55 protein-coding genes and 3 tRNA genes (1 of these 58 only partly in view) are annotated in these 56355 nt (G+C 61.4%); 33 read left to right on the top strand and 25 right to left on the bottom strand.

Features of this window, described 5'->3' with window-relative positions; genetic code table 11:
* From ASD31_RS14410 to tgt, 4 genes are all read left to right on the top strand, one after another.
* Window positions 1-152, top strand: partial view of a peptidylprolyl isomerase gene (locus tag ASD31_RS14410; protein ID WP_056334917.1) — the 3' portion only. Its footprint begins 418 nt before the window's first position; 152 of the gene's 570 nt are visible here — the last part of the coding sequence; the start codon falls outside the window, past its left edge; it ends in the stop codon at window positions 150-152.
* 26 nt (window positions 153-178) lie between these two features.
* Window positions 179-688 (top strand): peptidylprolyl isomerase, encoded by a 510-nt coding sequence (locus ASD31_RS14405; protein ID WP_056334913.1) that lies wholly within the window; start codon window positions 179-181, stop codon window positions 686-688.
* Window positions 689-763: 75 nt separating this feature from the next.
* Entirely contained in the window at window positions 764-1864 is a 1101-nt protein-coding gene (gene queA, locus ASD31_RS14400) for a tRNA preQ1(34) S-adenosylmethionine ribosyltransferase-isomerase QueA (RefSeq protein ID WP_056334910.1), read from the top strand.
* The gene (gene tgt, locus ASD31_RS14395) at window positions 1861-2991 is read left to right on the top strand and encodes a tRNA guanosine(34) transglycosylase Tgt (protein WP_056334907.1); all 1131 of its coding nucleotides are present in this window, start codon (window positions 1861-1863) and stop codon (window positions 2989-2991) included. Before queA ends, tgt begins: the two co-directional genes overlap by 4 nt.
* Window positions 2992-3001: 10 nt before the next feature.
* Here the strand turns inward: tgt and ASD31_RS14390 are convergent, their stop codons facing one another.
* The 10 genes from ASD31_RS14390 to ASD31_RS14350 all read right to left on the bottom strand — a co-directional run bounded on the left by ASD31_RS14390 (window position 3002) and on the right by ASD31_RS14350 (window position 11795).
* The gene (locus ASD31_RS14390) at window positions 3002-3421 is read right to left on the bottom strand and encodes a DUF4864 domain-containing protein (protein ID WP_056334903.1); all 420 of its coding nucleotides are present in this window, start codon (window positions 3419-3421) and stop codon (window positions 3002-3004) included.
* Between the two features lie 193 nt (window positions 3422-3614).
* Complete coding sequence (locus ASD31_RS26000; protein ID WP_156392669.1) at window positions 3615-3773, bottom strand: hypothetical protein; 159 nt, start codon at window positions 3771-3773, stop codon at window positions 3615-3617.
* A gap of 188 nt (window positions 3774-3961) precedes the next feature.
* Window positions 3962-4774 (bottom strand): MBL fold metallo-hydrolase, encoded by an 813-nt coding sequence (locus ASD31_RS14385; protein ID WP_056334902.1) that lies wholly within the window; start codon window positions 4772-4774, stop codon window positions 3962-3964.
* Between the two features lies 1 nt (window position 4775).
* Window positions 4776-5555 (bottom strand): TatD family hydrolase, encoded by a 780-nt coding sequence (locus tag ASD31_RS14380; RefSeq protein WP_056334900.1) that lies wholly within the window; start codon window positions 5553-5555, stop codon window positions 4776-4778.
* A gap of 9 nt (window positions 5556-5564) precedes the next feature.
* Window positions 5565-7115, bottom strand: a complete 1551-nt coding sequence (gene metG, locus ASD31_RS14375) for a methionine--tRNA ligase (protein ID WP_056334898.1) — start codon at window positions 7113-7115, stop codon at window positions 5565-5567.
* A 132-nt stretch (window positions 7116-7247) separates the two neighbouring features.
* Window positions 7248-8279 carry a DNA polymerase III subunit delta' gene (locus ASD31_RS14370; RefSeq protein WP_056334895.1) on the bottom strand — a complete coding sequence of 344 codons (1032 nt, stop codon included), beginning with the start codon at window positions 8277-8279 and terminating at the stop codon, window positions 7248-7250.
* On the bottom strand, window positions 8276-8974 hold the full coding sequence (gene tmk / locus ASD31_RS14365; RefSeq protein WP_082520573.1) for a dTMP kinase: 699 nt from the start codon (window positions 8972-8974) through the stop codon (window positions 8276-8278). The genes ASD31_RS14370 and tmk overlap by 4 nt, the downstream gene beginning before the upstream one ends.
* A 143-nt stretch (window positions 8975-9117) precedes the next feature.
* A complete protein-coding gene (locus ASD31_RS14360) occupies window positions 9118-10272 on the bottom strand; it encodes a D-alanyl-D-alanine carboxypeptidase family protein (protein WP_056334889.1) in 1155 nt (384 codons plus the stop codon).
* A gap of 108 nt (window positions 10273-10380) precedes the next feature.
* Window positions 10381-11421 carry a septal ring lytic transglycosylase RlpA family protein gene (locus ASD31_RS14355; RefSeq protein WP_056335798.1) on the bottom strand — a complete coding sequence of 347 codons (1041 nt, stop codon included), beginning with the start codon at window positions 11419-11421 and terminating at the stop codon, window positions 10381-10383.
* Between the two features lie 284 nt (window positions 11422-11705).
* Window positions 11706-11795, bottom strand: a tRNA-Ser gene (locus ASD31_RS14350).
* 362 nt (window positions 11796-12157) lie between these two features.
* Between ASD31_RS14350 and ASD31_RS14345 the strand changes: the two genes are divergently transcribed.
* Window positions 12158-12505: a hypothetical protein gene (locus tag ASD31_RS14345; RefSeq protein WP_056334888.1), complete on the top strand. Its 348-nt coding sequence runs from the start codon at window positions 12158-12160 to the stop codon at window positions 12503-12505.
* Window positions 12506-12575: 70 nt separating this feature from the next.
* Here ASD31_RS14345 and ASD31_RS14340 read toward each other — a convergent pair whose 3' ends face one another.
* Window positions 12576-12854 carry a hypothetical protein gene (locus ASD31_RS14340; protein WP_056335795.1) on the bottom strand — a complete coding sequence of 93 codons (279 nt, stop codon included), beginning with the start codon at window positions 12852-12854 and terminating at the stop codon, window positions 12576-12578.
* A 197-nt stretch (window positions 12855-13051) separates the two neighbouring features.
* On the opposite strand from ASD31_RS14340, the gene ASD31_RS14335 reads away from it, so the two are divergent.
* The 10 genes from ASD31_RS14335 (at window position 13052) to ASD31_RS14290 (ending at window position 20131) form a co-directional block, all read left to right on the top strand.
* Window positions 13052-13126: transfer RNA gene (locus tag ASD31_RS14335), tRNA-Asn, on the top strand.
* 131 nt (window positions 13127-13257) lie between these two features.
* The gene (locus tag ASD31_RS14330) at window positions 13258-13890 is read left to right on the top strand and encodes a LysE family translocator (protein ID WP_056334883.1); all 633 of its coding nucleotides are present in this window, start codon (window positions 13258-13260) and stop codon (window positions 13888-13890) included.
* 218 nt (window positions 13891-14108) lie between these two features.
* Complete coding sequence (locus ASD31_RS14325; RefSeq protein ID WP_056334881.1) at window positions 14109-15362, top strand: SAM-dependent methyltransferase; 1254 nt, start codon at window positions 14109-14111, stop codon at window positions 15360-15362.
* Between the two features lie 118 nt (window positions 15363-15480).
* Window positions 15481-15831 (top strand): SMR family transporter, encoded by a 351-nt coding sequence (locus tag ASD31_RS14320; protein ID WP_056334878.1) that lies wholly within the window; start codon window positions 15481-15483, stop codon window positions 15829-15831.
* Complete coding sequence (locus ASD31_RS14315; RefSeq protein ID WP_056334875.1) at window positions 15818-16144, top strand: SMR family transporter; 327 nt, start codon at window positions 15818-15820, stop codon at window positions 16142-16144. Before ASD31_RS14320 ends, ASD31_RS14315 begins: the two co-directional genes overlap by 14 nt.
* Before the next feature lie 215 nt (window positions 16145-16359).
* Entirely contained in the window at window positions 16360-17400 is a 1041-nt protein-coding gene (locus ASD31_RS14310; RefSeq protein ID WP_056334872.1) for a cysteine synthase A, read from the top strand.
* 6 nt (window positions 17401-17406) lie between these two features.
* A complete protein-coding gene (locus ASD31_RS14305; protein WP_056334869.1) occupies window positions 17407-18147 on the top strand; it encodes an alanyl-tRNA editing protein in 741 nt (246 codons plus the stop codon).
* 13 nt (window positions 18148-18160) lie between these two features.
* Window positions 18161-19015 carry a 3-mercaptopyruvate sulfurtransferase gene (gene sseA, locus ASD31_RS14300; protein ID WP_056334866.1) on the top strand — a complete coding sequence of 285 codons (855 nt, stop codon included), beginning with the start codon at window positions 18161-18163 and terminating at the stop codon, window positions 19013-19015.
* Between the two features lie 4 nt (window positions 19016-19019).
* Window positions 19020-19583 (top strand): GNAT family N-acetyltransferase, encoded by a 564-nt coding sequence (locus tag ASD31_RS14295; protein ID WP_056334864.1) that lies wholly within the window; start codon window positions 19020-19022, stop codon window positions 19581-19583.
* A gap of 77 nt (window positions 19584-19660) precedes the next feature.
* Window positions 19661-20131, top strand: coding sequence for a DUF1203 domain-containing protein (locus tag ASD31_RS14290; RefSeq protein ID WP_056334861.1), 471 nt, complete (start codon window positions 19661-19663; stop codon window positions 20129-20131).
* A 50-nt stretch (window positions 20132-20181) separates the two neighbouring features.
* On the opposite strand, the gene ald is transcribed toward ASD31_RS14290, so the two are convergent.
* Complete coding sequence (gene ald, locus ASD31_RS14285; RefSeq protein ID WP_056334858.1) at window positions 20182-21300, bottom strand: alanine dehydrogenase; 1119 nt, start codon at window positions 21298-21300, stop codon at window positions 20182-20184.
* 164 nt (window positions 21301-21464) lie between these two features.
* Between ald and ASD31_RS14280 the strand changes: the two genes are divergently transcribed.
* Window positions 21465-21917 carry an Lrp/AsnC family transcriptional regulator gene (locus ASD31_RS14280; protein WP_056334855.1) on the top strand — a complete coding sequence of 151 codons (453 nt, stop codon included), beginning with the start codon at window positions 21465-21467 and terminating at the stop codon, window positions 21915-21917.
* 11 nt (window positions 21918-21928) lie between these two features.
* Here the strand turns inward: ASD31_RS14280 and ASD31_RS14275 are convergent, their stop codons facing one another.
* Together ASD31_RS14275 and ilvA are read right to left on the bottom strand one after the other, a co-directional pair.
* Complete coding sequence (locus ASD31_RS14275) at window positions 21929-22246, bottom strand: HlyU family transcriptional regulator (protein ID WP_056334852.1); 318 nt, start codon at window positions 22244-22246, stop codon at window positions 21929-21931.
* 161 nt (window positions 22247-22407) lie between these two features.
* The gene (gene ilvA, locus ASD31_RS14270) at window positions 22408-23655 is read right to left on the bottom strand and encodes a threonine ammonia-lyase (RefSeq protein WP_056334849.1); all 1248 of its coding nucleotides are present in this window, start codon (window positions 23653-23655) and stop codon (window positions 22408-22410) included.
* Window positions 23656-23853: 198 nt separating this feature from the next.
* Here ilvA and ASD31_RS14265 point away from each other — a divergent pair, with 198 nt between their 5' ends.
* A complete protein-coding gene (locus ASD31_RS14265) occupies window positions 23854-24432 on the top strand; it encodes a hypothetical protein (RefSeq protein ID WP_056335793.1) in 579 nt (192 codons plus the stop codon).
* Window positions 24433-24437: 5 nt separating this feature from the next.
* Here ASD31_RS14265 and ASD31_RS14260 read toward each other — a convergent pair whose 3' ends face one another.
* The gene (locus ASD31_RS14260; protein WP_056334847.1) at window positions 24438-25193 is read right to left on the bottom strand and encodes a competence/damage-inducible protein A; all 756 of its coding nucleotides are present in this window, start codon (window positions 25191-25193) and stop codon (window positions 24438-24440) included.
* Window positions 25194-25359: 166 nt separating this feature from the next.
* On the opposite strand from ASD31_RS14260, the gene wrbA reads away from it, so the two are divergent.
* The 8 genes from wrbA to ASD31_RS14220 all read left to right on the top strand — a co-directional run bounded on the left by wrbA (window position 25360) and on the right by ASD31_RS14220 (window position 34467).
* Window positions 25360-25959, top strand: a complete 600-nt coding sequence (wrbA, locus tag ASD31_RS14255; protein WP_056335790.1) for an NAD(P)H:quinone oxidoreductase type IV — start codon at window positions 25360-25362, stop codon at window positions 25957-25959.
* 261 nt (window positions 25960-26220) lie between these two features.
* Window positions 26221-26463, top strand: a complete 243-nt coding sequence (locus ASD31_RS14250) for a DUF2188 domain-containing protein (RefSeq protein ID WP_056335786.1) — start codon at window positions 26221-26223, stop codon at window positions 26461-26463.
* A gap of 576 nt (window positions 26464-27039) precedes the next feature.
* Window positions 27040-27813 (top strand): ABC transporter permease, encoded by a 774-nt coding sequence (locus ASD31_RS14245; RefSeq protein ID WP_056334845.1) that lies wholly within the window; start codon window positions 27040-27042, stop codon window positions 27811-27813.
* Between the two features lie 168 nt (window positions 27814-27981).
* A tRNA-Leu gene (locus ASD31_RS14240) sits at window positions 27982-28066 on the top strand.
* Window positions 28067-28108: 42 nt separating this feature from the next.
* Window positions 28109-28606, top strand: a complete 498-nt coding sequence (gene gpt, locus ASD31_RS14235; protein WP_056334843.1) for a xanthine phosphoribosyltransferase — start codon at window positions 28109-28111, stop codon at window positions 28604-28606.
* 134 nt (window positions 28607-28740) lie between these two features.
* Window positions 28741-29325, top strand: a complete 585-nt coding sequence (locus tag ASD31_RS14230) for a hypothetical protein (protein ID WP_244483855.1) — start codon at window positions 28741-28743, stop codon at window positions 29323-29325.
* Window positions 29326-29963: 638 nt separating this feature from the next.
* Window positions 29964-33800, top strand: coding sequence for a vitamin B12-dependent ribonucleotide reductase (locus tag ASD31_RS14225; protein WP_056334839.1), 3837 nt, complete (start codon window positions 29964-29966; stop codon window positions 33798-33800).
* Between the two features lie 451 nt (window positions 33801-34251).
* Window positions 34252-34467 carry a YegP family protein gene (locus tag ASD31_RS14220; protein ID WP_320409400.1) on the top strand — a complete coding sequence of 72 codons (216 nt, stop codon included), beginning with the start codon at window positions 34252-34254 and terminating at the stop codon, window positions 34465-34467.
* Window positions 34468-34653: 186 nt separating this feature from the next.
* Here ASD31_RS14220 and ASD31_RS14215 read toward each other — a convergent pair whose 3' ends face one another.
* From ASD31_RS14215 to ASD31_RS14205, 3 genes are all read right to left on the bottom strand, one after another.
* A complete protein-coding gene (locus tag ASD31_RS14215; RefSeq protein ID WP_056334832.1) occupies window positions 34654-35010 on the bottom strand; it encodes an endonuclease domain-containing protein in 357 nt (118 codons plus the stop codon).
* Between the two features lie 843 nt (window positions 35011-35853).
* The gene (locus ASD31_RS14210; protein ID WP_056334828.1) at window positions 35854-36255 is read right to left on the bottom strand and encodes a VOC family protein; all 402 of its coding nucleotides are present in this window, start codon (window positions 36253-36255) and stop codon (window positions 35854-35856) included.
* Window positions 36256-36342: 87 nt separating this feature from the next.
* Window positions 36343-36864 (bottom strand): single-stranded DNA-binding protein, encoded by a 522-nt coding sequence (locus ASD31_RS14205; RefSeq protein WP_056334825.1) that lies wholly within the window; start codon window positions 36862-36864, stop codon window positions 36343-36345.
* A gap of 261 nt (window positions 36865-37125) precedes the next feature.
* On the opposite strand from ASD31_RS14205, the gene uvrA reads away from it, so the two are divergent.
* Both uvrA and ASD31_RS14195 read left to right on the top strand, forming a co-directional pair.
* On the top strand, window positions 37126-40047 hold the full coding sequence (gene uvrA / locus ASD31_RS14200) for an excinuclease ABC subunit UvrA (RefSeq protein ID WP_056334822.1): 2922 nt from the start codon (window positions 37126-37128) through the stop codon (window positions 40045-40047).
* A gap of 19 nt (window positions 40048-40066) precedes the next feature.
* Window positions 40067-40870, top strand: coding sequence for a DUF72 domain-containing protein (locus ASD31_RS14195; protein ID WP_056334819.1), 804 nt, complete (start codon window positions 40067-40069; stop codon window positions 40868-40870).
* Between the two features lie 19 nt (window positions 40871-40889).
* Here the strand turns inward: ASD31_RS14195 and ASD31_RS14190 are convergent, their stop codons facing one another.
* Window positions 40890-42377: a bifunctional ADP-dependent NAD(P)H-hydrate dehydratase/NAD(P)H-hydrate epimerase gene (locus ASD31_RS14190; protein WP_056334816.1), complete on the bottom strand. Its 1488-nt coding sequence runs from the start codon at window positions 42375-42377 to the stop codon at window positions 40890-40892.
* A gap of 335 nt (window positions 42378-42712) precedes the next feature.
* Between ASD31_RS14190 and ASD31_RS14185 the strand changes: the two genes are divergently transcribed.
* From ASD31_RS14185 to hspQ, 3 genes are all read left to right on the top strand, one after another.
* On the top strand, window positions 42713-43051 hold the full coding sequence (locus ASD31_RS14185; RefSeq protein WP_011975544.1) for a P-II family nitrogen regulator: 339 nt from the start codon (window positions 42713-42715) through the stop codon (window positions 43049-43051).
* 58 nt (window positions 43052-43109) lie between these two features.
* Window positions 43110-44519, top strand: a complete 1410-nt coding sequence (gene glnA / locus ASD31_RS14180) for a type I glutamate--ammonia ligase (RefSeq protein ID WP_056334814.1) — start codon at window positions 43110-43112, stop codon at window positions 44517-44519.
* A 195-nt stretch (window positions 44520-44714) separates the two neighbouring features.
* The gene (gene hspQ / locus ASD31_RS14170; protein ID WP_056335780.1) at window positions 44715-45044 is read left to right on the top strand and encodes a heat shock protein HspQ; all 330 of its coding nucleotides are present in this window, start codon (window positions 44715-44717) and stop codon (window positions 45042-45044) included.
* Between the two features lie 97 nt (window positions 45045-45141).
* On the opposite strand, the gene ASD31_RS14165 is transcribed toward hspQ, so the two are convergent.
* Window positions 45142-45771, bottom strand: a complete 630-nt coding sequence (locus ASD31_RS14165) for an invasion associated locus B family protein (protein ID WP_056334809.1) — start codon at window positions 45769-45771, stop codon at window positions 45142-45144.
* Between the two features lie 295 nt (window positions 45772-46066).
* On the opposite strand from ASD31_RS14165, the gene ASD31_RS14160 reads away from it, so the two are divergent.
* Together ASD31_RS14160 and ASD31_RS14155 are read left to right on the top strand one after the other, a co-directional pair.
* A complete protein-coding gene (locus tag ASD31_RS14160) occupies window positions 46067-47860 on the top strand; it encodes an extracellular solute-binding protein (protein ID WP_056334806.1) in 1794 nt (597 codons plus the stop codon).
* A 100-nt stretch (window positions 47861-47960) separates the two neighbouring features.
* Entirely contained in the window at window positions 47961-48626 is a 666-nt protein-coding gene (locus ASD31_RS14155) for a DsbA family oxidoreductase (protein ID WP_056334804.1), read from the top strand.
* 25 nt (window positions 48627-48651) lie between these two features.
* Here the strand turns inward: ASD31_RS14155 and mfd are convergent, their stop codons facing one another.
* Both mfd and ASD31_RS14145 read right to left on the bottom strand, forming a co-directional pair.
* Window positions 48652-52161, bottom strand: coding sequence for a transcription-repair coupling factor (gene mfd / locus ASD31_RS14150; RefSeq protein ID WP_056334799.1), 3510 nt, complete (start codon window positions 52159-52161; stop codon window positions 48652-48654).
* Window positions 52158-52469 carry a succinate dehydrogenase assembly factor 2 gene (locus tag ASD31_RS14145; RefSeq protein ID WP_056334796.1) on the bottom strand — a complete coding sequence of 104 codons (312 nt, stop codon included), beginning with the start codon at window positions 52467-52469 and terminating at the stop codon, window positions 52158-52160. The genes mfd and ASD31_RS14145 overlap by 4 nt, the downstream gene beginning before the upstream one ends.
* A gap of 117 nt (window positions 52470-52586) precedes the next feature.
* Here ASD31_RS14145 and recG point away from each other — a divergent pair, with 117 nt between their 5' ends.
* Entirely contained in the window at window positions 52587-54689 is a 2103-nt protein-coding gene (gene recG, locus ASD31_RS14140) for an ATP-dependent DNA helicase RecG (RefSeq protein ID WP_056334793.1), read from the top strand.
* Here the strand turns inward: recG and ASD31_RS14135 are convergent.
* From ASD31_RS14135 to ASD31_RS14125, 3 genes are all read right to left on the bottom strand, one after another.
* Window positions 54676-55383, bottom strand: coding sequence for a DUF502 domain-containing protein (locus tag ASD31_RS14135; protein WP_056334789.1), 708 nt, complete (start codon window positions 55381-55383; stop codon window positions 54676-54678). The genes recG and ASD31_RS14135 overlap by 14 nt on opposite strands.
* Before the next feature lie 10 nt (window positions 55384-55393).
* A complete protein-coding gene (locus tag ASD31_RS14130) occupies window positions 55394-55900 on the bottom strand; it encodes a GNAT family N-acetyltransferase (protein WP_056334786.1) in 507 nt (168 codons plus the stop codon).
* A partial coding sequence (locus tag ASD31_RS14125; protein WP_156392663.1) for an SIS domain-containing protein occupies window positions 55897-56355 on the bottom strand: 459 nt, incomplete at its 5' end. The genes ASD31_RS14130 and ASD31_RS14125, both read right to left, overlap by 4 nt.

Raw genomic sequence — 56355 nt, 5'->3', positions numbered from 1 at the left:
CACCCGGCGATTTCCTGAACGGCCAGTATACGGTTGTCGGCCAGGTCGTCGAAGGCATGGAGAATGTCGACAAGATCAAGATGGGCGATGAGGCCAATAACGGCTCCGTCACCGATCCCGACCGGATGATCAGCGTCAAGGTCGGCAAATAACCGTTACAACACCAAGGAGAAAAGCCATGGCCGAGATCAAGGATCCGGAAAACACCATCATCCTGGAAACCACCAAGGGGCAGGTCGTCATCCAGCTTCTGCCGGACCTGGCGCCCGGCCATGTCGCGCGCATCAAGGAACTCTGCGCCGAGGGCGCCTATGACGGCGTCGTGTTCCACCGCGTCATCGACGATTTCATGGCGCAGACCGGCGACGTGCAATATGGCAAGCAGGGCGGCGCCGACTTCAACCCGGCGCGCGCCGGCATGGGCGGCTCCTCCAAGCCGGACCTGAAAGCCGAATTCTCCAATATGAGCCATGTGCGCGGCACATGCTCCATGGCTCGCAGCCAGATGCCGAACTCCGCCAATTCGCAGTTCTTCATCTGCCTTGCCGACAGCCCGTGGCTGAACAAGCAATATTCCGTCTGGGGCCAGGTGATCGAAGGCATGGACAATGTCGACAAGATCAAGAAGGGCGAACCGGTCAAGGATCCCGACAGCATCGTCTCGATGAAGCTTGCCGCCAACGCCTAAGTCAGGCTATTGCCAAAGCCCGCCCCGCCGTCCTCATGGCGTCGGGGCGGGTTTGTCGTTTGAAGAAGATGTTTTATGCGCGTCGAGCTGTTCGATTTCGATCTCCCCGAAGACAATATTGCGCTGAGGCCGGCAAGTCCGCGTGATACCGCGCGCCTGCTGGTCGTCGATCCGCAGGCGCAGGAACCGCTGCAGGATCGCGGCGTCCTCGATCTTGCGTCCTTTCTGCGGCCGGGTGATGCCCTGGTCTTCAACGACACCAAGGTCATTCCGGCGCAACTCGAGGGCGTTCGCCGGCGTGGCGAGGATATCACCACGGATGTGTCGCTGACACTGCATATGCGTGTGGCGGCGGATCGCTGGAAGGCCTTTGCCCGTCCGGCCCGGCGGCTGAAACCCGGCGACCGCATCGCTTTTGGCCATGGCTCGGCCGAGAGGTCTCAGGCTCCGCTGGAGGCAACCGTCGAGGAAAAAGGGGAGGCGGGCGAGGTCACCGTCAGGTTCGACCTGTCCGGTCCGGCTCTCGACCAGGCCATCCTCGCCACCGGCCACATTCCCTTGCCGCCCTATATCGCCTCGAAGCGGCCCGAAGACGAGCGGGACCGTACGGATTACCAGACCGTCTATGCCCGCGACGAAGGCGCCGTGGCCGCGCCGACCGCCGGCCTGCATTTCACCGACCGGCTGTTCGAGACGCTTGAAGCCGCCGGCGTCGAGCGCCATTTCGTGACGCTTCATGTGGGGGCGGGAACCTTCCTGCCGATGAAGGTGGACGATACCGAAGATCATGTGATGCACGAGGAAATCGGCCATGTCAGCGCCGAGGTTGCCGAGCGGCTGAACGCGGTGAAGGCGAGGGGCGGCCGCATCGTCTGCGTCGGCACCACCTCGCTGCGGCTGATCGAGAGCGCTGCGTCCGAGACCGGCGAAATTCTTCCCTGGTCCGGCCCGACCGGTATCTTCATCACGCCCGGTTACCGCTTTCGCACTGTCGATATGCTGATGACCAATTTCCACCTGCCGAAATCGACATTGTTCATGCTCGTATCGGCCTTCTGTGGGCTTGAGACCATGCGTCGCGCCTATCGCCACGCGATCGACACGGGCTACCGCTTCTATTCCTACGGCGATTCCAGCCTGCTTTTCCGGGACACGCCCAGAAACGAGACGCTATGACCGAGACATTCCAGTTCAATATCAGCGCAACCGATGGCAAGGCCCGTCGCGGCACGGTATCGATGCCGCGCGGCGATATCCGCACCCCGGCCTTCATGCCCGTCGGCACGGTCGGCACGGTCAAGGCCATGTATCTCGACCAGGTGCGCGATCTCGGCGCCGATATCATTCTCGGCAATACCTACCATCTGATGCTGCGCCCGGGGCCGGAGAGGGTGGCCAGGCTGGGCGGCCTGCATGATCTCATCCGCTGGCCCTATCCTATCCTCACCGATAGCGGCGGCTTCCAGGTGATGTCGCTGGCCGGCCTGCGCAAGCTCGACGAAAAGGGCGTGACCTTCAAGAGCCATGTCGATGGCGCCTTGCACCATATGTCGCCGGAGCGCTCCATCGAAATCCAGGGCATGCTCGACAGCGATATCCAGATGCAGCTCGACGAATGCGTGAGGCTTCCGGCGGAAGCCGCTGATATCGAACGCGCAATGGAAATGTCGCTCCGTTGGGCGGAACGCTGCAAGACGGCGTTCGGCGACCAGCCCGGCAAGGCGATGTTCGGCATCGTCCAGGGCGGCGACGTTCCCGCGCTCAGGGTTCGTTCGGCCCAGGCGCTATCATCGCTCGACCTGAAGGGCTATGCGATCGGCGGACTGGCTGTCGGCGAGCCGCAGGAGGTCATGCTCGACATGCTCGACATCACCTGTCCGGAATTGCCGGCCGAGAAGCCGCGCTATCTAATGGGGGTCGGCACGCCAGACGATATCCTGAAATCCGTGGCACGGGGCATCGACATGTTCGACTGCGTCATGCCCACCCGCGCCGGCCGCCACGGTCTGGCCTTTACCCGGCGTGGCCGCGTCAACCTGCGCAATGCCCGCCATGCCGAAGACAGCCGGCCGCTCGACGAGCAATCGTCCTGCCCGGCCGCCCGCGACTATTCCCGGGCCTATCTCCACCATCTGGTGCGCGCCGACGAATCGCTCGGCGGCATGCTGCTCACCTGGAACAATCTTGCCTATTACCAGGACCTGATGGCCGGCATCCGCAAGGCGATCGAGGAAGGCCGCTACGACGCCTTCATGGAGGAAACGCAGGAGATGTGGCGGCAGGGCGATCTGGCGCCACTGTAACGGTATCGGCTCAGATTTCAGGGCCGGGGGCCTGCTGCAGCATCTGAACGCCATTGATCCTGTAGCTGCCGTCCGGCTGCCGGGTGAGGAAATAGAGCGCCGTCCAGTCCTTGCCGTCCGGCCCCGAGATCAGCACTTCCTGCATGACCGTACCGCCATCGACCTTGCTGCGACCGAAGGCGAAATTCCCGGGCCGATAGACTGGCGTATAACCGCGCTTGACCATGTCGAAAAAGAGGCTCTTGTCTGGAAATTTTTCCCTGATCTGCGGCGAGGCGAAGGAATAGGCCGTCTCCGCGTCGTCCGCAAGAAAGGCCTTGATCTGCCTCTCGATGATCGATTGCGCCGTATCCACGGGCTCTGCCGCCAGCGCTGGAGACACGGTCAGAAAAACGAGAAATATGACGCCAGCCCTGAGCAGTCCGACCATTGGTACCTCCCGATCCATCTCGCACAATAAACCAATTACGATGTCCGTGCCGCAAAGGTTTCAAGCCGTCAGCGGAATGGTGAGCGTGAAGTCAAAATAAACATTTCATCTCAAGATATTGCGGAATGAGTCTAAACCAATCATCCATCTGCGACTGTTCCTGATCACCAGAACACGGACTGTTTCGCGAAAGTCACAGCAAGCCCAATTCAAGTTCCGATAAGGTGCCACTGACCAGTTGCGGCCAGCGGCCGGGATGGTGGCTGAACCGCTGCGCCGGGTCATTGATCAGCCAGCCGATGCAGACGCAAGCCGACGATGCTGAAAGGCCGATAACATCGGAAGCATCCAAAATCTCCAAGGCAAAGTGGTTGAAATTACTGGCAAGTCGCAGTGGGAGACAGAACCCACCCGGTTACATCCGGAGATCAGATAAGATAGATTATGGAACTAATGGATATACCGCTATGCCGAGGATATGGCCTTTCAGACCAACAGGACGACGAATTCCTCTGCAGGAAACTCGCTGCCACTTAGCGTTCAGAGATCAAACTCCAGCCGCATGCCATCATAGCCCGGCTCGACATGATCGGGCGTCTCGCGCATCAGAGTGTCGTAGTCGAGAGGCACATGCATATGGGTCAAGACGGCACGGCGTGGCGCCAGGCGAGAAATCCAGTCGAGCGATTGCTCGAGCGAAAGATGGCTGGGATGAAACTTGTACTGGAGCGTGTCGATGACCAGGAGATCCAGCCCGAACAGCTTTTCGACGGTTTCATCCGGGAAATCGCTGATATCGCTGCAATAGGCAAAATCGCCGATGCGGAAGCCGAGCGAGGTAATATTGCCATGCTGCTGCAGGAGCGGCTGCAACGGGATGGTGCCACCGGCGCCGGTGATGTCGATCGATGCCGAGGACATATCGATGATTCTTGGTTCGACGATCGGCGGATAATTGCTGCCGTCGGGCGTCTCCATGCAGTAGCGGAAGCCTTCGCGAATGCGCTCCATAGTTTCTGCATCGGCCCAGATCGGCATGCGCCTGCCGGTATATTGCACATAGCCGCGCAGATCGTCGATGCCGTGAATATGGTCGGCATGCGGATGCGTATAGAAGACCGCGTCGATATGGCCGACCTTGGCGGCGATCATCTGTTCGCGAAAATCTGGTCCGGTGTCGATGACGACGGTCGTCTTGCCGCCATCGGTGCCGATCTGCTCGATGAGCAGCGCCGCGCGGCTGCGGCGGTTTTTCGGATTGCTCGGGTCGCAGGCGCCCCAGTCTCCGTTGATGCGCGGCACGCCGGGTGAAGAGCCGCAGCCGAGAATGGTGAAGACCCGCCTCGCCGTCATCTCAGACTCTCGGCATTTTAGCAAAGACGCGGAAAGCATTCTCCGTCGTGATCGCCGCAATCTCCTCGGCCGAAACACCGATCGTGTCGGCCAATACCTGCGCCGTATGGGCGACATAGGCAGGCTCGTTGCGCTTGCCGCGAAACGGTTTTGGCGCGAGATAAGGCGCGTCCGTCTCGACCAACATCCGGTCGCGCGGGACCGTTTTGGCGATCTCGCGCAGTTCCTCGGATTTCGGAAAGGTCAATATGCCGGAAAACGAGACATAGCCGCCGAGAGAGACGCCGATCCGCGCCAGGTCCGGGCCGGAGGAAAAGCAGTGCAGCAGGAAGGGGAATGCCCCCTTCCCCATTTCCTCGGTCAGGATCGCCGCCATGTCGTCATCGGCAGAACGGCTGTGGATGACCAGCGGCAGTCCTGTCTGCCGTGCTGCCGCGATATGGCGCCGCAGGCCGATCGCCTGGGCGTCGCGCGGCGCATTGTCGTAGAAATAATCAAGCCCGGCCTCGCCGATCGCGACAACCTTCGGATGCCGGGAGAGGCGCACGAGGTCCTCCGTCTCGATATCCAGTTCCTCGTCGGCATTGTGCGGATGGGTGCCGACCGAACAGAAGACGTTCGGATAGGTTTCCGCAATGCCAAGGATCGTGTCGAATTTCTTCACGCGGGTCGAGATGGTGATCATCTGACCGATGCCGGCCGCCCGCGCCCGCTCCACGATCGCATCGCGCTCGGCCTCGAAATCCGGAAAATCCAGGTGGCAATGGGTGTCGATCAGCATGCGTGTCCCTTAGGCCTCCGGGGCGACATAGCGCGGGAAAACCGGCTTTGGCGCCTCCAGTGCCGTTCCGGCAACCAGTCGCCCAGCCTCGCCGAGAGAGGCGAAATCGCGCTTATCCGCAGGAATGGCAACGAGATCGAGCAGCTTGCCGGCCGATTCCGGCATGAAGGGTTGCAGCAGGATGGCGACCTGGCGCACCACGTCGGCGGTCACGTAAAGCACCGTTCCCATGCGCTCCGGATCGGTCTTCTTCAGCGCCCAGGGTTCCTGGCCGGCAAAATAACGGTCGGCCTGCGAGACCACGGCAATGATCGATGCCAGTGCCTTGTGGATCATCAGCGCATTCATGTCGTCGCGCGTCGAGGCATGCAGCGCATCCGCCGCCGCCAGCATCGCCTTGTCCTCGTCGGTCAGCGGTCCGCATTGTGGAATCTGGCTGTCGCAGTTCTTAACGATCATCGACAGCGACCGGCTGGCCAGATTGCCGACGCCGTTGGCGAGATCGGAATTGATGCGGGTCGCGATCCCCTCCTCGCTATAGCTGCCGTCCTGTCCGAAGGAGACCTCGCGCAGGAAGAAATAGCGGATCGGATCGAGCCCGAAATGTTCGACCAGGTTGACCGGATCGACGACATTGCCGAGCGACTTCGACATCTTCTCGCCCTTGTTGAGCAGGAAGCCATGCGCAAAGACCTTCTTCGGCAGGGGCAGCCCCGCCGACATCAGGAAGGCCGGCCAATACACCGCATGGAACCGGATGATGTCCTTGCCGATCATATGGATATCGGCCGGCCAGAATTTCGCCCGCGGCCCGGTGGGGTCGGTGAGATAACCCGTCGCGGTGATGTAGTTCGTCAAGGCATCGACCCAGACATACATCACATGGTCGGGATCGTTCGGCACGGGAATGCCCCAGTCGAACGTCGTGCGCGACATTGAAAGGTCCCTGAGCCCGGATTTGACGAAGGAAATGATCTCGTTGCGACGCTCGGCCGGGCCGATGAAGTCCGGATTGTCCTCGTAATGCTTGAGCAGCCGGTCCTGGTAGGCCGACAGCTTGAAGAAATAGCTTGCCTCCTCCACCCATTCGACTGGCGAGCCCTGCGGCCCGTAGCGCACGCCGTCGGCGCGCAGCTCGGTCTCGCCTTCCTGGTAATAGGCCTCGTCCCGTACCGAATACCAGCCGGAATAGCTGTCCTTGTAGAGGTCGCCCGCCTCGCCCATGCGGACCCAGATATCCTTCACCGCCTCGTGATGGCGCGCCTCCGTGGTGCGGATGAAATCGTCGTTGGAAGCGTTGAGCAGCACGGCCATCTGCTGGAATTCGGAAGAGTTGCGGTCGGCCAGCGCCTGGGGGGAAATCCCTTCCTTGCGCGCTGTCTGCTGCATCTTCTGCCCGTGCTCGTCGGTTCCCGTCAGGAAGAAGACCTCGCGTCCGTCGAGCCGCTGGTACCGCGCCATCGCATCGGTCGCGATCAGTTCGTAGGCGTGGCCGATATGCGGCTTGCCGTTGGGGTAGGAGATCGCGGTGGTGATGTAGAACGGGGAAGTGTCTGTCATGATCGGGTTCGGTCTCTGTGGGATCGCATCGGGTGCCCAGCTATTAGCGCATCCCTCGTTGGGATGAAACAGCCGACCGCACAAAAGGCGGCGCGCCCTGTGTTTGCGCCGGCCGCCAATGGCCGGCGAAGCTCAGGCCGCCGCCTTCAACTCGTCGAGAACAGACAGGATCGTCTGCTTCCGGTCGAGATTATAGCCCCTGGCCACGGCGATGCGCTCGACGATCGCGGCCGAAAGCCGGGCGAACCTGTCGGCACGTCCGATGTCGCCGGCCTGCGCTGCCTTGTGGGCTTCGTCCATCACATGTCGGCCGACGCGCTCGCAGAAGAAGTCGAAGATCGTGTCGCTGTCCTTGGCGGAAAGCACCTCGGCAAGCTTGTGCATCTCGCGGCGCACGCCCGGCCCCTGCCCTGCAAGGATCGCCTCGAAGGCGGTGATGATATCGAGGCCGCCGTAATTGATCAGCTTCAGCGCCTGCGAAACGCTGCCCTCGGCACCAGCGAGCGCTTTTTGGGTATCGGTGCCGGATGGGTCGAAGCCGAGATGGGCCATGGCATCGCGCAAGGCGGCGGGCGCAAGCGGAGAAAGCTGCAAAGGCAGGCAGCGCGAACGGATCGTCGGCAGGAGCTTGCCCGGCGCATGAGTGAGCATCAGGAACAGCGACCGTTTCGGCGGTTCCTCGAGGATCTTCAGGATGGCATTGGCGGCATTGCGGTTGAGGTCGTCGGCGGGATCGACGATGACGATCCGCCAGTTGCCGGTGCCGGAGGTCTGCGAGAAGAATTTTCCGGCCCGGCGTACCTCGTCGACGGTGATCGCCGCCTTGACCTTGCCGGTCTTTTCGTCGACCGGGCGGGTGAGATGCAGGAGATTATGCGAGGCGCCGGAGGCAATCTGCCGGCTGACGAGCGAGTTCGGGTCGGGATCGGCCATCTCCGCCGGCGCCTGCATGGGATCCGGATGAGTGAGCACGTGTTTTGCAAACCGAAAGGCCAGCGTTGCCTTGCCCACCCCCTCAGGCCCCTCGATCAGGATGGCGTGATGCCCCTTGCCGGAGCGATAGCTGCGCGCGAGGAAATCCTCCGCCTGCTGGTGGCCGAAGAGCCTGGTATTTTCCGCCGGCGCCACAGCCCCGTCCAGTACGTCGAACCGTTCGCTGCTCATGCGCGCGGTTCCGCATCGAGGCCATTGCTCATGGCGGGAAGCAGTGGCTCGACGATCGCCAATACGGCGCCGGCGATATCGCTGGCCGCCACTGAGGCATCGACGACGTGACAACGGGCCGGATCGGCGGCGGCGATGTCGAGAAAAGCCTCGCGGCGCTTTTCATGGGTCTCGATTTCCTCCTGCTCGAAACGGTCAAGACCTGCCACCTCGCCTGCCGACAGGGCGGTGCCCCCTGCCCTCCGGCGCACCCGCTCCAGCCCCATCGCGGCCGGGAGGTCGAACACGATCGTGCAGTCGGGCACGACGCCGTTGACTGCGACGCGCTCCAGCGCCTCGATAAAGGCTGGATCGAGATTTCCGGTGACGCCCTGGTAGACGCGCGAGGAATCCATGAACCGGTCGCAGATCACCACCAGGCCCTTCATGAGCGCCGGCCGGATCACCTCCTCGACATGGTCGCTGCGGGCCGCCGCAAACAGAATCGCTTCCATGCGCACACCGAACTCCTGCGCGGCACCACTGAGGAGCACGTGCCGCACGGCCTCCGCGCCCGGCGAACCGCCGGGCTCGCGCGTCGTCAGCACGGTATGGCCGCGTTCGCGCAGGGCATCGGCCAGCAACCTGATCTGGGTTGACTTGCCGGCCCCCTCACCGCCTTCGAATGTGACGAACAATCCGCTTCCGATTGGCACTTTCAATTCCCGTATGTTTGTTCCATGCGCAGCGCCGAAGTCCCCATCGCCACGATCCGCACGCCAGGGAGCGCACCGCTATCCATCTTTTGCCTGCTTAAACGATTGTGCCCGTCTGCGAAACCAAAAGCGCCGTCATTTCCTCAAAGCCAGAAAAACAGCATTTCCTGCAGGGCATCGAGCGCCCGGCCGGAAAGCGTACCCACCTCCACGGACGCCGCGGTTTCCACCGGAACTTCGCGCAAAAGTCGCTCTCCATTCCATATTTTCAGCGTGCCCGCTTTCATTCCGGCCTGCACCGGCATGGGCAGAGGCCAGCGATAGATCACCTTTCCGGAAAGACGATCCTGATTGTTGACCGGCACGAGAATATCGACGGCATCGCGCGTGATCAGCGGCACATGCGACTGGGCGCCGCCGTAGATGCTGGCCTCGCCAACCACGGTGCCCGCCTCGAACAGGCGCTTCCGCTCGAAGGCCGCCATCGACCAGTCGAGCAGCTTGCGCGTTTCCTCGATCCGTTCCTTCTCGCTTGCAAGCCCGTCGAGCGCCAGGAAGACCCGCCGGCCATCCTTGCGCATGGTCGCCACCATGGCATAGCCGAACCCCTCGGCAAATCCCGTCGCGAACCCGTCGACGCCGATACCGGCATTGATCAGCGGCGTGCGGTTACGCTGGAAAATCTTGTTCCACTCGAAATCCGGCTGGGCATAGATCGGGAAGAATTCGGGATAGCTCGCCTGGATATGCCGGGCAAGCAGCACCATGTCGCGCATGGTCGTCATATTGTCCGGATGCGGAAGACCGGTGGCATTGGCAAAGACCGAGGCCGAAAGCCCGATCTCGCGCGCGCGCTCCGTCATCCGCTTGGCAAAGGCGTCTTCGCTGCCCGCCATGCCCTCGGCCAGAATGATGCAGCCATCATTGGCAAGCTGCACGATCACGCCGCGGATGAGATCGGCAACGCGGATCTTCGATTTGAGCGCCGCGAACATTGTGGAAGTCCCGGACGGCGCGCCGCCGGTGCGCCAGGCATGTTCCGAAACCGGAAATTCGGTATCGAGGCTCAACTCCTTCCGGTGGATCGCGTCGAACACCACCTCCATGGTCATCAGCTTGGCAAGCGAGGCCGGCGGCACGGGCGCGTCTTCGTCCCTGGCGAAAAGAACCGTCCCGGTTTCCGCGTCGATCAGGTAGATCTGCTTTGCCTTGCTCTCAAAACCCTGCGCCAGCGCGGCAAAGGGCGTCGTGGCGACAAGAAGGATGGCGAGAAAAACCGAAAACAGCCGTGTGCGCATTCCAAACTCCGGTGCCCCTCCGGCCATAGCAGCCGGTCCGTCCCGGATCAATCGCGATCACTCCGCCCAAGCAGATGGCCCGATCATTTGGCCGATCAATCGGCCCAATCAATCGGATTGACGTACCGTGCCCTGGCGCCGCGCATAGTCGACGATCGCATTCGGGGTCAGAGGATTGGCGTCGACAAGGATCGCATCGAACGCTGTCTCGGATGTGCTCACCCGTGCCTCGACATAGGCGGCCGCATAGACGAGGCTGCCATCCGGCAGGGGAATATAGTCCGGCCGATCGTTTGGAATCGGGCCGATATCCGGCAGAAGCGCGAACTCGCCGAATGCAGCCGATGCGGCCGGCGCATCTTGCGTCTCGGCCAGCGCCATGACCGGCACGCCCGTTTCCAGGTTGGATTTGGCGGGAATGGTCAGTGTGCCGAGCTCCCCGGCCTGCTTGCGCAGCGGCTCGTTCGAGGCGACCATCACGCCGGTTGCGATCTGGCCTTCAGGAAAGGAACTCGGGCCGCGATCGCCCTTCTGGACATAGGAGGCCATCAGATAGGGCATGTCATTGCCCTCAAGCGGCGCCTTTCCGATATATTGAACCCGGACCTTGGCGCTGCCCTTGCGCTTCATGTCGAGAAAATCGGCGGTCTTGGAGGAAACGTCGATGATGCGGCCGAATTCGTAAGGGCCGCGATCATTGACGCGCACCACGACTGACGATCCGTTCTCCAGATTGGTGACGCGGGCGTAGCTCGGCAGCGGAAAGGTCGGATGGGCAGCCGACAGATGATATTTGTCATAAACCTCGCCATTGGCGGTCAGCCGGCCGTGGAAGGCCGATCCGTACCAGGACGACATGCCCGTCTTGTTGTAGCCGGGCTCTTCCTTCGGCTGGTACCACTTGCCCTTGACCTTGTAGGCCTTGCCGACCTGCGCGCGACCGCCGCCCTTGGGCATGGTCTTGCCGTTGGCGACACGCGGGCTGGCCTTTACCCCATAAATGGACTCGGCGAAATATTCCTTGCTGCGCGTCTTGTTCGTCGCAACCTTCCCGGTCGAGCCACAGGCCGTCAACCCCGCGCAGATCATCGGGATGGCGGCAAAACGCAATCCCTTGAGAAGAAGAGCCGCAGTCTGATTGGATGTCATATGCCCCATCGCCATTCGCAAAACGCCTCACCCGGCCCGCCCGCACAAGTAAAAGCGTCACAAAACGTAACAGTCGATTAATCATGACAACAACATGGCGAAAATGCGAATGGTTAACCGTGCCGGGACGGAACAATTGAACTTATGGTTTACGAACGGTTAACAGCCGCAACCGATGGTGCGCTGTTTACCACTGTGGAAGGATGAACAAAGTACGCTCGATATCCCGCTGACACGGGAATTGCAGTCACAGATCCACACGAATTCACTGAAAGCCGGTGAAATGGCGGAAGAGGTGGGATTCGAACCCACGGTACGGTCTCCCGCACGCCGGTTTTCAAGACCGGTTCCTTAAACCACTCGGACACTCTTCCCTTTTGACGGGCTGCGATAATGAGGCTTGATCCGTCACGGCTCGCTTTATAGCCTGAGGGCTAGCGAGGTCAACAGGCGCGAAACGGAGTTTGTCCGCATTCGCTCGAAGGCATCCTTATCGGCTGACAGCGCCCTTCCACGCAGTGCGTGTCGCCGTTTGCGTCGAACGGGTAGCGGCGCCTATGGCGGCGATGCTCGCGGCAAGGCAAATCAGCGCATAGACCGCGTCCGCCCATGGCCGCGCAATGATCGAGGTTTACGCCTCCAATCCCGCATCTCCCTGGAACCTTTGTCCTGCCGGCCCGTTTTGCGATTATCGCGAAGCTCGAACAGCGTAACGGCTGCGGTCAAAGGAGATGGAATGACAAAATATGTTGACGAACGCGGCAACCGGGTCTCCACCGACGACACGAACAAGACCGTCGATGTCAGTGGCGTGGAGGCGCGCCAGGGTTTTCTCGGCCGGCCGGTGCTGATGGTATTGATCGGCGGTCTGGTGCTCGTGCTTCTCGCCTGGGGTGGCGCCGAAATTTTTGGTGAAAGCACCGACAATGATGCCGCCACGCAGGTCGAGCAAACCACCCCATCCAGCAATGAGACCACCGGCAGCGGTCAGGATACGATCGACAACACGCCAGCCGCCGGAGAGAATGCAGAGCCTACGCCCACGGATACGGACCCGACGCCGCAGACCGGAACCGGCGGCTGATTCTCGAAAAGGTCTCCGAAGCGCTCCACCTGATTCCAGGTGGGGCGTTTTTCATGGAAGGCCTCGCGTTTTAAGCGGATGGCTGTCTTCGGCGCGCCCACCAGACCGAAAGCCTGCGGCGCCTGCGCCGCACATAGGCGAGATCGTGCGAAAGCACGATCAGCCCAAGTGGAACCATCCAGTATCCAAGCACCGGAAGAAATCCCAGCAGTCCGCAGAAAACCAGTGCGGCCCCCAGCGCGATGCGCGGCGCGCGCGATTGCGGCAGGGGAATGCGCCAGGAACCCAGGATGATTTCGTGCGTCAGCGCATCGATGCCGAAACTTTTTGTCGTCCGCGGTCGCGTCATGAACTCCATCCGTTGATTTCCTGCCGCCTGCTGTGGCGGCGCCATGGCGATCCGCAGAAGGCATCCTTCGGATCGCGCCTCCCTGAGATGGGGAGTTCTCCACAGTCTCGCAAGATTGTGCGCTTTTTTTGAAAAACCGCTTGGCAAATCGGAAAAGCATTTGTATTAGCAGCCTCACTTCTGCAGCGCGCAGATGATCCCTGGTAGCTCAGCGGTAGAGCATTCGACTGTTAATCGACAGGTCGCCGGTTCGAATCCGGCCCGGGGAGCCAGATTTCAAAGACTGCATTTCCAAAAGAGATGCAGTCTTTTTCTTTTTGGCTTGCGGCTTCCCTTCAAGCGCGCGACTTTCCGGTCTTCCTGCGATATGCATATGCGCCCCGGATACCGACAGGAGCAGGCGATGCCTTCTACCGAATTGCTGATTGCATTTCTCGCCACCACTGCGGTCTTTGCCTATATTCCCGGCCCGGCGATGATTTATGCCGCGGCGCAGACGATCGCGCGCGGCCGCTGGTCCGGGCTCATGGCGGTTCTCGGCATTCATCTGGGCGGATATGCGCATGTGCTTTGCGCCGCCGCCGGCCTGTCCATCCTCTTTCATGCTGTCCCGCTCCTCTACATGGCGGTCAAGCTGGCGGGTGCCGCCTATCTTGTCTGGCTGGGCATCTGCCTGTTCCGCGCCCGGGTCGAGGGCGATGCGGCAGCCGCCGATACAGCTCCGAAAACAGGCCGGCGCGCCTTTTTCGAAAGCGTCACCGTCGAGGTTCTCAATCCCAAGACCGCGATCTTCTTCCTGGCCTTCCTGCCGCAGTTCGTCGACGCATCTGCCGCCTTTCCAGTCTGGCTGCAGCTTGCGATCCTGGGCGTGATCGTCAACCTGATGTTCTCGTCGGCGGACATCGTCTGCGTCTTCCTGGCCGGCGCCGTTACCGCCCGGCTGAAGCGGTCGAGCCGGGCGCGAAGGCTGATGCATCGCGCCGGCGGCGCGATGCTGATCGGGCTGGGCGCGCATCTGGCGTTCCAGAAAACCTGACGCACAGGTCTTCGCGCCATTTTGCGGGACAGCCTGTCCGGCTGCGACCTTATTGAGAAGAGGCAAGATTTTGCGTCTTGCCAATGGCATCCCCTCTCCTACTGTCCCAATGACATGGACACGGTCCTGGCATGGATTTCCACGCGAATACCCTGTTGGCGGGCCGGTGAAATGCGGTTATTTTGCGTCAAGAGCAATGATTGCTGAGGATCTGTCGCATGAGCACAGCAGGTACCGGTTATTGTGATCAAAACGACGGCGAGCGTCTTTCCGCCGAGAATCTGGCCCAGATCGTCAAAGGCTTGCCCGCCAAGGCGCAGATGGTGCTGCGTGGCCTGGTCCATATCCAGGCCGGCTGCCTGAAGCTCACCCTGCCCGATCGCCGAACCGTGGTGGTCAAGGGCAAGGCGCAAGGCCCCGTCGCCAGTGTCACATTGCACAACTGGAACATGCTGCAGCGCGCGCTCACCGGCGGCACCATTGCCGTTGCCGAAAGCTATGTGGATGGCGATTGGGACAGCCCGGATGTCGGCGCCTTCCTCGAATTGTTTCTCGTCAACGCCGAGGTGGGAAACAATTTCTCCAATGGCGCGCGCGGGCTTCTGCGGCTGGTCGAAAAATTCCGCCACTGGATGAATGCCAATACCAGGACCGGCTCGAAACGGAACATCTCCGCCCATTACGATCTCGGCAATGCCTTCTATCGGGAATGGCTCGATCCAACCATGACCTATTCCTCGGCGCTCTATTCGACCGGGGCCGGCGACCTTCAATCGGCGCAGCGCGCCAAATACAAGGCGCTTGCCGATGCCGTGGGTATCCGGCCGGGCGATCATGTGCTTGAAATCGGCTGTGGCTGGGGCGGCTTTGCAGAATATGCCGCCGGCGAGATCGGCTGCCGGGTCACGGGCCTGACGATCAGCCGCGAACAGTTCGATTTCGCCACTGCACGAATGCAAAAGGCCGGGCTCGCCGACAAGGTCGAGATCAGGTTCCAGGATTATCGGGACGAGACCGGCCTCTACGACCGAATCGTCTCCATCGAGATGTTCGAGGCGGTCGGCGAAAAATATTGGCCGGCCTATTTCTCGCAGTTGCAGCGCTGCCTGAAGCCGGGCGGCAAGGCCGGATTGCAGATCATCACCATCAAGCCGGAAGCCTATCGCGAATATCGCGCCAATCCGGATTTCATCCAGAAATATGTCTTTCCAGGCGGAATGCTGCCGACGCGCGAACATCTGATCGAGCTTGGCCGCAAGGTGGGCCTGCAGATGAGCGGCGACTTCGGCTTCGGTCTCGATTATGCCCGCACGCTGGCCGAATGGCGCGAACGGTTCTGGAAGGTCTGGGACAGGGTCGAGCCCTTGGGGTTCGATACGCGCTTCAAGCGCCTTTGGGAATTCTACCTGTTCTACTGCGAGGCGGGGTTCCGTGCCAGGAACATCGATGTAAGGCAGGTCGTCTACGAGTGAGTGCCCGCCTTCCCTGCCCTGCGAAAGGAATCATCGCCAGACCGTGGCACCCGCCTTTACCGTCCCCCGCAAAATGCCTATGGAATGCCATCTCATTCCATCATCCAAAGGGGACGACATGCGTCTTGCATGGGCTTTTCTGGCGCTCGCCATCGCCACCGAGGTTATCGGCCTTACGGTCATGAAAGCGGCCTCGAGCGGCGGCGGCGTCTGGGGCTATGCCGTCATGTATGTCTCGATCGCACTCTCCTATGTCTTCCTCGCCATGGCCGTGAAGAAAATCTCGGTCGGTGTCGCCTATGCCATCTGGGAAGGCTCCGGCATCGCGCTCATCACCCTCGTCTCGGTCTTCGTCTTCAACCATGTGCTGACCGGCCGGGAAATGCTCGGGCTGGCCATGGCGGTCGTCGGCATCATCCTGGTCAATGCCGGCGAAATCCACGAGGAGGCCGCCGATGACCTCGCCTAATGTCTATTTTCTTTTTGCGGTTGTCGCCGGCATCCTCGATGTCGCCGCCAATCTCGCCTCCACCAAGTCGAACGGCTTTGCCCGCCGTGGCTGGGGTGTCGTCTCCATCCTTCTGGTGCTCGCCGCCTTCGCCTTCCTGGTGGAAGCGGTCAAGGGCATGGAACTCGCCATCGCCTATGCCATCCTCGGTGCTACCGGGATCTTCGGCACCGCGATCTCGGCACGGTTCCTGTTCGGCCAGAAGCTGAAGCCCGTCGGCTGGGCCGGACTGTGCCTCGTCTTCGGCGCGGTGGTGGTCCTCCATACCGGCTGACGGCAGGACCGCGGAAGACGATTTTTGCCCGTGACGGCGGGCCGGCGAAAAGCCATTCCTTGTCAGTTCGAGGGCCAGGGTCGAAAACAGACCGGAAATCGACAGATCGGATCGGCAGGGCCTGACAGGCGCCGGCCGATTTGCGATATGTCTTTCACTCGTCATATCCCGCCGGGCGGCTATTGCCCAATGCGGCGCGCAGCAAAGGTTAGGCCATGTCCGTTTTGCCCTCCGTCCTCGATGCCATCGGCAACACGCCGCTGATCCGCTTGAAAGGCGCCTCGCAGGCGACGGGCTGCACCATTCTCGGCAAGGCGGAATTTCTCAATCCCGGCCAGTCGGTCAAGGATCGCGCGGCATTGTCGATCATCCGCCAGGCGGAAAAATCCGGGCAATTGCGTCCGGGCGGCGTCATCGTCGAGGGAACGGCCGGCAATACCGGCATCGGCCTGGCACTCGTCGCCCAGGCGCTCGGCTACCGCACGGTAATCGTCATTCCCGAAACCCAGAGCCAGGAGAAGAAGGACGCCCTGAAGCTTCTCGGCGCGGAACTCATTGAAGTCCCGGCGGTGCCCTACAGGAACCCCAACAACTACGTGAAACTGTCGGGCCGTGTCGCGGCCGAACTGGCGAAAACCGAACCGAACGGCGCGATCTGGGCCAACCAGTTCGACAATGTCGCCAATCGTGATGCGCATGTGGAAACGACTGCGCCCGAAATCTGGCGCGATACGGACGGCAAGGTCGATGGCTTCATCTGCGCAGTCGGTTCCGGCGGCACACTGGCTGGCGTCGCTCTGGGCCTGAAGGCGAAGAACCCTGACATCAAGATCGGCCTTGCCGATCCGGAAGGCGCCGCCCTCTATAATTTCTATGCCCACGGTGAGCTGAAATCCTCCGGCGGCTCGATCACCGAAGGAATCGGCCAGGGGCGCATCACCGCCAATCTCGAAGATTTTTCGCCGGATTTCGCCTATCAGATCCCCGATAGCGAAGCCGTTCCTCTGATCTTCGATCTCGTCGAAAACGAGGGTCTCTGCGTCGGCGGCTCCTCCGGCATCAATATTGCCGGTGCCATTCGGCTGGCAAAAGATCTGGGTCCCGGCCATACCATCGTGACGATCCTCTGCGACTATGGTAACCGCTATCAGTCGAAGCTTTTCAACCCGGCGTTTCTGAAGTCCAAGGACCTGCCCGTACCGGTCTGGATGACTCGAAATTCCGGAATAACGGTACCCTACGAACCCGCCGGATGAGAATTCATGACCAATGCCCTGTTTCGCGACGATTTCTACCTTTCGACCACGGAAGCAATCGTTACGGAGATCGGGCAGGACGGCGGCATCCGGCTTGACCAGACCTGCTTCTACGCGACCTCCGGCGGTCAGCCGGGCGATTGCGGGTTTTTCGAGCGCGCCGACGGCAGCCGGGTAGAGATCACCACCACCCGGCATGGCGAAACCAAGGACATCATCATCCATGTTCCCGCAGCCGATGAGCAAAGCCCGCTGGTCGGCGAAAAGCTCGTGCTGCATGTCGACTGGCCGCGCCGCTATAGGCTGATGCGCATGCACACGGCCTGCCACCTGCTTTCTGTGGTCTGCCAGTTCCCGATCACCGGTGCGGCGGTCGGCGAGGAGGAAAGCCGGGTCGATTTCGACATGGGCGAGACCATCGACAAGGATGAGGTGACAGCCGCGCTGATGAAGCTGGTGGCGGAAAACCATCCCGTCTATCTGCAATGGATCACCGACGCGGAACTGGCGGCCAATCCCGATATCGTCAAATCCAAGAATGTCCGCCCGCCCGTCGGTCTTGGCCGCGTCAGCCTTGTTTGCATCGGCGAGGAGGCAGCCATCGACAGCCAGCCCTGCGGCGGCACGCATGTGTCTGAAACCCAGGAGGTCGGCGCGATCTACATCGCCAAGATCGAAAAGAAGGGCAAGGAAAACCGCCGGTTTCGCATCCGCTTCGGCACGCCGGAAACGGCATCCGCCCTCTGACTGGAGACCTATCATGACTGACCAGAAAAGCCCCTTCGTCGTATCGGCTGATTGGCTGCAGGACCGGTTGAACGATGCGTCGATCCGCATCCTCGATGCCTCCTGGTATCTCCCGGCGCAGGGCCGCGATCCGCGCGCCGAATATAGCGCGGCGCATATTCCCGGCGCCGTCTTCTACGATCAGGATGCCATCGCCGATCTCTCGAGCGGCCTGCCCCACACCATCCCCTCGCCCGAGGCATTCGCCGCCACCATTGGCGATCTCGGCGTTAGCGAAACCGATATGATCGTCGTCTATGACGGGCCGGGCATGATGACGGCGCCGCGCGTCTGGTGGCTGCTGCGCACCATGGGCGCGAAATCGGTCTTCGTGCTGGATGGCGGCATGGATGGATGGAAAGCCGAGGGACGGCCGGTCAACGCCGAAATCCCGACGCCGCGGCGCGCCCGGTTCGAACCCCGATTCGAGCCGAAGGCCGTCACCTCCTTCGAGCAGATGAGCGAGATCGTCGCGAGCGGCGCGCGCCAGATCGCCGACGCCCGCGCCAATGCACGCTTCACCGGCGAGCAGGCCGAGCCGCGGGCCGGCATGCGCTCCGGCCATATGCCGGGCGCCAGGAGCCTGCCTTTCAACCTGCTGTCCTCGGATGGAAAACTGAAATCCCTGCCGGAATTGCGCGACATCATCCAGGCGGCCGGCATCGACCTCGACAAGCCCGTCGTCACCAGTTGCGGCTCAGGCATCACCGCGGCCGTGATCACGCTGGCGCTGCAATCGATCGGCCATACCGACAACAGCCTTTATGACGGCTCCTGGGCCGAATGGGGCGGCCGCCCGGATACCGCCATCGTCACCGGGCAGGTCTGACGCGATGACGGAAAACACCACTGCGTCCCTGCCCGTCCGGGTCACCGAACTGGAAATGACAGCTCCGCCGAAGCAGAGCCTGCCGGTGCCGGTGAATATCCAGACCGCCATCATGGGGGTGCCCGACATCCCCTTGCCCTTCTATCGTTTCCTTTATCTGCAGGTGGGGCGACGCTGGAACTGGGTCGATCGGCTGCGGCTGGGCGACGCCGAGCTTGCTGCCATCCTGCACGACAAGCGCAATTGCGTGACGGTACTCTATGTCAACGGTGCCCCCGCCGGCTTCTTCGAGACCCTTGCGGTGGACGAGGACACCGTCGAGCTGTCGCATTTCGGCATGTTCGAACATGCGCTGGGGCTCGGGCTCGGCAAGTGGTTTCTCCTGCAGGCGCTCTATGCCGCCTGGAACACCAGCCCGAAGATCGTGCGCGTTTCCACCAATACGCTCGATCATCCGCGCGCACTCCAGCTTTACCAGCGTTTCGGCTTCTCCCCCGTCTCCACCCATGATGCCACCGTCCAGCCGCTCAGCGACGCGGAATACATGGCCCTTTCGAAAAAACTCTGAAAAACCACGGCAAGAATCGGGTGTCGCTCTCTTCACGCGCATGGCAAATCCTGCGTCCCTGAAACGGAGGAGACATGATGACCTTGCGCTACACGCCCATGCCGAGCGACCTTGCGGACCATTATCGCCGGCGAGGGCCGGATGCCTACGACCAGGCGCCGGAACGGCATATATCGGATGGAGACGGCATGCCGTGCCGGCATTGCCTTGCCAATATCGAGGCCGGCGATCCCTATCTGATCCTTGCCTACCGACCCTTCCCGGCGCTGCAGCCCTATGCCGAGACCGGCCCGATCTTCCTGCACGCCGAGGAATGCCCGGCCTACGACAGTCGCGGAGACCTCCCGCCAATCCTGATGACCAGCAAGGACTATCTGCTGCGCGGCTACGGCCCCGACGATCGCATCGTTTATGGCACCGGGGCGGTGACGCCGGTCGAGGAGGTGAAGACCCGGGCCAGCGACCTGCTGGGTCGCCCAGATATCGCCTATGTCCATGTCCGGTCGGCGCGCAACAATTGTTATCAGTGCCGAATCGAGCGCGCATGAAACGAGGCCGGAAATTCCGGCCCCGTTCAATCTGCATCGCGTGGTAGAGATCAAGCGGATTTCAGCAGCACTTCCGGCGCATGGTTTTCATAGCCCAGCGCATCGGCAACCGGCTTGCTGGTAATGCGGCCCCGGTGCACATTGAGGCCGGCCCGCAGATGCCGGTCCTCGGCGATCGCCTGAAGGCCGCGATCGGCAAGCTGCAGCCCGTAATAGAGCGTCGCATTGTTGAGCGCATGGGCGGAGGTAACCGGCACGGCGCCCGGCATATTGGCGACGCAATAGTGAACGACGCCCTCGACCTCATAGGTCGGGTCGGAATGGGTGGTCGCATGCGAGGTCTCGAAGCAGCCGCCCTGGTCGATGGCGACATCGACGATGACGGCGCCCTTCTTCATGCCGGTGAGCATGTCGCGCGTCACCAGCTTCGGTGCCGCGGCACCCGGGATCAGCACCGCACCGATGACCAGATCCGCCGAGAAGACCTCCTCTTCCAGCGCATCGATCGTCGAGAACCGGGTATGGACCCGGCCGGCGAACAGGTCGTCCAACTGGCGCAGGCGCGGAATGGAACGGTCGAGAATGCAGACATCGGCACCCAGCCCCGCTGCCATGCGCGCCGCATGCAGCCCGACGACTCCGCCGCCGATGATGGTCACCTTGGCCGGCAGCACGCCGGGCACGCCGCCGAGCAGGATGCCGCGGCCGCCATTGGCCTTCTGCAGCGACGTCGCGCCGGCCTGGATCGCCAGGCGCCCGGCCACTTCCGACATCGGCGCCAGGAGCGGCAGGCCGCCCCGATCGTCCGTCACCGTCTCGTAGGCGACGGCCGTCACGCCGGAGGCGAGCAGTCCCTTCGCCTGCTCCGGGTCGGGGGCAAGATGAAGATAGGTATAGAGAATTTGTCCGTCACGAAGCTGCGCCCATTCGGAGGGCTGCGGTTCCTTCACCTTGACGATCATGTCGGATTTTTCGAAAACGTCCCTGGCTGTCGCCACGATTTTCGCGCCGGCCGCGCGATATGTATCGTCCTCCGCGCCGATACCCGCGCCCGCCTTGGTTTCGATGATCACCTCGTGGCCGTGCGCCACATACTCCCTCACCGCTCCCGGCGTCAGGCCGACACGGTATTCATGGTTTTTGATTTCCTTCGGGCAACCGACACGCATCTTCGCGTTCCTCTCATTTTGGGGCTTTCGCCATTGCTGTTTACCCCCGTAGCGAAACAGAAATGCCGCCGCATGTCCTTGCAAAATCAATGGAGATCACGCTAATATTTGGCGGAATACCGCGTTTTATCTCCTCATTTTCGAAGGATATTCGATTGCCGGCAATGAATGCCATTGATGCTGCGATCCTGCGCATTCTCCAGCAGGACGGCCGGATCGCCAATGCGCAGCTTGCCGAGAAAGTCGGCCTGTCGGCTTCGGCCTGTTCGCGACGGGTCGATATTCTGGAAAAATCCGGCGTTATCGGAGGGTATCACGCCCGCCTGTCGCACAAGGCGCTCGACTACCGGATCATGGCCATTGTCCATATTTCGCTGTCGGGCCAGTTCGCCAAGACGCTCGCCGAATTCGAGGCGGCGGTAAAGCTCTGCCCCAATGTTCTGGCCTGCGACCTCATGTCGGGCGAATATGATTATATCCTGCGCGTTGCTGCCAAGGATCTGGAGGATTACGAGCGCATCCACCGCGACTGGCTGTCGGCGCTGCCGCATGTCGTCAAGATCAATTCGAGCTTTTCGCTGCGCGAGGTCATCGACCGCCCGAATGTCGGCGTCTGAATAGGCGGCGACTAAACCTGGCGGGTTGCCGCGTCATCGGCGAAAAGCGCCGGTCCCTGCTGGTCGATGATCTGGCGTGCCTTGCGCAGGGTGGCCTCCACGACGTCCTCTTCCGAACCGAACAGGTCGGCACGGATGAAGGTTCGCACCCGGATTGCACCGTCCACCTCTTTCTCCACCGAGCCAGCCAGCCGGAACTGAGCACCTTCCCGGATCGGGTTCGGACGGATCAGGCAGTCCTTATAGGTCTCGGTGCGACCGGAAACAGTCGTTTCGGCGGGCGCGGAGGCACGTGAGAAGCCAAACAATTTTGAAAGAAACGAAGCCATGCGAAAGACTTAACCACAGCCCGCAAGCCTGTCAAAGACTAAGTTGAAGCGAGAGCCCAAACTTCGCCGCAGTTGCGACGAAGCACAACCGACCCTTTCGGTGACCGATAACTTACTTTAAAAATGGCCACTAAAAGCCTGATTTAACGAAACAAACAGACCTATATAACCAGATTGGCGAGGATTTCATTGTCCGTGATGTCCTGGTAACGCAGGCCGGCTTTGTCGAAGGCCGCCTTCAGGCGCGAAAAATTCTCAGGCTTCCTGGTTTCGATACCGATCAGGATCGAGCCGAAATTGCGCGCCGATTTCTTCAGATATTCGAAACGGGCGATATCGTCCTCCTCGCCGAGCAGGCCAAGAAAATCCTTGAGCGCGCCGGGACGCTGCGCCATGCGCAGGATGAAATATTTCTTCAGGCCGGCATGCCGCATCGCCCGTTCCTTGACGTCGGGAAGACGCTCGAAATCGAAATTGCCGCCCGAGACGATCGCAACCACCGTCTTTCCCTCGAGCCACTCGCGCCCGACCACCTCCAGCGCGGTGATCGACAGGGCGCCGGCCGGCTCCAGCACCACGCCTTCCACATTCAGCATCTCGGTGATCGTCACGCAGACGGCATTCTCCGGCAAAAGCAAAACCTGCTCCGGGGAAAAATGCCTGAGCGCTTCGAAATTCAGGTCGCCGATCCGGCCGACGGCAGCCCCATCGACGAAATTGTCGACCTGCTCGAGCGTCACCACGGCACCCGCTTCGAGGCTCCGCCTGAGGCTCGGCGCCCCCTCCGGCTCGCAGAACAGGAAATCACCGGTCGGAATCTCGTCCTTGAGATAGCCCGTCACGCCGGCCGAAAGCCCGCCGCCGCCGACCGGCAGGATCACCAGGTCCGGCAAAATTCCTTCCGGCAGCTGCTCGGTGATTTCCGCTGCCACCGTCGCCTGTCCCTCGATGATGTCGGCATGGTCGAAGGGCGGCACCATGACGCCGCCGATGCGTTCCACATGGTCGCGCGCCGCCTGGTAGCACTGGTCGAAGAAATCGCCGATCAGCTTGATCGTGATGAATTCGCCGCCGAACATCTGCGTCTTGTCGATCTTCTGCTGCGGCGTCGTCACCGGCATGAAGACGACGCCCGGCACGCCGAAATGGCGGCAGACGAAGGCAAAGCCCTGGGCATGGTTGCCGGCCGAGGCGCAGACGAAGGTCTTGCCCGTTCCGCCGGAGGCTATGACCTTGCGGAAGAAATTGAACGCGCCGCGGATCTTGTAGGACCGGACCGGCGAAAGATCCTCGCGCTTGAGATAGATTCGGGCACCGTAGCGGGCGCTCAGATGCTCGTTGAGCTGCAGCGGCGTCGCCGGAAACAAGGTGCGCAACGCGTCTGCGGCCTGATCGACGGCGTGCTTCATGATAGGCCTGTCTTCTTCTGTTCCATGCCTCGCCTATGCCACAAGCGCCCGGCCGAAACCACCGGTTTTGCACCGCATGGCACGAAACTTTTGCAGGCAAAGCGGGTCTGGCTTGACAGCCGCGGGCAAATCCAGAACATCCGCATCAAGGCATTCGGGAGGATGAGGATGCGTGGCCGCAATGGAAAAAGCCTTGGAATGGCCGGCATCGCCGTGATGCTGCTCCTGTCGGCGGGGCCGGCTTTTGCCGGAAACCTCGCGCAAGCGGCCGCCAAGGCCGAGGCGCTGGCTGCAGCCGGAAATGCCGCCGGTGCCCACGATCTCATGCGCGGCGCGATCGGCGATTTTTCCGAAACCCTCCCCTTCGCCATCGGCAAGGCCGTCTTCGTCAAGACGGACCCGGCCGGCTATGCGATGTACGATCCGAAACAGGGGCAGGTCTTCAAGCCCGGGGAGACACTGGTCTCCTATGTCGAGCCCGTCGGTCTGAACTGGAAACCGGCCAAGGATGCCGGCAAGATCCAGTCGCATTTCACCGTCGATCTCGACATTTTGAGCGCCACCGGCGAACAGCTCGCCAGCCAGAAGGCATTTGGCGATTTCACCTTCACCGGCTTCCTGCGCAACCAGGAAATCTACGCAACGCTCAGGACCGATGTCAGCGGCGCGGCGGCCGGCGATTATATCCTGCGGTTCCGGTTCAACGACGTCAACAGCGGCAAATCGGCAAGCATCGACCAGAAATTCACCATCGCCGCCGGCGCCAAGGCACCGTGATCCGATCACCCGCCCGCCTTTGTCGCGGCAATCGCCTCGATCATCGCCCGCACATCCGCTTCCGCCGCCTCGATGAGCGCCTCGTCGCGTCCGCGGATGACCAGGTCGGTCGAGAAGGATTTTCCGTCGAATTTCGGATAGGAACCGATATTCGTCAGCGGATGGGCCTTCTGCACCGCGCCGAGCGGGCTGCCGATATCGCCTTCCCCGAACGGTGAGCGAACCGTGCGCGATTTCACCACCACGCCGCTTTCGAGCTGCGGCAGGAGCGCGTCCAGCATCGCCTGGAAAACCTGCGGCACGCCGGCCATCACATGCACATTGCCGATGCTGAACCCGGGCGCGGTCGAGACGGAGTTCGGGATATGGCGCGCGCCTTCAGGCATGCGCGCCATGCGCTGGCGAGCCTCGCTAAACTCCATGCCGCGGCGTTCATACATGGCGCCAAGCAGCGCCATGGCCTGCGGATCGTGAATACAGGCAACCCCGAAGGCCCGCGACACCGCATCGGCGGTGATGTCGTCATGGGTCGGTCCTATGCCGCCGGAGGTAAAGACATGGGTATAATGCGGTCGCAGTCCGTTCAGCGCCGCAACGATCGCCGCCTCGTCGTCGGCGACGATGCGCACCTCCTTCAGGTCGATGCCCTTCAACGTCAGCATATCGGCGAGATGGCCGATATTCTTGTCCTTGGTCCGGCCGGACAGGAGTTCGTCGCCAATGGCAAGCATGGCGGCGGTGACGATTTTATCGCTGGTCATCGGGTTTTATCCTGTCGGTGGAGAAGATATCGTTCATCCGAAAATTTCGCCGTCAAATATTCTCGAACAGTCTGTCGTCCGCATCAGCTCTGACAGAGCCTGCGCAAACTGCTAGATTCTCCTCATGGAGGCAATCGACTGGATTGCCGGAACGATGGAGAAGATGATGGCGAAGATTCTGGTGCTCTACTATTCGGCCTACGGACATATCGAGACCATGGCCTATGCGGTTGCCGAAGGCGCAAAATCCGCGGGCGCCGAGGTAACGGTCAAGCGCGTGCCTGAACTGGTGCCGGAAGAGGTGGCGAAATCCTCGCATTTCAAGCTCGACCAGAAGGCTCCCATTGCAACGCCCGCCGAGCTTGCGGATTATGACGCGATCATCTTCGGCGCCGGCACCCGCTTCGGCACCGTCGCCTCGCAGATGCGCAACTTCATCGATCAGACCGGCGGGCTCTGGGCCACGGGTGCCCTGGTCGGCAAGGTCGGGTCGGTCTTCACCTCGTCGGCGACGCAGCATGGCGGCCAGGAATCCACCATCCTCGGCTTCATCCCGACCCTGATGCACCAGGGAATGGTCGTCGTCGGTCTTCCCTACGCCTTTCAGGGCCAGATGGGAATGGACGAGATCCTCGGCGGCTCCCCCTATGGCGCCTCGACCATCACCGGCGGCGACGGCTCGCGCCAGCCCTCGGAAGTCGAGCTGGAAGGGGCCCGCTACCAGGGCGCCCATGTCGCCAAGATCACAGCCAAGCTGTCAGCCTGATCATCAGCGACAGGCATGAGCAGAGACCGGGGCGGCCGAAAGGTCGCCCTTTTCGTTGCTGCTCTGGTGTTGCCGCTTCATCATCACCGGGAGGGTGGTCGCCGACGGCTTGGAAGCGAAAATGCCAAAACCACCGGTTTTCATGATAGGCTGCGAACGCCCGCGCCGCGGCCCGGAACGAATATCGGGGATCGGCCGTTCCTGTCCGACACATCGGCGCCGCGGCAACAACCGTCAAAGGCGCGCTTCAAGGAGCAGGAAATGACCAGAGTGGTATATGCGATCGTCGAGCATGACGGCGGATGGGCCTACAAGCTCGCCGACGTCTTTTCCGAAACTTTTCCAAGCCGGGACATGGCGCTCGCGGCCGCAAAGGCGGCCGCCGCCGAGCAACAGGTCGGTGGAGACGATGAGGAAATCAGCTTCCAGGATCAGAAAGGCCACTGGCATTTCGAACATGCGGACGGCGGCGATCGCCCCGAGGCCATCGTCGAAGACAAATAATCTGGGTGCTGAAATCCGTGTTGAAACCGGTCAGTGAAAGCGCCCCTTTCCGGCGCCGGAAAGGGGCATGGAGATGTTTTCGTGCTGAAATATGCCGGGTCTCCCTCCCCCGGCAGGCCTATTAGGACAGGTTCCGGGGCCGCTTCAACGCAAAACCCGGATTAACCTTCACGCGTAGGGTTAATGCCGCGCCGGCCTTGAGCCTCCTGGCCTCGCGGGACCGCCGCCCGATGTGCCGCGATTGCCTCCTTCACCTGATGGAATATCTCCTGGCGTTACACCCTCATATCCTCACGGCCGGGATCATCGCATCGTGCGAATTCGTCCGCCGCCCCCCATCGCCGAAGAGGTCGATGGGATTTTTCCGTAGAGGCCTGACATTCTCCGGCCATTTTTGGGTCGCATCGACGCGCCCGCCAAACGGTCATGCGATCGGCCAAGCCGCTCTCACCGCCGTTGGTCGTCCGGCTGGCGATCTCCATGTTTCTCCTGTTACGCGGATTTGGAAAAGCCGTTAAGGGTACTGGTCCTGCGGCGGAGATTCTTGCCGATAGCGTGCCGAGCAAAGGAGCGTTCATGTACTGGCTTAAACAGCACCTTCGCGTGAGCGCAGCGCTGATTATAAGAGAGACGGCGGCCCGATACGGAAACAAGCCCGGAGGCTATATCTGGGCGATCCTCGACCCGCTGGCGCATGTGCTGCTTATGAGCTTCCTGTTCAAGGCGATCGCCCGCGCGCCGGCGATCGGTACGGATTTCGCCCTGTTTTTTGCCTCAGGCTACCTGCCTTTCGCGGCCTATCAAGGCATGACCGCCTTCATGGCCGGTGCGGTCAAGGCAAACAAGAACCTGTTTTCATACCCCGTCGTCGCGCCCATCGATGCGGTTGTCGCCCGCTATATTCTTCAGCTTCTTACATCTGTCCTGGTGACCATCATCATCTTTGCGGTCTGCACATCTGAGCCCGAGCATTTCGGCTCGATCAATCTGGGCAATGCCGTGGAAGCCTTCATGCTTGCGACCTTGCTGGGGCTGGGTGTCGGCATGGCCAATATCGCCCTGTTCAACGATTTCCCGATCTACGAGAAGATCTTCGGCCTGATCAATCGTCCCATGTTCCTGATATCAGGCGTGTTCCACCTCCCCGACGCATTGCCCCGCCAGGCTCACGAATTCCTGATGTGGAACCCGCTGGTGCACATCATCATGTGGTTCAGAACCGGCATCTTTCCCGGCTACAAGGCCAACGGACTGGACGTGGGCTATGTCATCGGATGGGCATTTTTCTCGATTGTGATCGGCTTTACACTGTTCACCATGTCGCGGTCGCTCCGCGAAGATCGAATTTGATTTTTTCGCTTCACTGCCAAACAGGACAAGACGCCCGCGAGGTTGCCCCGTCGAAGGATGCAACGCAGAACTGACCCGAACGCCGGCGCGGGTTTTTGCAAGACATATAGGAAAGCCTGCAAAACATTCTCTTGACGAAATAACCCAAGTGCCGGAAAGGAAAACGGCGCGGACGTGGCGAAACTGGTAGACGCAAGGGACTTAAAATCCCTCGGAGAGATCCGTACGGGTTCGACCCCCGTCGTCCGCACCATTTCACGAAATATTCCGACGGCGATCAACTGGAGCTTCGCAGATGTCACTTCCCGAAAAAGCCTTTCCCGTTTCCTGGGATCAGTTTCACCGCGATGCGCGCGCGCTTGCCTGGCGGCTGGCCGACAATGGCGGAACCTGGAAGGCGATCGTCTGCATCACGCGCGGCGGGCTGGTGCCGGCGGCGATCGTCTGCCGCGAGTTGAATATCCGGATGATCGAGACGGTCTGCGTCGCCTCCTACCACGACTATGATTCGCAAGGGCAGATGCAGGTCCTCAAGGGCATTGCCCCGGAACTGACGGCCGATGGCGGCGAAGGCGTGCTGATCATCGACGACCTCACCGACACCGGCAAGACCGCCGCCGTGGTGCGCGCCATGCTGCCGAAGGCGCATTTCGCCGCCGTCTACGCCAAGCCGCAGGGGCGGCCGCAAGTCGATACCTTCGTTACCGAGGTCAGCCAGGACACCTGGATCTATTTCCCCTGGGACATGGGCTTTACCTACCAGGAGCCGATCGCCAAGGGGGCCCGCGGCTGACTGCGCCGACGGGTCGCCGCTGGCCGGTTGCATGACGACCGGCTTTCCCGCGCCTTTCCTTGCTGATATGCCTGTGCCTCTATCGTCGGCGCGCTCCCCGGGGGCCGTCGCCAAGGCAGGAGGAACCGGACGTGATGAGAGGCAAGGCCCTGGTTCCAATGATCGCCGCGGGCCTCTGCATCCTGGCAGCCCTGCCCTCGGTTGCAAGCGATGTGCATATCGGCCCGGTCACGGCCTATGTCGAGACGAATATCCGGCCGTGGATGAATGATTCGCGTATCGTCGAGGAACTGAGGCGCCAGAACAGGCTGAACGCCTATCTGTCGCCGACCGATATCGAGCGCCTGGATGCCACCTGGCGCCAGGAGCGCGCCGGCACGGCCCAGCCTTTGATCGAGACCGTGGCCAAAAGCCCCCTGTCGATATTTCTGAAGGAAAAGCAGGCCGCCTCGAACGGCGCCATCACCGAAATCATGATCATGGACGCAAAGGGGCTCAGCATCGCGCAAAGCGAGGTCAGTTCCGATTACTGGCAGGGCGACGAGCCCAAATGGCAGAAAACCTACCGTGCCGGAAGCGCCAGCCTGTTCGTCGATCGGGCGGAGCGGGATGAATCGACCCAGATGCTGCAATCCCAGGCCAGCATGACGATCACCGATCCCGATACCGGCACGGCGCTGGGGGCGATCACGATCGGCATCAATCTCGGCGCGCTATAGCCTTTTCGCTGGCCGGGGCACAGAATCAGAGCAGCAACACATTTCCACGATCTTGGCTATCGCCGAGGATCGCGATGATGAACGACCTGTGGATTTTTACCCGTAAAATTTTGAAAACCGGCCCGCATCGTCGGGCCAAGCTTCAGGCAAGCCGGCGAAGCGCCTGATTTTGCTGAATTTGGTGTCTGTCCCCGTTTTCCACAGCCGCGGCACACAACATCTGGTGTTCATCAATACGACATGAACCACCCCTTGACGGAATCGGGTTCAATACCGTTAATGGATTTCACGTTGCGGCGGCGGCGGGACCGGAAAGTTACGAGGCCGGTTTGTTTCAGGAAAAATCGTCTGTGTTTCAGGCGCCCCGGTGGATGATCCGCCGGTCGCGACGGTTATTTTTTGTGATCTCTTCGCCCGCCGGATACGTCACATAAAGCTGGCGTAAGGAAGCTGTTGATACTATATTTAGTGTTTGCAGCGAAAATCAGCACAAGATACAGGGAAACGGAACGCCGTTTCCACAGTTGAACGGACATTAAGAACGGACTGCGCGATCCTCCCCCGCGCGGCTCGGCGGGATAATTTTGGCCGACGCTTTCATGCGGTCGGGCATGTGGCACACAAAGGACACGAGGACGATGCAGATCGAACGCCGCTTCACCAAAGCCGGGCAATCAGCCTATGCCGAGATCGAATTTCGCAAGGCGATCAGCGAGATCAAGAATCCGGACGGTTCGGTGGTCTTCCGGCTGGCGGATATCGATGTCCCCGCACAGTTTTCGCAGGTTGCCGCCGATATCCTGGCGCAGAAATATTTCCGCAAGGCCGGCGTTCCGAAGCACCTGAGACGAGTCGAGGAAAACTCCGTTCCCTCCTGGCTGTGGCGCTCCGAGGCTGACCTCGCCGCCATGAAGGACCTGCCCAAGGAAGAGCAATACGGTTCCGAAACCGATGCCCGCCAGGTTTTCGATCGCCTGGCCGGCACCTGGACCTATTGGGGCTGGAAGGGCGGCTATTTCGCCTCCGAGGATGATGCGCTCGCCTTCCGCGACGAGCTTGCCTATATGCTCGCCACCCAGCGCGTCGCGCCCAACAGCCCGCAATGGTTCAATACCGGCCTGCACTGGGCCTATGGCATCGACGGCCCTGGCCAGGGTCATTTCTATGTCGATCCCTTCACCAATAAGCTGGTGAAATCGAAATCCTCCTACGAGCATCCGCAGCCGCATGCCTGCTTCATCCAGTCCGTCGGCGACGACCTCGTCAACGAGGGCGGCATCATGGATCTGTGGGTGCGCGAAGCCCGCCTGTTCAAGTACGGCTCCGGCACCGGCTCCAACTTCTCCTATCTGCGCGGTGAAGGCGAGCGCCTGTCGGGCGGTGGCAAGTCGTCGGGCCTCATGTCCTTCCTGAAGATCGGCGACCGCGCCGCCGGCGCCATCAAGTCGGGCGGCACCACCCGCCGCGCCGCCAAGATGGTCGTCGTCGATATCGATCACCCGGATATCGAGGATTACATCAACTGGAAGGTCAAGGAAGAGCAGAAGGTCGCAAGCCTGGTCACCGGTTCCAAGATCGTCGCCAAGCACCTGAAGGCGATCATGAAGGCCTGCATCAATTGCACCGCCGATAACGACGCCTGCTACGACCCCAAGCAGAACCCTGCCCTCAAGCGCGAAATCAAGGCCGCCAAGCAGAACCAGGTTCCGGAAAACTACGTCAAGCGCGTCATCCAGTTCGCCAAGCAGGGCTACAAGGATATCGAGTTCAAGACCTATGACACGGATTGGGATTCGGAAGCCTATCTCACCGTCTCCGGCCAGAACTCCAACAATTCCGTATCGCTCAAGGACGACTTTTTGCGCGCCGTGGAAGCCGATGGCACCTGGAACCTCACCGCCCGCAAGGATGGCAAGGTGATGAAGACCCTGAAGGCGCGCGATCTCTGGGAGCAGATTTCCCATGCCGCCTGGGCGTCTGCCGATCCGGGCCTGCACTTCAACACGACGATGAACGACTGGCACACCTCGCCGGCCGCCGGCCCCATCCGCGCATCCAATCCCTGCTCGGAATATATGTTCCTCGACGACACCGCCTGCAACCTCGCTTCGCTGAACCTGCTGCAGTTCAAGGATGCGGCCACCAAGAACATCAATATCGCCGATTACGAGCATGCCGTGCGCCTGTGGACGCTGGTTCTCGAAATCTCCGTGATGATGGCGCAGTTCCCGTCCCGCGAAATCGCCGAGCGCTCCTATGAGTACCGCACGCTCGGCCTCGGCTATGCCAATATCGGCGGTCTGCTGATGTCCTCCGGCATTCCCTATGATTCGGCAGAAGGCCGCGCCATTGCCGGCAACCTGACGGCAATCATGACCGGCGTCTCCTATGCCACTTCGGCCGAGATCGCCGCCAAGCTCGGCCCCTTCCCGGGCTTCAAGCCGAACCGCGAGAGCATGCTACGCGTCATCCGCAATCATCGCCGCGCCGCCCATGGCGAAACCCAGGGCTATGAAGGCCTGTCGGTCAATCCCGTCGCTCTGATCCACGGCGAATGCCCGGATCAGGATCTCGTCGCCCATGCGACCGCCGCCTGGGACAAGGCGCTGGAACTCGGCGAAAAGCACGGCTATCGCAATGCCCAGGTCTCGGTCATCGCGCCGACAGGCACGATCGGCCTGGTCATGGACTGCGACACGACCGGCATCGAGCCCGATTTCGCGCTCGTAAAATTCAAGAAGCTCGCCGGCGGCGGCTATTTCAAGATCATCAACCGCGCCGTTCCCGAAGCCTTGCGCACGCTCGGCTATTCGGAAAGCCAGATCGCCGAGATCGAGGCCTATGCTGTCGGCCACGGCAATATCAACCAGGCACCGGCCATCAACCCCGGCAGCCTGCGCGCCAAGGGCTTCACCGACGACAAGATCGAGGCGATCAACGGTGCCACCAAGGCTGCCTTCGACATCAAGTTCGTCTTTAACCAATGGACGCTTGGCCTTGATTTCCTGAAGGAAAAGCTGGGCGTCAGCGATGAGCAGCTGGCTGATATGAGCTTCAATCTGCTCGAGCATGTCGGTTTCTCGAAAAAGGACATCGAGGCGGCCAATATCCATGTCTGCGGCGCCATGACGCTCGAAGGCGCGCCCTTCCTTAAAAACGAACACCTGCCGGTCTTCGATTGCGCCAATCCCTGCGGCAAGATCGGCAAGCGCTACCTGTCGGTGGAAAGCCATATCCGCATGATGGCGGCGGCCCAGCCCTTCATTTCCGGCGCGATCTCGAAAACCATCAACATGCCGAACGAGGCAACGGTGGAGGATTGCAAGGCAGCCTATATGCTGTCCTGGAAACTGGCATTGAAGGCCAATGCGCTCTATCGCGATGGCTCGAAACTGTCCCAGCCGCTCAACGCCTCGCTGATCGAGGACGATGAGGATGACGACGCCATGGAGGACTTCCTGGCCGCCCCCGTCGCTGCCCAGGCCGTCACCGTCACGGAAAAGATCGTCGAGCGGGTCATCGAGCGGATCACCCGCGAGCGTGAAAAACTGCCGAACCGCCGCCAAGGCTATACCCAGAAGGCCGTGATCGGCGGCCATAAGGTCTATCTGCGCACCGGCGAATTCGGCGATGGCCGGCTTGGCGAGATCTTCATCGACATGCACAAGGAAGGTGCTGCCTTCCGCGCGATGATGAACAATTTCGCCATCGCCATCTCGCTCGGCCTGCAATATGGCGTGCCGCTGGAGGAATATGTGGAGGCCTTTACCTTCACCAAGTTCGAGCCGGCCGGCATGGTCCAGGGCAATGACGCCATCAAGAACGCCACGTCGATCCTCGACTATGTGTTCCGGGAACTGGCCGTCTCCTACCTCAACCGCCACGATTTGGCGCATGTCGATACGTCGGATTTTTCCAACACCGCGCTCGGCAAGGGCATCGAGGAAGGCAAGACCAACCTCTTGTCCACCGGCTGGACCCGTGGCTACAAGCCGACGCTCGTCACCAGCGGCCAGATCGACCGCACCTCCGGCGAACCCAAGGGATCGGCCACTGCCGCTCCCGCAAAGGCCATCGGCGCCGCCCCCATAAAGGCCGCAACCGGCGCCACTGTCACCGCCTTTGCGGGCTCGGCCGTCCGCAAGCTGGAACCGGCCGTGTCGGCAGCCACCTCCGAGATCGTCGCCTTCAAGCGCGATTACGAGGAACGCGCAGCCGAACTTGCCGAGGAGATCGCCGATGACGGCCCGTCCGAGGCCGCACCCGACGTCACCGCCCTCTTCTCCGACAAAGCCGCCGCCGACGCCGCCGCCGCCAAGTCGGACGCCAAGAAACTCGAAACCGAACGCCGCATCCGCTCGATCGCGCAAGGATACACGGGCAATATGTGCTCCGAGTGCCAGAATTTTACGATGGTCCGCAATGGGACATGTGAAAAGTGCGACACGTGTGGTGCGACGAGCGGGTGCAGCTGATCGCTGGTAAAAATAAATGATTGATAATGGCCCGGGAGTTCCCGGGCCATTTTTGCATTCAAAACTCAGCACCTCCACCAGAGGTAGAGGTGCTGAGTTTTGAAGGAGAGAAGTTTTTAAGTTTATCAAAAAGACGGAAGCTCTATCTCCCCCTCGGCGGGAGAGAAAGCAATTTCAACATCTTAGCTTTAGCTAAGTGTTAGAAATTGCAAGAGAGGGGGTAGGCATGGACGCACGGATCAACCGTAAGGAGAACGATCCCCTCACCAACAAAATCTAACACTTAGCTGAAGCTAAGATGTTGATTTTGTATCCTCTCCCGCAAGGGGAGAGGTAAGCTGCCGACAATGTCCGAGCCACCGAACAAAGCGATCACGTTTGCAGCCTGCAACGGACTGGCCCGCACCTTTTGGTTGCGCCAAGTTTGTGGTGGCCTGCTCCAGAATCCAATATGTCTCGATTCCCGCTTGGATCGGAGCAAGAGATGGCGAGCTGCAAAGATAGTAATGGTGATACCTGGGAAATCTACAACGGCACCGACGGCTGGCGTTGGCGGCGCACCGCAACCAACGGACGGATCGTTGGCTCATCAACGCAAGGATATACGAATCGCAGTGATTGCATCGACAATGCCAGGCGAAATGGCATGACCTGCAATCCGACGTAATTCACGGTTTATCGCATCCGACAGGTGCAGTGCGCCCTTTTTATCTCCCCCTCGGCGAGAGGGGGTAGGCATGGGACGCGAGGACGCCCCAACAAGGAACGATCCCCTCACCAAGAAAATCTAACACTTAGCTGAAGCTAAGATGTTGATTTGTATCCTCTCCCGCAAGGGGAGAGGTAAGGCCCTTCATCCACCGGTGTTTCTCAGTTCCGAAAGGATCGTCAGGCAAGCACCGTCGAGATTCCTCACGATCTCCTCGTTCCAGAAGCGCAGGATGCGAAAACCCTGGCCATGAAAGAATGCGTCCCGAGCCAGATCGCGACCGCTCTCCGCGTGCTGAAATCCATCGACCTCGACGATCAACCGCGCCTCGAAGCAGACGAAATCTAGGATATAGCCTTCAAGCGGGACCTGTCTTTTGAATTTGAAGCCTTCGAGCTGGCGGTTGCTCAGCACTTGCCAAAGCAGGTTTTCCGCCAGCGTCGCATCAGTCCGCATGGTTTTCGCAAAGTGACGATGCTGACCAGGAACCTTGCGACGCATGCAGGTTTTCCGAAGAAATGTAGGGGTGCGGCAATCCTATCTCCCCCTTGGCGGGGAGAAAGCAATTTCAACATCTTAGCTTCAGCTAAGTGTTAGAAATTGCAAGAGAGGGGGTAGGTCCGAGAAAAGAAACAAGTCCTCACCTACATTTCAAACACTCACACCTTTGGCTAAGCTCTTGAAATTTCTCCCTCTTCCGAAAGGGGAGAAAAAATCCGCATCCCCGTTCATCCCCGCCCCTCGCGCTCATGCCACACTCATCTCGTTCCGCCCTCGGATACACTGCCAGCCGTGGCAGAGAGGCGGGGCCGGCGCCGGGTTTGGGGAAAGGACGGAAGTCCTCAAGCTTGGGGTTCGCGGAAAATGGTCTCCAGACGGGAGTTTTGCTCCTGTCTCTTGATGCCCGAAAGAGCGCGCCGGGCGTGCCTGTGCGGCACATAGGGTGCGCCAGCGGAGGGTTTCGCCGGGTTCCGGCGGCGGCCGGGTGGAGTGTTGCCGATAAATTGGTTCGGCCGGGCTCCATCAGGTCAGACGAACATCTTTCGCCGGGCCACCTCAGAGGGACCCAAGTCGTGGGCAAAAACCGCCGAACGGGGCGCTGAAAGGTGCCACTTTTAGACTACCAAGCGAGGCAGCTTCCAGCGCCCCGTCCGAACTTACAGCCAAACCACGGCGAGACATCGCGCGTGAACGCGAACGCGCGCCCTGTTCGCAAAGTCAGGACAATATGAAGCAACGGCCTGTCGCACATGATGAGGAAAGCCCAGGCCGCGAACGCCTCTTGATCGCCGCAACGCAGTGCCTTTACCCATAGGACCGCCCCCTATGTCCGGACAAACAGTCTCAGCCTTCCGCGTCGGCCTGCATATGATCGTTGATCTCGACCCAGTAGTCGTCGGGGTCCCGCAGATAGACCTGGCGAAACCCGTCGCGCCGCGTGCCGATTTGCCCGGCCTCGCCCGGCCAGTCGCAAAATGCCACGCCGCGAGCACTGATCTCGGCGACGAAAGCGTCGAAATCGGCCACCCGCAGGGCGAAATGGGTGTTCTTGGTCAGATGCGTCGCGCCGAATTCGGCCTCGATCAGGTGGATCGTATCGAGACCGCCGATCGTCAGCCAGGCAACATGAGCGCTGCCGGCCCGCTCGATCGGCTCGAAGCCGAGAATATCCCGGTAGAAGGCGATGCTGCGCTGGAGGTCACGCACGCAGAGCGCCACATGATCGAGCCGGTAGCCATGGCGCATCGCATCCTCCTCCGCTTGCACCACCCTGCCATCCGCCTTCCCACCATGGGAAGACGGAGGGAGAGGTTCGCGTCCGTTGCCGTCCAATCAGAACGGGATATCGTCGTCCATGTCGCGGGAGAAATTCCCGCCGCCGCCGCCGGAGCGTGCTGCCGGCGCTGCCGGGCGGTCGTAATCGCCGCCGCTGCCGCCGTAATTGCCCTGGTTGCCGCCGCCATAATCGGCGCCGCCGCGACCGGCCCCGCCGCCACCGCCCTCGCGGCCATCCAGCATGGTCAGGGTCGAGTTAAAGCCCTGCAGCACCACTTCCGTGGAGTAGCGGTCCTGGCCGTCCTTGTCCTGCCATTTGCGGGTCTGCAGCGCGCCCTCGATATAGACCTTGGCGCCCTTCTTCAGATATTGCTCGGCCACCTTGCAGAGACCTTCGTTGAAGATCACCACGCGGTGCCACTCGGTCTTTTCCTTGCGCTCGCCGCTGCCCTTGTCGCGCCAGGTCTCGGAGGTCGCGATATTCAGGTTGGCGATCGGCCGGCCGTCCTGCGTGCGCCGGATTTCCGGGTCGGCCCCGAGGTTCCCGATCAAAATCACCTTGTTGACACTACCCGCCATCTCTGTTTTCCCATTCTCGCGCCAGGCCTCGCCCGGCCATCAGAAGCTCCCGGCCATCATAGCGGCTGGCCGCCGCCGGCTCGCCCTTCGCCTCGCGTAATCCACAACAGATTTCGAAAATCGTTCTTTCTTTGTTCTAGTAAATCCCTATTATCCTGTCAACCGACTCGGCAAAGCTCTCTGTTTTTCACCTTTCGCCTCGACATGGGCTTGCGTGTTCTTAAATAGATGCTTTCCACTGCATGGACGAAGCTGGACACGATGAGCGAACTGAAGACCATTTCCATCCGCGGCGCCCGCGAGCACAATCTGAAGGGCATCGACCTCGATCTGCCGCGCAACAAGCTGATCGTCATGACCGGCCTGTCCGGGTCGGGAAAGTCGTCACTCGCCTTCGACACCATCTATGCGGAGGGCCAGCGGCGCTATGTCGAGAGCCTGTCGGCCTATGCCCGCCAGTTCCTCGAAATGATGCAGAAGCCGGATGTCGACCAGATCGACGGCCTGTCGCCGGCCATCTCGATCGAGCAGAAGACCACCTCGCGCAATCCGCGTTCGACGGTCGGCACGGTCACCGAGATCTACGATTATATGCGCCTGCTCTTCGCGCGCGTCGGCGTTCCCTATTCGCCGGCCACCGGCCTGCCGATCGAAAGCCAGACGGTCAGCCAGATGGTCGATCGCGTCGTCGATTTCGGCGAAGGCACCCGCCTCTATATCCTCGCGCCGATCGTGCGCGGCCGCAAGGGCGAGTACAAGAAAGAGCTCGCCGAGCTGATGAAGAAGGGCTTTCAGCGCGTCAAGATCGACGGCCAGTTCTACGAGATCGCCGAGGCGCCGGCGCTCGACAAGAAATACAAGCACGATATCGACGTCGTCGTCGACCGCGTCGTCGTGCGGCCCGACCTGACGGCGCGGCTCGCCGATAGCCTTGAAACCTGCCTGACGCTCGCCGATGGCCTGGCGATCGCCGAATTCGCCGACAAGCCGCTGCCCCCGGAAGAAACATCCGCCGGCGGCTCGGCCAACAAGTCGCTGAACGAGACGCATGAGCGCGTGCTGTTTTCGGAAAAATTCGCCTGCCCGGTTTCCGGCTTCACCATTTCCGAAATCGAACCGCGGCTGTTCTCGTTCAACAATCCCTTCGGCGCCTGCCCGACCTGTGACGGTCTCGGCAGCCAGCAGAAGATCGACGAACTGCTGATCGTGCCGGAGCCCGAACGCACGCTGAAGAACGGCGCCATCGCGCCCTGGGCCAAGTCCTCGTCGCCCTATTACAACCAGACCCTCGAGGCGCTCGGCAAGGCCTTCGGATTCAAGCTGTCGAGCAAATGGACCGATCTGTCCGACGAGGCCCGGCATGCAATCCTGCACGGCACCGAGGAGAAGATCAGCTTCCATTATGAGGATGGCGCCCGCTCCTACAATACCACCAAGAATTTCGAGGGCATCGTGCCCAATCTGGAGCGGCGCTGGAAGGAAACCGACAGCGCCTGGGCTCGCGAGGAGATCGAGCGTTATATGTCGGCGGCCCCCTGCCCGGCCTGCAACGGCTTTCGCCTGAAGCCGGAGGCGCTCGCCGTCAAGATCGACAAGCTGCATATCGGCCAAGTCACGCAGATGTCGATCCGGCTTGCCCGCGACTGGTTCGAGACCCTGCCCGGGCATATGAACGCCAAGCAGAACGAAATCGCTGTGCGCATCCTGAAGGAAATCCGCGAGCGGCTGCGCTTCCTCAATGATGTCGGCCTCGAATATCTGAGCTTGTCGCGCAATTCCGGCACCCTGTCGGGCGGCGAAAGCCAGCGCATCCGGCTCGCCTCGCAGATCGGCTCGGGCCTGACCGGCGTGCTCTATGTTCTCGACGAGCCGTCGATCGGCCTGCACCAGCGCGACAATGCACGGCTGCTCGATACGCTCCGGCATCTGCGCGACATCGGCAATACGGTGATCGTCGTCGAGCATGACGAGGATGCGATCCTCACTTCCGATTATGTGGTCGATATCGGCCCGGCGGCCGGCATTCATGGCGGCGAAGTGGTGGCGCAAGGCGCGCCCTCCGATATCATCGCCAATCCCAATTCGCTCACCGGCAAATATCTGTCCGGCGAGCTTTCGGTGGCGGTGCCTTCGGAGCGTCGCAAGGCGAAGAAAAAAAGGGAAATCACCGTCGTCGGCGCCCGCGCCAACAATCTGAAGAATGTCACCGCCTCCATCCCGCTCGGCATCTTCACCGCCGTCACCGGCGTGTCCGGCGGCGGCAAGTCGACCTTCCTCATCGAAACGCTGTACAAGGCGGCGGCCCGGCGCATCATGGGCGCCCGCGAAAACCCGGCCGAGCATGACCGGATCGACGGCTTCGAGCATATCGACAAGGTCATCGACATCGACCAGTCGCCGATCGGTCGCACGCCGCGCTCCAATCCCGCCACCTATACCGGCGCCTTCACGCCGATTCGCGACTGGTTCGCCGGCCTGCCGGAAGCCAAGGCGCGCGGTTACCAGCCGGGACGCTTCTCCTTCAACGTCAAGGGCGGCCGTTGCGAGGCCTGCCAGGGCGATGGCGTCATCAAGATCGAGATGCACTTCCTGCCGGATGTCTATGTCACCTGCGATGTCTGCCACGGCAAGCGCTACAACCGCGAGACGCTCGACGTGCATTTCAAGGGCAAATCGATCGCCGACGTGCTCGACATGACGGTCGAGGAAGGCGTCGAATTCTTCGCCGCTGTGCCCGCCGTGCGCGACAAGCTGATCACCCTCAACCAGGTCGGCCTCGGCTATATCAAGGTCGGCCAGCAGGCGAACACGCTCTCGGGCGGCGAGGCGCAGCGCGTCAAGCTTGCCAAGGAGCTGTCGAAGCGCTCCACCGGCCGCACCCTCTACATTCTCGACGAGCCCACCACCGGCCTGCATTTCCATGACGTCGCAAAGCTGCTTGAAGTGCTGCACGAACTGGTCAACCAGGGCAATTCGGTCGTCGTCATCGAGCACAATCTCGAAGTCATCAAGACCGCCGACTGGGTCATCGATTTCGGCCCCGAGGGTGGCGATGGCGGCGGCGAGGTAATTGCCGCCGGCACGCCGGAGGAGATCGTCAAGGAGAAGCGCTCGCACACCGGCGCCTTCCTCAAGGAACTGCTGGAACGCCGGCCGATCCGCAAGATCGAGGCGGCGGAATGAACATTATATCGGGGGGAACATGACAAAATCAGGAACGATCCGTTGCGGCATCGGCGGCTGGACCTTCGATCCATGGGAAGGCACGTTTTACCCGGATGACCTCACGAAGAAGCGGCAGCTCGAATATGCGAGCCGGCAGTTGAAGGTGATCGAGGTCAACGGCACCTACTACGGCTCGCAAAAGCCGGAAACCTTCGCCAAATGGGCCGCGGACGTGCCGGAGGATTTCGTCTTCTCGCTGAAGGCCAGCCGCTTTGCCACCAACAAGAAGGTGCTGGCGGAGGCCGGTGAGTCGATCGCTCGATTCCTTGGGCAGGGACTGACCGAACTCGGCCCCCATCTCGGGCCGATCCTCTGGCAGTTCATGCCGACGAAGAAATTCGACGAAGCGGATTTTGGCGCCTTTCTGGCGCTCCTGCCGGAAAAGCAGGACGGGCTTGCTTTGCGCCATGTGGTGGAGGTGCGCCACCCCTCCTTCCGCACGCCGGAATTCATCTCGCTGCTGGAAAAGCACAAGGTCGCCGTGGTCTGCGCCGACCATGCCGATTATCCGATGATCGCCGATGTCACCGCGGACTTCGTCTATGCCCGCCTGCAGACCGGTAGCGACGAGGTGGCCACCTGCTATGATGACAAGCGGCTCGATCAATGGGCGGAGCGGCTGAAAAGCTGGGCCTCGGGCGCCATTGTCGATGACCTTGAACGCGCCGACCCGTCGCACAAGGCGGCAAAGAAGCCGCGCGACGTCTATGCCTTCTTCATCACCGAAGGCAAGGTCAATGCGCCGAACGGCGCGCGGGAACTGCAGAAACGCGTCGGCTAACTCTTTGGGCCTCGACCAATCATCCGGCCGAGGCCGGCAGCGGCTCGATCGCCCCGATCAGGCTCTCGGCGGTCAGGCCTTCTCCTGCCCGCGCCCCGGCCCGGCCATGACGCCAGACAGCGGCGCAGGCGGCTTCGAATGCCGGCATGCCCGCGGCCAGATGCGCGCCGATAATGCCGGCCAGCACGTCGCCGGAACCGGCCGTCGCCAGGAAGGCCGGCGCATTCGCATTGATCGCGGCCCGTCCATCCGGCGCGGCAATCACCGTGTCGGCGCCCTTGTAGACGATGACGGCGCCGGCGCGTCTTGCGGCGGCGAGCGCCTGATCGACCTTCGACAGGCGCTCATCGGCATGGATATCGGCAAACAGCCGCGCAAATTCGCCCTCATGCGGCGTCAGGACCAGCCGTGTCCCGCCATCCGAGAAAGCCTTAAACAGGGCCTGGGCATCGTCCTTGAAGGCAGTGATGCCATCCGCATCCAGAACCAGGACACGGTCGTGCAGCATCAGCGCGTAGTCGCGCGCCGTTTGGGTCGCGCCGAAGCCGGGGCCGAGCACGAAGGCGGTAAGCCGCCGGTCGGAAAGCCAGTCGGAAAGCGCTTCTGGCCCGCCGATCTCCTTCAGCATCACGGCGGTCAGATGCGCGGCATTTACACTGACGGCTCCGGGGGAAGAGGCGAGCGTCACCAGTCCGGCCCCGGCCTTCAATCCGGCTGCCGCCGAAAGCCGTGCCGCCCCGGTCGCGAGCGCCCCGCCCGAAAACACGCCGAGATGGCCGCGCTTGAATTTATGGGCGGAAGGATCGAGGCTCGGACGGTCACTGCCCCAGAGAGGAGGACCGTTTTCGCAGAGCCCGCTCCAATGCTGTCCGACAATCCTTCGGGGAATGCCGATATCGACCACCTCCACCTGACCGCAGGCCATCCTGCCGGGCAGGAGCAGGTGACCGGGCTTGCGGGCCATGAAGGTCACGGTATGGCGCGCATGAAAACTGCAGCCCTGCACCTGCCCCGTTCGCCCGTCGATCCCGGAAGGCAGATCGACAGCGATCACCGGCAGGTCCTGCTGCCCGATGGCCTCGATCACATCCGCGACCTCTTTGGAAACCGGCCGCGACAGGCCGGCGCCGAACAGCGCATCGATGACGACATCGCCCGGTTCCGGCACATAGTTGGAGAGGGCATGGACCGGCCGCCGGCAGGCGGCATGGGCGCGGGCTGCGTCTCCCCGCAAGCCGCCCACATCGCCGAGCGCATGGACGACGACAGTCCCGCCGCTATCGGCCAGCGCCGCTGTGGCGATATAGCCATCGCCGCCATTGTTGCCCGGCCCGCACAGCACGACGAAGCGTCGCGCATCCGGATGGAGCCGCAGTGCCGTCGCCGCTACGGCATGGCCGGCGGCTGTCATCAGCGCGAAACTGTCAATTCCCGATCGCGCCGCTGCCCCGTCAATCGCGGACATTTCCTCGGGCGTGATGATCGAAAAGGGGGAGATTGCTGGCATGGGATCAAGATGCTCCGACGAACCGCCATCCGACAAGACCTAAAATCAGGCGGGTGCTGGTCATTTATTGTGCATTTGCACATATTTGGAGCGCGCTTTTCAGGCAGAATGGTGATGGAACAGGATGCCGCGCCCAAACAGTATGCCTTTGCAGCGGAAAACCATAAAAATTAGGCATGGGGCGCTGTTTATTCCGCGCAATTGGCTATGATCGGAACTGGCTGGAGATTTTTCTCCTCAACCGCATCGCCCAGGCCGGTCTGGCACGGAAAATGCGTATCGAGAGCGAGCGGGCAGAGGTCCGTGCAAAGAAAGAAGCGGAGAGAGTTTTTCTCATGAAAAAGATCGAAGCGATCATCAAGCCCTTCAAGCTCGACGAAGTGAAGGAAGCCCTTCAGGAAGTCGGCCTGCAGGGCATCACCGTTACCGAGGCGAAGGGTTTCGGCCGACAGAAGGGCCATACGGAACTCTATCGCGGTGCTGAATATGTCGTCGATTTTCTTCCCAAGGTGAAAGTCGAAGTCGTATTGGCCGACGAAAACGCGGAAGCCGTGATCGAGGCGATCCGCAATGCCGCGCAGACCGGACGCATCGGCGACGGAAAGATTTTCGTCTCCAATGTCGAAGAGGTCATCCGCATCCGTACCGGCGAGACCGGCATCGACGCCATCTAGTTCGCCCGGCCGCCGGCTCGGGTTCTACCTCGTCATCTCAAAGAGGGACTTTCAAAAAATGACGACTGCAAACGATATCCTCAAGCAGATCAAGGAAAACGACGTCAAGTTCGTCGATCTGCGCTTCACCGACCCCAAGGGCAAGCTGCAGCATGTGACGATGGACGTCTCCTGCGTCGACGAGGACATGTTCACTGACGGCGTGATGTTCGACGGGTCGTCGATCGGCGGCTGGAAGGCCATCAACGAGTCCGACATGGTGCTGATGCCGGATCCGGCGACCGTCCACATGGACCCCTTCTTTGCCCAGTCGACCATGGTCGTGATGTGCGACATCCTCGATCCGGTCTCCGGCGAGGCCTATAACCGCGACCCGCGCGGCATCGCCAAGAAGGCGGAAGCCTATCTGAAGGCGTCCGGCATCGGCGACACCGTCTATGTCGGCCCGGAGCCGGAATTCTTCGTCTTCGACGATGTGAAATACAAGGCCGACCCCTACAATACCGGCTTCAAGCTGGACAGTTCGGAACTCCCGTCCAACGACGACACCGACTACGAGACGGGCAATCTCGGCCACCGTCCGCGCGTCAAGGGCGGCTATTTCCCGGTTCCACCGATCGACAGCTGCCAGGACATGCGCTCGGAAATGCTCACCGTCCTCACCGAAATGGGCGTTTCGGTCGAAAAACAGCACCACGAAGTGGCGGCGGCGCAGCATGAACTGGGCGTCAAGTTCGACACGCTGGTGCGCAGCGCCGACAAGATCCAGATCTACAAATATGTCGTTCACCAGGTCGCCAACGCCTACGGCAAGACGGCCACCTTCATGCCCAAGCCAATTTTCGGCGACAATGGCTCCGGCATGCATGTGCACCAGTCGATCTGGAAGGACGGCAAGCCGAACTTCGCCGGCGACGAATATGCCGGCCTGTCGGAATCCTGCCTGTTCTATATCGGCGGCGTCATCAAGCATGCCAAGGCGATCAACGCCTTCACCAACCCGACCACCAATTCCTACAAGCGCCTCGTCCCGGGTTACGAAGCACCGGTATTGCTCGCCTATTCGGCCCGCAACCGTTCCGCCTCCTGCCGCATCCCCTTCGGTACCGGCCCGAAGTCCAAGCGCGTCGAGGTCCGTTTCCCCGATCCGCTGGCCAACCCCTACTTCGCCTTCGCCGCGCTCCTGATGGCCGGCCTCGACGGTATCAAGAACAAGATCCATCCCGGCAAGGCCATGGACAAGGATCTCTATGACCTGCCGGCGAAGGAATTGAAGAAGATCCCGACCGTCTGCGGCAGCCTGCGCGAAGCGCTCGAAAGCCTCGACAAGGACCGCAAGTTCCTGACCGCCGGCGGCGTCTTCGACGACGACCAGATCGATTCCTATATCGAATTGAAGATGGTCGAGGTCATGCGCTACGAAATGACCCCGCATCCGGTCGAGTTCGACATGTACTATTCGGCCTGACATTCGTCGCCGACAATAACCAGCAACGTCAAGGCCGGTCTCGCGAGAGGCCGGCCTTTTGGCAGGCGGTCGCCGTCCAGCCGGATGAAAGCATCTCCATGCTGTTCGATTCTGAGACGGATGCCCGAGCCGGCGCGCTTCTCTTGATATTCGGCAAAAAACCACCACATATCAAAGCGAAAGGAACCTAACATGCTGAAACAAAGAGACGCAAAATTTCAGATTGGCCAGGTCGTTCGCCATCGCGTGTTTCCGTTCCGCGGCGTCATTTTCGATGTCGATCCGGAATATGCAAATACCGAGGAATGGTGGAACTCGATCCCCACCGAAGTCCGCCCGACGAGGGACCAGCCGTTTTATCATCTGCTCGCGGAGAACGAGGAGACCGAATATGTGGCCTATGTCTCCGAGCAGAACCTTGTTTCGGATGAAAGCGGAATGCCGCTGCGCCATTCGCAGGTAAACGCCTTCTTCGATCCCCAGACGGTTGGCCAGTACAGGCCAAAGGCAGTCATCCAGCACTGACACCGCCCGGCAGGAATTGCCGCGAATACGAAGAAGGCCCGGATCGCTCCGGGCCTTCTTCGTTTTGTCGTCTTGCCGTTAAGCGGCGGTTAGCCACTCAGTTGGCCTTGGCGGCTTTCTGGGCTTCTTCAAGCTTCTTGCGGGCCTCTTCAGCCTTCTTCTGCATTTCTTCCTGCAGCAGGCGCTGGCGCTCCTCGAGCTTGGACTGTTCGATCGGCTCGCCGTCATAGACGCCGGTAAAGCCTTCGAGCGTTATCTTGATCGGGTTCGGCGCGCGCTGGAAATTCACGGAGGTGAAGACCACTTCGCCACCCTTCTTCAGGCTTGCCAGCATGCCGTCGCTCAAGGGAACTTCGGCAACGCATTTGTCGGGCATGCAGATGGCGTAATCGAGCTTGGCAGCCTTGCCGCCGTCGATCTGCATCTGGATGCCGGGAGGAATAAGCCGGGCGGACGGGACCGAGACCTGCAGGATCTTGCGGTTGACCTTGCCCTGGACGCTGATGAGGCCGACAGCCGTGATCATCTGGCCATTATTGGCGGTCAGGAGATTCTGCACGATGCAGACATCATTGTCTTCCTGCTTGGTGCAGACCTTGAACCAGCCCTGCGGCGGACGACCGGCTGCCTGCTGCGCAAGGGACGCGGCTGGCATGGCAGCGGCAACGACCGCTCCGGCGAAGGCCGACAGTGCCGCCTTTTTGGTGATGTTCGACTTGAAGGTCATAACGATATCCGTCTCCTGAATTCCGGTGCCTGGGCGTTTTTCAGCCGCTCGTCGTCAAATGGTCAGTTGCCCGCTCTCTGTTGGCCAAATGAGGCATTTACATGACCCCTCGCCTATGAACACCTGTTACAATGCGCCGGCTCCGATATCCAGCCTTTCCTCATATTTTTAGAGACCCATCTTGGGGTTTTTCCGGCATCGACCGGTTGGAAATGCGGATCAACGTGATAATTTGGCTCGATTCACCGGATGGATCGACTAAAAGGAGACGGGCTTGCGCGCATTGTTATTGGGTATGCTTTCGCTGCTGGTTGCGCTTGGCTCAAGCGTCGCGGCACGGGCCGAACCGGTCCACGGCATCGCCATGCATGGCGAGCCCGCCCTGCCCGCCGATTTCAAGCACTTCCCCTATGTGAAGCCCGACGTGAAGAAGGGCGGACGGGTCTCCTATGGCGTCGTCGGCACCTTCGACAGCCTCAACCCGTTCATCCTGAAGAGCATGCGCACCACCGCGCGCGGCATGCTCGATCCGGAATACGGCAATCTGGTCTATGATTCGCTGATGCAGCGCTCGCGCGACGAGGCTTTCTCGCTCTATGGCCTCCTGGCGCAGACCGTCGAATGGGACGATGACCGCAGTTTTATCCAGTTCAACCTCAACCCGAATGCCAAATGGGCGGATGGAAAGCCGGTCACGCCGGAAGATGTGATCTTCACCTTCGAACTGTTTCGCGACAAGGGCCGCGTTCCCTTCAGCACGCGGCTGGCTAAGGTCGAGAAGATGGAGAAGGTCGGCGATCGAAGCGTCCGCTTCACCTTCAACGACGAGGCCGACCGCGAATTCCCGTTGCTGATCGCCATGACGCCGATCCTGCCCAAGCATGCGACCGATGTTGCGACCTTTGACCAGACATCACTGAAATTTCCGCTCGGCTCCGGCCCCTACCAGGTCTCCGAGGTCAAGCCCGGCGAACGCATCGTCTATAAGCGCAACCCCGATTACTGGGCAAAGGACCTCCCCTCGAAAGTCGGCTTCGACAATTACGACGAAATTTCCGTCGAATATTTCCTGCAGGAAAATTCGCTGTTCGAAGCGTTCAAGAAGGGTGAAATCGACATCCATCCCGAAGGCAGCCCGACGAAATGGGCGCGCAGCTACAATTTTCCGGCCGTCCAGTCGGGCGATGTGATCAAGGACGTTTTCACGCCGAAGACGCCGTCCGGCATGCTGGGCTTCGTCTTCAACACGCGTCGGCCGATCTTCGAGAACATCAAGCTGCGTCAGGGACTGGCCCTGGTCTTCGATTTCGAATGGGTGAACAAGAACCTGTTCGACAATGCCTATACCCGCACGCAGAGCTTCTGGCAGAATTCAGCACTGTCCTATCTGGGCGTGGCAGCGGACGGCCGCGAGCTTGATCTTCTCGGCGACATCAAGAACCGCATCAATCCCGCAGTGCTCGACGGCAGCTACCGCTTGCCGGTGACCGACGCCTCGGGGCGCGACCGCAACGTCCTGCGCGAGGCCGTCACGCTATTGCGCGAGGCCGGCTACGGCATCAAGGACGGCAAGATGGTCAACGAGCAGGGCACGCCGCTCAGCTTCGAGATCATGACGCAGAACGAGGGCCAGGAGAAACTGGCGCTCGCCTATCAGCGTTTCCTGGCGGCTCTCGGGATTAGCGCCACGGTGCGGACCGTCGATGATTCCCAGTATCAACAACGCAGCCAGTCATTCGATTATGATGTGATCATGAAGTCCTTCCCGTCCTCGCTTTCGCCGGGGATCGAACAGATTTCCTACTGGGGCTCTCAATCGCGCGACCGGCAAGGCAGCTCGAATTTTGCCGGCGTCGCCGACAAGGATGTCGATACGTTAATCGACAATATTCTTCGAGCCGTCAGCGTCGAAGACTTCACAGCCGCCATTCGAGCGCATGACCGCCTGCTGGTCTCCAGTTTCTACCTGGTGCCGCTCTATCATGTCGGCTCGCAATGGGTGGGGCGTTCAAAGCGGATCGGCCGCCCCAGCATCGTGCCGCTCTATGGCTACCAGCTGCCGACCTGGTGGGACGAGACCGCTCAGTAGACCGGATTCGGGCGCTGGTATGGTTCCGGTAACCCATTGAAACCGGAAACGTCTTTGCCTATGTCGCTGGTCAACCAATGTCAGCGCAGGGAGAACCGCCGTGGACCATGTGAATATAGACGTCGTCTCCGATGTCGTGTGCCCCTGGTGCTATCTGGGCAAGGCACGTCTGGACCAGGCTGTCGCCAGTCTCGCCGGCGAAGTCCATGTGACGGTCAACTGGCGTCCCTACCAGCTCAATCCCGACCTGCCGCCCGAAGGCGTCGATCACAAGGCGCATCTCGCCGCGAAGCTCGGCGGCCAGGCCGCGGTTGAGCGGGCACATGACATGCTGACGCGGCTTGGCCAGGAGGACGGCGTCGCCTTCGATTTCGATGCCGTGACGATCAGTCCGAATACGCTCGACGCCCATCGGCTGATCCGCTGGGCCTTGACGGAGGGCGCCGAGACACAGGACAAGGCTACAGCGCTGCTGTTCAAGGCCAATTTCGAGGAAGGCCGCAATATCGGCGATCATGCCGTTCTTCTCGACATCGCGGAAGCGGCCGGTCTCGCCCGCACCGTCATCACCGCGCTTCTCGCCTCGGACGCGGACAAGGAGGCCGTTCGCGAGGAAATAGAGACGGCCCGCGGCATGGGCGTGACCGGCGTTCCATGCTTCATCATAGACGGAAAATATGCGGTCATGGGCGCGCAGTCGGTCGATGTCCTCACGGATGCCCTGCGCGATATCGCCCGGATGAAGGATGCGTCGCAGATCAACTGATCCGCGACGGTAAACCGTCTGGTGCTCAGGCGCCCTTCGCAAGCCCCGCCAACTGCGTCATCACCACCGCAGCTCCGGCCAGCCGCTTTTCGGGCGTCGGGAAATCGCGCTGGAAGAAGATGCTGTGATCGGGGCGGATCTTCGCCATCAGGCCCTGCTTGGCGATGTAACCGACCAAGGCCGCCGGATTGGGGAATTCCCGGTTGCGGAACTGCACGACGACACCCTTCGGCCCGGCATCGAGCTTTTCGACATTGGCGGTGCGGCAGAGCGACTTGATGTAGACGATCTTGAGAAGATGCTGGACCTCGATCGGCAGCTGGCCGAACCGGTCGATCAGTTCCGCGCCGAAGGCATCGATCTCGCCGAGTTCGGTGATCTCGCCCAGGCGCCGGTAAAGCCCGAGGCGCAGATGCAGGTCCGGAACATAGTCGTCCGGGATCATCACCGGCGTTCCCACCGAAATCTGCGGCGACCAACCGCTGTCGGCAATCTCCTCATCGCCCTTCAGCTCGGCGACCGCCTCTTCCAGCATCTGCTGGTAGAGTTCGAATCCGACCTCCTTGATATGGCCGGACTGCTCGTCGCCAAGCAGGTTGCCGGCGCCACGGATGTCGAGATCGTGGCTGGCCAGCTGGAAACCGGCGCCCAGCGTGTCGAGCGACTGCAGCACCTTGAGACGGCGCTCGGCGGTGCTCGTCAGGGTGCGATTGACCGGCAGGGTGAACAACGCAAAGGCCCGCACCTTCGAGCGGCCAACCCGGCCGCGCAGCTGGTAGAGCTGCGCCAGGCCGAACATGTCGGCGCGGTGCACGATCAGCGTATTGGCTGTGGGCACATCGAGCCCGGATTCGACGATCGTCGTCGACAGCAGAACATCATAGCGGCCTTCGTAGAAGGCATTCATGATGTCCTCCAGCTCCGTCGCCGGCATCTGGCCGTGGGCGACGGCGACCTTCAGTTCCGGCACGTCCGAGGCGAGGAAGTCGTGGATTTCAGAGAGATCGGCAAGACGCGGGCAGACATAGAAGCTCTGGCCGCCGCGATAATGCTCACGCATCAATGTTTCGCGGATCACCAGCGCATCGAAGGGCGAAATGAAGGTGCGAACCGCCATGCGGTCCACCGGCGCGGTGGTGATCAGCGAGAGTTCCCGCACGCCCGTCAGCGCCAGTTGCAGCGTACGCGGGATCGGCGTCGCAGACAGGGTCAGCACATGCACGTCGGATTTCAGCTCCTTCAGCCGTTCCTTGTGCTTGACACCGAAATGCTGCTCCTCGTCGATGATCAACAGGCCGAGATTGGCGAAACTGATCGACGTGCCCAGAAGCGCATGCGTGCCGACGACGATATCGGTCTTGCCGTCGGCGACCTCCTTCTTGGTCAGCGCCAGTTCCTTGGAGCCGACAAGGCGCGATGCCTGGGCGATGCGCACCGGCAATCCACGGAACCGCTCAACGAAGGATTTGAAATGCTGCCGGGCGAGAAGCGTGGTCGGCACCACGACCGCCACCTGAACCCCATTCATCGCCGCGATGAAGGCGGCGCGCAATGCCACCTCCGTCTTGCCGAAGCCGACATCGCCGCAGACCAGCCGGTCCATCGGCCGGCCAGCGCCGAGATCCTCGCGCACCGCCTCGATCGAGGTCATCTGGTCCTCGGTCTCGTCGTAGGGGAAACGCGCGGCGAATTCGTCGTAAAGTCCTTCCGGCGTCGTCAGCACCGGCGCATGCCGGGTCAGCCGTTCGGCGGCAATGCGGATGAGGCCGCCGGCCATGTCGAGCAGGCGTTTCTTCAGCTTGGCCTTGCGCGCCTGCCAGGCTACACCGCCCAGCTTGTCGAGAACCGCATCGCTGCCTTCCGAGCCATAGCGCGACAGAAGCTCGATGTTCTCGACCGGCAGGAAGAGCTTTGCCTCGTCGGCATAAACCAGTTCGAGGCAGGCATGCGGCGCGCCGGCCGCCTCGATGGTGCGCAGGCCGATAAAGCGGCCGATGCCGTGCTCGGCATGAACGACGATGCTGCCTTCGTCGAGGCCCGCCACTTCGGCGATGAAATCGGCGCCGCGCTTGCGGCGCTTGGAACGGCGCACCATGCGGTCGCCGAGAATATCCTGCTCGCCGATGACCACGAGATTGCCGGTCTCGAATCCGCTTTCTAGGCTCAGCACGGCGGCTGCCGCCTCGCCGGGCTTGAGGCGATCGAGATCCGACAGCGCGCTGACCGGCTTGATATTGGCCAGTCCATGCTCGGCGAGAACCTGCAAAAGACGATCGAGCGAGCCTTCCGACCAAGCGGTGATCAGTACCTTGGCACCCTTGGCGCGACGGTCGGCTATATAGGTTACGGCCTGGCCGAAGACATTGACCCGCTCGGCATCCCCCGTCGATTCCGTCGCATTCTTTGCCCAGCGCACGCCGAGCCGCGCATCGACGGTCATCACCTGCCGGGCTTCGCCCTCATGCTCGCTGAACGGCGACAGGCGCACGGCGTTGCGGGAGACAAGCGCCGCATTGAAGTCGGTGGCGTTCAGATAAAGCATGTCCGGCGGAACCGGCTTGTAGGGCGTGCCCTGGGAGACCTGCGATTTTCCGGGCGCCACCGAGGATTGCCGGGCCTCGTAATAATCCTGGATAAGTTTGGACCGTTCGGCGGCGGCTTCGCGCGCAACATGGTCGGTGACGATGTGGAAGCCGGCAAGATAATCGAACACCGTATCGAGTCGGTCGTAGAACAGCGGCAGCCAATGTTCCATGCCGGCATAGCGCCGGCCTTCGGAGACGGCCTGATAGAGCGCGTCGTCGCGCGTCGCCGCACCGAACATCGACAGATATTGCGTGCGGAAATGGCTGATTGTCTCCGGTGTCAGCGTCACTTCGCTCATCGGGTTGAGTTCGAGCGAACGCGCCTGGCCGGTGGTGCGCTGGCTGGCGGCGTCGAAGGAGCGGATGCTTTCGAGCGTATCGCCGAAGAAATCGAGGCGCACCGGCTCGTCGCTTCCTGGCAAAAAGACATCGAGAATGCCGCCGCGCAGCGCATATTCGCCAACCTCGCGCACGGTGGGGACGCGCTCGAAGCCGTTTCTGGACAGTCGCGCGGCAAGGTCGTCCATGCGGATCGTCATTCCCGGGCGGGCGGAAAAAGCCAGGCTGTCGATCACATCCTGAGGGGCGATCTTCTGCAATGCCGCATTGACGGTGACGAGCACGATCGCCGGATGCGGCTTTCTCGCATGGGCGATCAGCCCGCCGAGCGTCGCCAGCCGCCGTGCCGAGATGTCGGCGCTCGGTGATACCCGGTCATAGGGAAGGCAATCCCAGCCGGGCAGCGTGAACACCGGGATCTCGGGCGCCGCGAACCCGAGCATCTGCTCGACATCGGCGATGCGCTGGCCATCCGAAAGAATATAGGCAACCGGGCCATTGGCGCGGGCGAGTTCGGCAAGGATCAGCGGCTCGACGCCGGCGGGCACCGGGCCGATGGTCACTTCGCGCGTGGCGCGTGCGACTTTCAGAGGATCAAAACCGGCGATCATCGGGCGTTTCTATCGACCAGGAGAACATCGAAATCCGGGCGGTAGGAGACAATCTGCGCGAACAGCGGCGTGCGGTAGCGCTCCGGCACAGGCTGCTCGCCGGTGATCCACTTCACCAGGTCATTGTCCTCTTCCGACATGATGGTCTCGAGCTCGTCGAGATCGGCATCGGCGAGATCAGCCAGCACATTATCGGCGAACTGCCCGAAAACCAGGTCCATCTCGCGAATGCCGCGGTGCCAGGCACGGAAAAGAATGCGCCGGCGGCGCGGATCGAGGTCGGCGCTGGTGCGCGTGATGCCGGTCATGAAAAGTCCTTCCTGTCGCCGCGGCATTGAAGGCGGCCTGTCGTCATGGCTCTATAAACGCTGGAAAGAAAGTTGTCAGCCTTGCCAAAGACCTAATCCTCGTTTCAGTCTGGCCGAATGCGCCCGGCCCTTCTCGATCCCCTGTTTGCTCCGCTCAACACGCTTTCCGGCATCGGCCCGAAGGCGGGCGAACTTTATGCGCGGCTTCTCGGTCGCGAAAGCATCGATGACTGCCGGGTGATCGACCTTGTCTTCCATGCGCCCCATTCGCTTATCGACCGGCGACACCAGCCCGGCATTGCACGCGCACCGCAGGGCGCCATCGTCACCATCACCGGCCGGGTGGACCGGCACCAGCCGCCGCCGGCGCGCACGAACCAGCCCTATCGCGTCTTTCTGCATGACGACACGGGCGAACTGGCGCTGACCTTCTTCAAGGTCAAGGGAAACTGGTTGGAAAAAGCCCTGCCGATCGATGAAACCGTCACCGTCAGCGGAAAGGTGGACTGGTTTAACGGCCGCTCCTCCATGGTCCATCCTGATTACATGGTGCGGGCAGCCGAAGCGGAAAACCTGCCCCTGGTAGAGCCGGTCTATCCGCTGACGGCAGGACTTTCGGCCCGCATCCTGCGGAAATCCGTGGAGGCTGCCCTGCCCCGCATTCCCGAATTTCCGGAATGGATCGACGAGGCGCTGGTGCAGAAACAGGGATTTGCCGACGCGCGGGAATCATTTCTGGCGCTTCATCACCCCCGTGATGGAGCCGATATCGATCCGCAGGCTCCGGCACGCAGGCGTCTTGCCTATGATGAGTTTCTCGCCGGCCAGCTTTCGCTTTCGCTGGTGCGCCAGCGGCTGCGCAAGGTCGCCGGCATAGCGGTACATGCCACGGGAAGGCTGAGTGCCCCTGTCCTCGCCGCCCTGCCCTTTTCGCTGACCGCCAGTCAGGCACAGGCGATTGCCGAAGTGCTGAAGGACATGGCCGGCACGGAGCGCATGCTGCGGCTTCTGCAGGGCGATGTCGGCTCTGGAAAGACCGCCGTCGCGCTGATGTCGATGCTGGCAGCGGTCGAGGCCGGGGGGCAGGCGGTGCTGATGGCGCCGACGGAAATTCTTGCCCGCCAGCATTTCGCGACCCTGTCGAAAATGGCGGAGCCGGCGGGAATTGCCATCGACGTCCTCACCGGGCGTACCAAGGGGCGCGAGCGGGATGCCATCCTCGATCGCATCGCCAGCGGCCAGACGCAGATCGTCATCGGCACGCATGCGCTATTCCAGGATACGGTGGTCTATGAAAACCTGCTGCTGGCGGTCGTCGACGAACAGCACCGTTTCGGCGTGCACCAGCGCCTGCGGCTGACCGCCAAGGGAATTTCGCCGCATATGCTGGTGATGACCGCAACACCCATCCCGCGAACCCTGGTGCTGGCCGCCTTCGGCGACATGGATGTTTCCAAGCTCACGGAAAAACCCGCCGGCCGCAAGCCGATCCAGACGGTGACGGTCTCGACAGAGCGCACCGGTGAAATCGTAGCGCGGCTGAAAACGGCGCTTGGCGAGGGCAAGAAGGCCTATTGGATCTGCCCGCTGGTGGAGGAATCGGACGCCTCCGACCTGATGTCGGCCGACGAGCGGTTCCAGATGCTGAAGAGCCAGTTCGGCGCCGAGGTCGGGCTTGTCCATGGCCGCATGAACGGCGCCGAGAAGGATGCCGCCATGCTCGCCTTCAAGAGCGGCGAGACCCGGCTTCTGGTCGCCACCACCGTCGTCGAGGTCGGGGTCGATGTGCCGGATGCGACGATCATGGTGATCGAACATGCCGAACGCTTCGGTCTGGCGCAGTTGCACCAGTTGCGCGGTCGCGTCGGTCGCGGCGAGGAAGCCTCCACCTGCATACTGCTCTATAAGGGACCGCTCAGCGAAAACGGCCGAGCCCGGCTGTCGGTTCTCCGGGATACGGAAGACGGCTTCATCATCGCCGAGGAGGATTTGAAGCTGCGCGGCGAAGGCGAGCTTCTCGGCACCAGGCAATCCGGCACGCCCGGCTTTCGCATCGCCAGCCTCGAAGCCCATGGCGATCTCCTGGAAATCGCCCGCAAGGACGCCGCATACATGATCGAGCGCGACCCGGAACTGACCACGCCGCGCGGCGAGGCGCTGCGCACGCTGCTCTATCTCCACCGCCGCGACGAGGCGATCCGCTTCCTCAGGGCCGGCTGAGAATTTTTCCGCGCTTGGCCGCGACCTCTTCCATGGCGGGCAGTGTTACGGGCAGATGGTCAGGAGCAACGAGCCCCCCGGACAGCAGCAGCTTGGCGGCATCTTCCGGGCTCATGTCGAGCGGCACGATCTTTTCGCGCGGCACGAAGATAAGGAAACCGGCGGTCGGCACCGGGGTCGGCGGCAGGAAGACGACGACCATGTCGAGGCCGCGCTCTCTGAATTTGACGGCGATTTCGCCTTTCGCATCGGTGGCGATGAAGACCAGCGCCCAGAGGCCGGGACTGGGATATTCGATCAGGCCAGCCTTCTTGAAGGAGTTCGTCTGGTCCTGCAGCACGGTCTGGAAAATCTGCTTCAAGCCCTTGTAGATCGAGCGGACCAGTGGCGTGCGCACCAGCAGCGATTCGCCGAAGCCGACAATGCTGCGGCCGATCAGATTGGCGGTGAAGAAGCCGACCAGGGTGATCAGCATCAGCGCCGTCAAAAGGCCGAAGCCCGGAACCGGATAGGGCAGGAAATTATCGGGATTGTAGCTGAACGGCAGATAGGGCTTTACCCAGCTGTCGGCCCACAGGATGAACGACCAGGTGATCCAGGCGGTGATGGCGAGCGGCGCGCAGATGATCAGGCCGGTAAGGAAATAATTCCTTAACCGCGTGGCGAAAAACCCGCGTGCCGGTCTGTCCGTCATGCCGCTCCGTCTATCCGTCTGGATTCACATAAAAGGCTTCGTCATAGGTCACCATGCCGGACCCGTCCGCGAGGGACAAGGCTTGCGCCAAAAAATACTGCGGCGCACAATCGGCGTAGCTGATCTTGGCATCGTTTCGGAACCCGAATTTCTGGTAGAGATCCGGTTCGCCCATGACAACGCAGCCGGCGGCGTTCCGGGTTTTCAGCATTTCAAGTCCTTTGCGGATCAAGGCAGCGCCAATACCCTGCCCTTGCCGCGACGGCGTGACCGATAGCGGGCCAAGCCCGAGCCAATCCGGCGAACCGTCGGACAGTTCGACCGGTGAAAAGGCGATATGGCCGACGATCTCGCCGTGGAGTTCGGCAACCAGGGAAAGAGCAAGCTTCCCCCTTTCCCTCAGCCGCTCGATGATCAGATGCTCCGTCTGCTCGCTGTGCGGATGATCCAGGAAGGCGGCACGCGTCACGGCGCGGATCGCCGGAATATCGGCCGGAGCCTCCGGACGAATGATCATTCCACCGTCACCGACTTGGCGAGATTGCGCGGCTGATCGACATCGGTGCCCATGAACACGGCCGTATGGTAGGCGAGCAATTGCACCGGCAGCGAGAAGATCATCGGCGCGATGATCTCATCGACATTCGGAAGCACGATCGTGCTCATGGTTTCCAGTTTCGAGGCCGCCGCCCCCTTCTCGTCGGTGATGAAGATGATGCGGCCACCACGGGCGGCAACCTCCTGCATGTTCGACACCGTCTTTTCGAAGAACCGGTCATGCGGCGCAATGACGATGACCGGCATGTTCTCGTCAATCAGCGCGATCGGCCCATGCTTGAGTTCGCCGGCGGCATAGCCTTCCGCATGGATATAGGAGATTTCCTTGAGCTTCAGCGCCCCTTCCATGGCGAGCGGATAGCTGGTGCCGCGGCCGAGATAGAGCACGTCCTTGCATTTTCGACAATTCGCGCG

It is taken from the genome of Rhizobium sp. Root482, from assembly GCF_001426565.1.
In the GTDB taxonomy this organism is placed as follows: Bacteria; Pseudomonadota; Alphaproteobacteria; order Rhizobiales; family Rhizobiaceae; genus Pararhizobium.
The sequence above is the reverse complement of the archived record's forward strand: the minus strand, read 5'-3'. Positions and strand labels throughout refer to the sequence as shown.

Bases quoted from the DNA above. Each gene is read 5' to 3' on its own strand.
- ASD31_RS14405 (WP_056334913.1), top strand. From the start codon at position 179: ATGGCCGAGATCAAGGATCCGGAAAACACCATCATCCTGGAAACCACC.
- queA (WP_056334910.1), top strand. From the start codon at position 764: ATGCGCGTCGAGCTGTTCGATTTCGATCTCCCCGAAGACAATATTGCG.
- tgt (WP_056334907.1), top strand. From the start codon at position 1,861: ATGACCGAGACATTCCAGTTCAATATCAGCGCAACCGATGGCAAGGCC.
- ASD31_RS14390 (WP_056334903.1), bottom strand. From the start codon at position 3,421: ATGGTCGGACTGCTCAGGGCTGGCGTCATATTTCTCGTTTTTCTGACC.
- ASD31_RS14385 (WP_056334902.1), bottom strand. From the start codon at position 4,774: ATGACGGCGAGGCGGGTCTTCACCATTCTCGGCTGCGGCTCTTCACCC.
- ASD31_RS14380 (WP_056334900.1), bottom strand. From the start codon at position 5,555: ATGCTGATCGACACCCATTGCCACCTGGATTTTCCGGATTTCGAGGCC.
- metG (WP_056334898.1), bottom strand. From the start codon at position 7,115: ATGACAGACACTTCCCCGTTCTACATCACCACCGCGATCTCCTACCCC.
- ASD31_RS14370 (WP_056334895.1), bottom strand. From the start codon at position 8,279: ATGAGCAGCGAACGGTTCGACGTACTGGACGGGGCTGTGGCGCCGGCG.
- ASD31_RS14360 (WP_056334889.1), bottom strand. From the start codon at position 10,272: ATGCGCACACGGCTGTTTTCGGTTTTTCTCGCCATCCTTCTTGTCGCC.
- ASD31_RS14355 (WP_056335798.1), bottom strand. From the start codon at position 11,421: ATGACATCCAATCAGACTGCGGCTCTTCTTCTCAAGGGATTGCGTTTT.
- ASD31_RS14345 (WP_056334888.1), top strand. From the start codon at position 12,158: ATGACAAAATATGTTGACGAACGCGGCAACCGGGTCTCCACCGACGAC.
- ASD31_RS14340 (WP_056335795.1), bottom strand. From the start codon at position 12,854: ATGACGCGACCGCGGACGACAAAAAGTTTCGGCATCGATGCGCTGACG.
- ASD31_RS14330 (WP_056334883.1), top strand. From the start codon at position 13,258: ATGCCTTCTACCGAATTGCTGATTGCATTTCTCGCCACCACTGCGGTC.
- ASD31_RS14325 (WP_056334881.1), top strand. From the start codon at position 14,109: ATGAGCACAGCAGGTACCGGTTATTGTGATCAAAACGACGGCGAGCGT.
- ASD31_RS14320 (WP_056334878.1), top strand. From the start codon at position 15,481: ATGCGTCTTGCATGGGCTTTTCTGGCGCTCGCCATCGCCACCGAGGTT.
- ASD31_RS14315 (WP_056334875.1), top strand. From the start codon at position 15,818: ATGACCTCGCCTAATGTCTATTTTCTTTTTGCGGTTGTCGCCGGCATC.
- ASD31_RS14310 (WP_056334872.1), top strand. From the start codon at position 16,360: ATGTCCGTTTTGCCCTCCGTCCTCGATGCCATCGGCAACACGCCGCTG.
- ASD31_RS14305 (WP_056334869.1), top strand. From the start codon at position 17,407: ATGACCAATGCCCTGTTTCGCGACGATTTCTACCTTTCGACCACGGAA.
- sseA (WP_056334866.1), top strand. From the start codon at position 18,161: ATGACTGACCAGAAAAGCCCCTTCGTCGTATCGGCTGATTGGCTGCAG.
- ASD31_RS14295 (WP_056334864.1), top strand. From the start codon at position 19,020: ATGACGGAAAACACCACTGCGTCCCTGCCCGTCCGGGTCACCGAACTG.
- ASD31_RS14290 (WP_056334861.1), top strand. From the start codon at position 19,661: ATGACCTTGCGCTACACGCCCATGCCGAGCGACCTTGCGGACCATTAT.
- ald (WP_056334858.1), bottom strand. From the start codon at position 21,300: ATGCGTGTCGGTTGCCCGAAGGAAATCAAAAACCATGAATACCGTGTC.
- ASD31_RS14280 (WP_056334855.1), top strand. From the start codon at position 21,465: ATGAATGCCATTGATGCTGCGATCCTGCGCATTCTCCAGCAGGACGGC.
- ASD31_RS14275 (WP_056334852.1), bottom strand. From the start codon at position 22,246: ATGGCTTCGTTTCTTTCAAAATTGTTTGGCTTCTCACGTGCCTCCGCG.
- ilvA (WP_056334849.1), bottom strand. From the start codon at position 23,655: ATGAAGCACGCCGTCGATCAGGCCGCAGACGCGTTGCGCACCTTGTTT.
- ASD31_RS14265 (WP_056335793.1), top strand. From the start codon at position 23,854: ATGGCCGGCATCGCCGTGATGCTGCTCCTGTCGGCGGGGCCGGCTTTT.
- ASD31_RS14260 (WP_056334847.1), bottom strand. From the start codon at position 25,193: ATGACCAGCGATAAAATCGTCACCGCCGCCATGCTTGCCATTGGCGAC.
- wrbA (WP_056335790.1), top strand. From the start codon at position 25,360: ATGGCGAAGATTCTGGTGCTCTACTATTCGGCCTACGGACATATCGAG.
- ASD31_RS14250 (WP_056335786.1), top strand. From the start codon at position 26,221: ATGACCAGAGTGGTATATGCGATCGTCGAGCATGACGGCGGATGGGCC.
- ASD31_RS14245 (WP_056334845.1), top strand. From the start codon at position 27,040: ATGTACTGGCTTAAACAGCACCTTCGCGTGAGCGCAGCGCTGATTATA.
- gpt (WP_056334843.1), top strand. From the start codon at position 28,109: ATGTCACTTCCCGAAAAAGCCTTTCCCGTTTCCTGGGATCAGTTTCAC.
- ASD31_RS14230 (WP_244483855.1), top strand. From the start codon at position 28,741: ATGAGAGGCAAGGCCCTGGTTCCAATGATCGCCGCGGGCCTCTGCATC.
- ASD31_RS14225 (WP_056334839.1), top strand. From the start codon at position 29,964: ATGCAGATCGAACGCCGCTTCACCAAAGCCGGGCAATCAGCCTATGCC.
- ASD31_RS14220 (WP_320409400.1), top strand. From the start codon at position 34,252: ATGTCTCGATTCCCGCTTGGATCGGAGCAAGAGATGGCGAGCTGCAAA.
- ASD31_RS14215 (WP_056334832.1), bottom strand. From the start codon at position 35,010: ATGCGTCGCAAGGTTCCTGGTCAGCATCGTCACTTTGCGAAAACCATG.
- ASD31_RS14210 (WP_056334828.1), bottom strand. From the start codon at position 36,255: ATGCGCCATGGCTACCGGCTCGATCATGTGGCGCTCTGCGTGCGTGAC.
- ASD31_RS14205 (WP_056334825.1), bottom strand. From the start codon at position 36,864: ATGGCGGGTAGTGTCAACAAGGTGATTTTGATCGGGAACCTCGGGGCC.
- uvrA (WP_056334822.1), top strand. From the start codon at position 37,126: ATGAGCGAACTGAAGACCATTTCCATCCGCGGCGCCCGCGAGCACAAT.
- ASD31_RS14195 (WP_056334819.1), top strand. From the start codon at position 40,067: ATGACAAAATCAGGAACGATCCGTTGCGGCATCGGCGGCTGGACCTTC.
- ASD31_RS14190 (WP_056334816.1), bottom strand. From the start codon at position 42,377: ATGCCAGCAATCTCCCCCTTTTCGATCATCACGCCCGAGGAAATGTCC.
- ASD31_RS14185 (WP_011975544.1), top strand. From the start codon at position 42,713: ATGAAAAAGATCGAAGCGATCATCAAGCCCTTCAAGCTCGACGAAGTG.
- glnA (WP_056334814.1), top strand. From the start codon at position 43,110: ATGACGACTGCAAACGATATCCTCAAGCAGATCAAGGAAAACGACGTC.
- ASD31_RS14165 (WP_056334809.1), bottom strand. From the start codon at position 45,771: ATGACCTTCAAGTCGAACATCACCAAAAAGGCGGCACTGTCGGCCTTC.
- ASD31_RS14160 (WP_056334806.1), top strand. From the start codon at position 46,067: ATGCTTTCGCTGCTGGTTGCGCTTGGCTCAAGCGTCGCGGCACGGGCC.
- mfd (WP_056334799.1), bottom strand. From the start codon at position 52,161: ATGATCGCCGGTTTTGATCCTCTGAAAGTCGCACGCGCCACGCGCGAA.
- ASD31_RS14145 (WP_056334796.1), bottom strand. From the start codon at position 52,469: ATGACCGGCATCACGCGCACCAGCGCCGACCTCGATCCGCGCCGCCGG.
- recG (WP_056334793.1), top strand. From the start codon at position 52,587: ATGCGCCCGGCCCTTCTCGATCCCCTGTTTGCTCCGCTCAACACGCTT.
- ASD31_RS14135 (WP_056334789.1), bottom strand. From the start codon at position 55,383: ATGACGGACAGACCGGCACGCGGGTTTTTCGCCACGCGGTTAAGGAAT.
- ASD31_RS14130 (WP_056334786.1), bottom strand. From the start codon at position 55,900: ATGATCATTCGTCCGGAGGCTCCGGCCGATATTCCGGCGATCCGCGCC.